Raw genomic sequence first — 57,442 nt, 5'->3', positions numbered from 1 at the left:
TGCAAAACCAGCCTTTAAACGCTTCTGCGGGTTTTACTCCATGCTTTGCAGCACTTTTACTAAATCATGAGCCCGCAGCATCCCCCTTATGGCATGTTCCCCAATGATCATGGTGGGCACCGCCGTGACTTTCTGCTCTTCGTACGCGTGGGTAAGGGCAGCCTGGTGGGCCTCTTTGTATCTGCGGGAGACCACTGCCTCTCTGAAAGCATCTGGGTTCAGGCCTATTTCTGCCGCAAGTTTAGTGAGTACCTCAATGTCTCCAATGTCTTGGCTCTCCTGGAAAAAGGCAGTGAACATGCGGTGCGTATAAGCGTTGCCTTTGCCCTGTTCTTTCGCGAACTGGAAGCCCTCAAAAGCCAAGTGCGTGTAAGGCTGCGGCGAAACACCAGGCAATTGGATTTTTACACCCAGTTCTTCGGCCATAGGGTAGACAGAATGCTTCCAGGTGGTTTGTAGGTAATTCTCCTCGGGCCGCAGGGTAGGGGTAGGTTCGGGCCTGAGCTCAAACGGCATCCATTCCACCTCTATTTCCTTGCCCAGCATCCGCTGCGCTTTCACTACTTCCTCCTCGGCCAGGAAACAGAAAGGGCAGACATAATCTGAATAGACGGTTATTTTTGCCATAAGACTAGTTGTTGCTTTCACCTTTTCTACGGCAGTATTGCGGAAGATGGCATGGAGACAGAAAATAATCATCTTGAAAGTCTGTCGCCAAACTGCACACTAAAGTTCTGCCAAAGGGTGTTTAGAGAAGAAATTCTAAGGCAGTAGAGGGGCTCTTATTGCCAAGGAAAAAGAAAGAGAAGGGTATCCTGAAAATTGAATATTGGAAAGAGTGGGAGAAAATGGAGGAATAAAAGGCCTGGTTTTACTAAAGGTTTGTCTCTTATCTATTTATCCATAATTTCGCCAAAATCAAAAATTTTCACGTATCCCATACATGAGATTTTTACGCACGGGCAAATACGCCAGAAAATCAATATCAAATTGATAATGATGGTTGTATATTTGTTTATGCGGATTTATGATTATGTGTATTGGTCAAGATTTTATAATTTGCCTTGAATTAGGTAAGTACTATCAATTTTTATGGATAAATACTCATATATAGCCAACGCGCACGGTGCGTACATTGATGAGCTGTACAAGCAGTATCAGCAAGATCCGGGTTCAGTGGATTTTGGTTGGCAGAAGTTTTTTGAAGGATTTGATTTCTCCCAAAACTATCCTAGCGAAAACGGGAACGGGGTTGCGGTGGCTTCCAAGCCAACTGCCGCCGTTGCTGCCCCCAGCGGAGCGTCTGCCGGTGAGATAGACAAGGAAATCAAAGTCCGCAATTTTATTTACGCCTATCGTTCCCGCGGTCACCTTAAGTCTAACACCAACCCGGTAAGACCCCGCAAAGACCGTAAGGCCCTGTTGGACCTCGCTGATTTTGGGCTTTCTGAAGCCGATCTGGATACCAAATTCCAGAGTGGCGCAGAACTGGGCTTGGGCACTGCTACCCTCCGCGACATTGTTGCCACCCTGAAAAAGGTGTATGAAGGCACCATCGGGTTTGAGTTTATGTACATCCGTGACCCGGAAGTATTGGAGTGGTTCAAGCAGAAAGCTGAGAAAGAATCGGTGGGCTTCAACCCCTCTGTTGACTATAAGAAACGCATCCTGTCTAAGTTGAACGAGGCAGTGGTGTTTGAGAACTTTCTGCATACCAAATTCTTGGGTCAGAAGCGTTTCTCTCTGGAAGGTGGCGAAACCACTATTCCGGCGTTGGATGCTATCATTGACAAAGGTTCTGAGCTGGGCGTAGAGGAAGTGGTGATAGGCATGGCGCACCGCGGTCGTTTGAACGTGCTGGCCAACATCATGGGCAAAACCTACGAGCAAATCTTCTCTGAGTTTGAGGGAACTGCCGTTCCGGATTTGACCATGGGCGATGGCGACGTGAAATACCACATGGGCTTCTCCAGTGAGGTAAACACGCCATCCGGCGGAAAAGTGAACCTGAAACTGGCACCTAACCCTTCGCACTTAGAGGCGGTGAACCCAGTAGTAGAAGGTTTTGTACGCGCCAAGCTGGACTCTATGTACGGCCGTGACACAAACAAAATCCTTCCAATCCTCATCCACGGGGATGCGGCCGTGGCCGGACAGGGCATCGGTTACGAGGTAACCCAGATGGCGAAACTGGAAGGCTACAGCACCGGCGGTACCATCCACTTCGTGATCAACAACCAGGTTGGCTTCACTACCGACTTCGAGGACGCCCGTTCTTCTATCTACAGCACTGATTTGGCTAAAATCATTGACGCTCCGGTTCTGCACGTAAACGGTGACGATCCAGAGGCTGTGGTATTTGCGGTGCGTTTAGCTACGGAATACCGTCAGCGTTTCCACAACGATATCTTTATTGATATGGTGTGCTACCGCCGCCATGGCCACAACGAGGCAGATGAGCCTAAGTTCACCCAGCCGCAGTTGTATAATCTCATCTCCAAGCATGACAACCCAAGAGAAGTCTACAACAAAGAGTTGATCAGACGCGGGGAGGTTGACGCTAAGGTGGCAGAGGAAATGGACAAGGAGTTCCGCCAGATGCTGCAAGACCGTCTGGACATGGTTAAACAAAAGCCATTGCCTTATAACTACCAGGTGCTGGAGAAAGAATGGCAGGAACTGCGCCGGTCTAAACCAGAGGATTTCAACCAATCTCCTGAAACGGGTATCTCCCTGGAGGCCGTGGAGAAAGTAGGGAAAGCCCTAACCACTTTGCCAGAGAACTTCAAACCGCTGAAGCAGATTGAGAAACTAACCAAAGAGCGCCAGGACATGTTCTTTGGAAGCCGTACATTGAACTGGGCTTCGGCAGAGTTGTTAGCTTATGGCTCCATCCTCTTAGAAAACAAAATTGTGCGCATGAGCGGGCAAGACGTGCAGCGGGGTACTTTCTCGCACCGTCACGCCGTGTTGCATGATGCCAATACCAGCGCCGCTTATACCAACCTGAACCACATCCAGGAAGGTCAGCAGAAACTGCAGATCTATAACTCCCTGCTGTCTGAGTATGGCGTGCTGGGCTTTGAGTTCGGCTACGCTATGGCCAACCCTAACGCGCTGGTGCTATGGGAAGCACAGTTCGGTGACTTCGCTAACGGATCTCAGGTGATGATTGACCAGTTCATCTCCTCTACGGAGTCTAAGTGGCAGCGCATGAACGGTTTGGTGATGCTATTGCCGCACGGCTACGAAGGCCAGGGACCGGAGCACTCCAATGCCCGTCCTGAGCGTTTCCTGCAGTTGGCCGCTGAATACAACATGTACGTGACCCAGTGTACCACGCCGGCTAACTTCTTCCACATGCTGCGTCGCCAGTTGGCCACGCCGTTCCGGAAGCCGTGTATCCACATGTCGCCTAAGTCTATGTTGCGTCACCAGAATGTGATGTCGCCTATCGAGGACTTTACCCAGGGTTCTTTCCAGGAGGTAATTGGTGATGTGTACGCCGATGCAAAGGCCGTAACCAAAGTGTTGCTGTGTACCGGTAAAGTGTACTATGACCTGTTGGAAGAACAGCAGAAAACCAACCGCAAAGACGTGGCCATCATCCGTCTGGAGCAGTTGCATCCGTTCCCGCAGGTACAGTTAGACCGCGAGTTGAGCAAATACCCTAACGCGCAGATCTTCTGGGTACAGGAAGAGCCGTACAACATGGGTGCCTGGACGTACATCCTCAGCGTGATGCGCAAAGGCATTGATGATGTGGTTTCCCGTAAGCCAAGCTCATCGCCGGCTACTGGTTACAACAAAATCCACCAGAAAGAGCAACGCGCTGTGGTTGAAAAAGCATTCAGCATCTAACATAAGACAAAGAGCTGTTTAGGGCCTGTTTTACAGGAAACAGGTCCTAAACAGTCTTAAGTATCATCTTAAGCCAAAAGAGAAATATGAGCTTAGAAGTAAAAGTACCGGTGGTTGGGGAATCCATCACAGAAGTAACCATTGCAAAATGGTTAAAACAAGACGGCGACCAGGTTGCCATGGACGAGGTGATCTGCGAACTGGAATCTGACAAAGCCACCTTTGAGTTACCCGCCGAAGCCGCCGGTATTCTAAGAATCAAAGCCCAGGAAGGCGATACCATTGCTATTGGAGAAGTAATCTGCACTATTGATGGTGCTGGCCAAGGTGCTTCTGCCCCGCAGCCTGCCACCGTTTCTACCCAGCACAGCCTTACTGAGTCTAAATCTGTGACAGACCCGCAAAGTACCGTAGCTGCTGAGAACACCCCAAGCCAGGGCATTCCTAACCAACCGCAAGGTGGTGGAGCCGGCCAGACCTTGGAGGTGAAAATTCCAACGGTAGGTGAGTCTATCTCTGAAGTAACTATCTCCAAATGGCTCAAAGCCGACGGTGACCAGGTGTCTATGGACGAGGTTCTCTGCGAACTGGAGTCTGATAAAGCCACGTTTGAACTGCCTGCCGAGGCGGCCGGGGTTCTGAGAATCGTGGCCCAGGAAGGTGAGACCGTGGAAATTGGTGCTACCATCTGCCGCATTGAAGTAGGTGCTGGTTCTGGTGTGTCTACCGCGCCTGCCCCGCAGACCGTGGCCGCAACGCAACCTGCCCAAGCTGCTGCTGCAACTTCAGGCGCTACTACCTACGCCAGCGGTACGCCATCGCCGGCTGCCGGCAAAATCCTTTCTGAGAGAGGCATCAATGCTGCAGATGTGAATGGTACCGGCAGAGATGGTCGTATTACCAAAGAAGACGCGCAAAACGCGCAGGCTCGTCCGGCTGCTCCGGCGCCTCAGCCTGCCGCCGCCCCTGCTGCCCCTGCTGCCAAGGAATCTGCTGCTCCGGCCCCGGCCGCTCCAGGATCCCGCAACAGCCGCCGCGAGAAGATGAGCAGCTTGCGTAAAACAGTTGCCCGCCGTCTGGTAGCGGTGAAAAATGAAACGGCCATGTTGACCACCTTTAACGAGGTAGACATGAAACCGATCATGGACATCCGGGCCAAGTACAAAGACAAGTTCAAAGAGAAGCACGAAGTAGGCTTAGGCTTTATGTCGTTTTTCGTGAAGGCTTGTACCGTGGCCCTGCAGGAGTGGCCAGCGGTGAACGCCCAGATAGATGGCGGTGAGATCGTATACAATGATTTCTGTGACGTGTCTATCGCGGTGTCTGCGCCTAAAGGTCTGGTGGTGCCGGTGATCCGCAATGCCGAAGGTCTGAGCCTGGACGGTATCGAGAAAGAAGTTGTTCGTCTGGCCAAGCGCGCCCGCGAAAACAAACTGGGTATTGACGAGATGACCGGTGGTACCTTCACCATCACCAACGGTGGGGTATTCGGTTCCATGATGTCTACGCCAATCATCAATGCGCCGCAGTCGGCTATTCTGGGGATGCACAACATCGTGAACCGTCCGGTGGCTATCAACAATCAGGTAGAGATCAGACCAATGATGTATCTGGCGCTTTCTTATGACCACCGCATCATTGATGGTCGTGAGTCAGTGAGTTTCCTGGTGCGCGTGAAAGAGTTGCTGGAAGACCCAATGAGATTACTTCTTGGAGTCTAAGCTTGCGCTTTACGCGTGAATTCGTAAAAATGAGTTAAAAACGAAAGGCTCCGTGCTGCTGGACAAGAGCGGGTACGGAGCCTTTCTTCACATAAAAAGAAAGAACATGAAATACGATGTAACGGTAATCGGTTCAGGTCCAGGAGGCTACGTGGCCGCTATCCGCTGTGCGCAGCTGGGGTTGAAAACCGCCATTATTGAGAAATATTCGGTTTTGGGTGGTACCTGCCTTAACGTGGGCTGTATTCCGTCCAAAGCGCTGCTGGACTCGTCTGAGCATTTCCACAACGCTGCTCATACCTTCAAAACGCACGGGATTGAACTGGAGAACCTGCAGGTGAACATAGAGCAGATGATCGCCCGCAAAGGTGATGTGGTGAAATCCAACAACGACGGGATCTCTTACCTCATGAAAAAAAACAAGATCGATGTGTACAACGGTCTGGGTTCTTTCGTGAACAAAAACACCATCAAAATCGCTGGTCAGGACGGTGCCGAGCAGCAGATTGAGACAGATAAAACCATCATCGCTACCGGCTCTAAGCCCATCAGCCTGCCTTTCCTGCCGCTTGATAAGAACCGCATCATCACTTCTACCGAGGCGTTAACCTTGAAAGAGGTACCAAAGCACATGATCGTGATTGGCGGCGGTGTGATTGGTCTGGAACTGGGATCAGTGTATGCCCGCCTCGGCGCGAAAGTGACCGTGGTGGAATTCACCGATGCCATCATCCCAACCATGGACCGTGCCTTGGGCAAAGAGCTGCAGCGGGTTTTGAAGAAGACACTAGGCTTTGAATTCTTCTTCGGGCACAAAGTAACCGGCGCACAAGTAGAAGGCGACGTAGTGAAAGTGACTGCCGAGAACCAGAAAGGACAAACCGTGACGTTTGAAGGCGACTACTGCTTAGTTTCTGTAGGTCGTAAGCCATACACCGAAGGCTTAGGCCTGGAAAACGCGGGCGTACAGCTGGGTGAGCGCGGTATGATTGCCGTAGACGATCACCTGCAAACCAACGTGCCCGGCATCTACGCCATCGGGGACGTGATCAGAGGTGCTATGCTGGCGCACAAAGCTGAGGAAGAAGGAGTGTTGGTAGCCGAGCAACTGGCCGGCCAGAAGCCGCATATCAACTACAACTTGATTCCGGGTGTGGTATATACCTGGCCAGAAGTGGCTGGCGTAGGTTTCACCGAGGAGCAGCTTAAACACCAGGGAGTAGCCTACAAATCTGGTTCGTTTCCGTTCAAAGCCTCAGGCCGTGCCAAAGCATCTATGGACACCGACGGTTTCGTGAAGGTGTTAGCTGATGCCAAAACCGATGAGATCCTGGGCGTGCACATGATTGGGCCACGGGCCGCGGACATGATTGCCGAGGCCGTGGTAGCCATGGAGTTCCGTGCCTCTGCTGAGGACATCGCCCGGATGAGTCACGCACACCCTACCTACACCGAGGCAATGAAGGAAGCTTGTCTGGCGGCTACTGAGAACAGGGCCATCCATATATAAGAATTCAATAGCTATAAAAGAAAGGGCTCTCCTGATGCAGGAGAGCCCTTTCTTTTATGCTTTGTTTCAAGCCCGTTTTCAGGAAAACAGGCTTGAAACATTATTAGAAGTTCCAACCAACAGTAGCGATAAAGTTGGTATTAGAAATTTTATTAGTAACAGTGGGCACCGTTAAGTTGTAGAACTCTGAGTTCTGATCGTTCGCCTCCAGGTTGGTGTAAGGCGAGTACATGCTGTTGTATTTGCTATACACCAGGGCACCGTCAATAAAGAAGTTGTTTTGCCTGATCCCGAAACCACCGGTGTAGTAAGACCGGGCCTGATCTACGTCGCTGTTTTTGAACGGATCTCCGTACAGGGCATAGCCGGCTCTCACCCTGAAGATGTTGAACCGAGCCTCGGCGCCTAAGCGGTAGTTCATGGCTTTGTCATACACATTCTTGATGGTCTGGTTCTCGTTCTGGAAAGAATCATCAGAGTCCAGGCGGGCGTTGCTGTAGTCTACGTACTCCACATCGGCAGTGATGAAACCGTTTTTACCCAGGAAGAACGCTGCCCCACCGCTAGCTCTGAAAGGAGTGGTAAGGCTGTACTCGTACTCACCCGGATCGGTGGAGAAGTATTGGTTCAATGATGCGCCGTCTTCCGGAGCCTGGTTGAAGTTCACAGTGAGGCTGGTATTATATCGGTCTGTTAAGGTGTACCAGGTAGGCGTCTGCACCGAGAAGCCTAAACGCAAGGCATCACTCGGCCGATAGATGGCGCCTACCCGCAGGCTCAAACCAGATCCTTCAGTGGTTAAGTCATCGCGCAGGCTCAGGTCCGTGATGTCAGTGGCTGGGCCTTCCTCAGAGTACGTTCTGGTTTGCTTGAAACGCAGGGTGGTCAAGCCCAAAGACGCGCCCACAAAAATCTTGTCTCTAAAACTGGCGCCGTAGGCAAAGTCCCACTGGTTCTGCGAGCCTGTGGTCTGGATGTTCTCCTGGAAGGCGTTTGTCTCTACCCAGTTAGGATAATAATATCCCTGCGCATCCTGGTCAATGAGGTACGTCTCATAGGCCAGTTCCTGGAGTGAATTGGTGTTCAGGCCAAAGGCATTCGCTCGTTGGGCTGCATACTCGCCAAACTTCAGGTTCTGCTCAGGGCCCGTAGCCCGGTAGAAACTACGCTGGTTGAAGTTGTTCTGCCTGGTAAAACCAATCCCGAAAGAACTGGAACGCCAGTCACCTTCCTCGTCATCGGCTTTGCGGGTAGAGAATACCGCCGAAAAGCCCGGGATGTTAAGGTTGTTTCGGCTGTTGGTGGCCTGTGAACCATAGACCGTGCTGTTGACCTCGTTCACGTTCACCCCGGCAGATACCGTGATCTCAGAACGTCTGAAAAGACCCAAACCAGCCGGGTTGGTAGAAAAAGAACCGGCGTCGCCGCCCAAGGCCACGTTGGCACCGCCAAGGCCCATAGAGCGGGCAGTGCCGCCAAATTCAGTACGGGAATAACGGAGAGCATCTACCTCATTCTGGGCAAAGCTCTTCCCGGCACTGCCTAGCAAAGCCAGGCAGGCCAAAAGAAAGCTATATCGTTTCATGTAGTTAAAGAGAAGGGGGATTAATTTCTGCCTCTGCGACCACCGCCACCAGAGCTGCTTCCGCCGCCGCCAGAAGAACCAGAGGAGGAGGAACGGGAAGGCTCATAAGAAGGGCTTGGGTCATAAGAGCGAGTACGGGCTTCTGTTTGTCTTTGAACCGGAGCAGGTGTGTAGTCAACTGAGCGTTGGCGTCTGGTTGGCTGTACGCCTTCAGAGCTTCCGGAGCTGGTACGCACTCTTCTTTCCTGAGACGAAACGCCTATCTCCTGTGACTGAGTGCCGGTTGGCATCTGTCTGCGGCGTGGCTGTACAGTTCCGTCTGCGTTGGTTACACTGTTACGGGAAGAAGACCGGTTTCTGTAACCTGGCTCCAAGGCCGTTACATTGCTGGATCTGTGAGTGCCTGGGGCGGCAATGCTGCCACGGCCATCACGGGAAATATTGGGGTTGCGGCCGCCTACGTTAGAACTTCTGTCATCTCTGCGTCCGTAAGCCACCCGGTTAGCGATCACCCTGCCACCGTAGAAGCTGTCATAGTAACCACCGCCGTATCTGTAAGGGTTGTAACCATAACCATAGCCATAACCAAGGCCATATCCCCAAGGGTTATAATATCGGCCAAAGCCCAGACCTATACCGATAGAGAGACCAGGGGTTGGCCAGAATGGGTCATACATGGCCATGCTTGCCATACTTGGTCCGTAGAACGGATCATAGAAAGGATCCAGCCAAGGGTTCATCATCACGGCTCTGGAGTAGTAGCGGCCGGGATAATAGAACGGAGCTTGGTAAGCGTAGTACGGGTTCCCGAACGGCGCGTCATAGTAAGAGTACTGGTAAGGCGTGCTGTTGCGGCGGTTCTGGGCATAGGACTCTGGGTCGCTCACGCGCTCGGTGATGTCCCGGTCAGCGTCATCCACTCCAGCGGCATCTGCCTCGCTCACCTCTTGCTCCTGGGCCACAGGCTCAACGTAGGTTACTTTGTCTGAAGAGGAAAAATACACGTCATCTGCCTCGCTGGTCTGCAGATTGGATGACGTGCTACACCCGGCCGCCAGGAAGCCCAGCAGCGGCAGTATGAGCAGTTTATTTGTATAATATTTCATTGGAGTATAGTTGTTGGTAATGGATGCTAGATCAATTCACGAGCCCAAACAAGAGTATCCGGTTCGCCAACGTTTCTATTCGGATATATTAACGTATTTTTGAGCCGAAAAGGTATGGATTCGCCCAAGAAATAAAGCAAAATCTATGCCGCGTTATTTAAGAATCGCTATATATTTCTTCTCTATCAAAGATACAAAAAATGAGCAAAGGGTTGCCTAAACGAAGTGAGGATTATTCTCTCTGGTATAATGAGTTAGTGAAACGGGCCGGGCTTGCCGAAAACTCGGCGGTGCGCGGGTGCATGGTCATAAAACCGTACGGTTACGCCATCTGGGAAAAGATGCAGCGCGTCCTGGACGATATGTTCAAAGCTACTGGACATACCAACGCGTACTTCCCCCTATTTGTGCCCAAAAGTTTGTTTGAGGCCGAAGAACAGAACGCCGAGGGTTTCGCCAAGGAATGCGCCGTGGTGACCCACTACCGCCTGCAAACCGACCCAGACAAGCCCGGCAAACTGCGGGTAGACCCCAACGCCAAACTGGAGGAAGAACTCATTGTACGCCCTACCTCAGAAGCCATTATCTGGAGCACCTACAAAGGCTGGATCCAGAGCTACCGCGACCTGCCATTGCTCATCAACCAATGGGCGAACGTAGTGCGCTGGGAAATGCGTACCCGCCTGTTCCTGCGTACCGCCGAGTTCCTTTGGCAGGAAGGTCACACCGCCCACGCTACTGAGAAAGAAGCCATCGCGGAGACCGAGCAAATGCTGCACGTCTACGCCGATTTTGCGGAGAACTTCCTGGCGCTGCCTGTGGTACGCGGAAAGAAAACCCCTAATGAGCGTTTCGCCGGAGCCCTAGACACCTACTGCATTGAAGGTTTGATGCAAGACGGAAAAGCTCTGCAAGCCGGTACCTCGCACTTCCTGGGCCAGAACTTCGCGCAGGCGTTTGATGTGAAATTCGCCACGAAAGAAGGCGGACTGGAGCACGTATGGGGAACTTCCTGGGGCGTGAGTACCCGTCTGATGGGTGCCCTGGTGATGGCGCACTCTGATGACGAAGGTCTGGTGCTGCCGCCAAAGCTGGCGCCTATCCAGGTGGTGATTGTGCCTATCTACAAAGGCGAGGAGCAGCTGGCACAGATCTCCGAGAAGGTGCTTGGCCTGAAAAAGCAACTGGAGGCCAAAGGCATCTCTGTGAAATACGATGACCGCGACACCGAGCGCCCGGGCTTCAAGTTCGCCGAGTGGGAGTTGAAGGGCGTTCCGGTTCGCATCGCCATCGGAGGCCGTGACCTAGAGAACGGCACCGCCGAAGTGGCCCGCCGCGACACCAAAGAAAAAGGCTCGCAAGCTTTTGATGACCTGGTGAACACCATCCCAGCCCTACTGGATGAAATTCAGGCCAACATCTTCCAACGTGCCCTGGACTTCAGAGAAGCCAACACCACCAAAGTTGATTCTTACGACGAATTCAAGCGCATCCTGGACGAGAAACCAGGCTTTGTGCTGGCTCACTGGGATGGCACCCCTGAGACCGAGGAACGCATCAAGGAAGAGACCAAAGCCACCATCCGCTGCATCGCTCTGGATTCACCAGAGGAAGAAGGCGTGGACATGGTCACCGGTAAACCTTCCAGCAGACGCGTGTACTTTGCCAGAGCGTACTAAGATTTGAAGATTTGGGAATGTGGAGATGTGAAAATGTCTCTCATTTTGACTAGGATAAGAAACGGGAGCCGCGTAAGTGGCTCCCGTTTTGTTTTGGGTCTGTTTTCTGGGAATTAGATCAAAAACGTAGCGTCGTTACACCGTGACGACGTGTCTCTATGAAACGGGAATGTCTCTCCCGGCTCAACCTTAAATCATTGCGAAGTAATCTTTGCGAGGGATGGGTTTGTTTTGTTTGCACCAACTGTCGCTTTCTTGAAACACGTCGTTACGGTGTAACGACGCTACAGATCTAGCAAAAGCAGGAAGGTAGAGCGTGTGATTTTGGCCTGTTTCCGGGAAAATAGCCCCAAAACAAAGCCGTGAGAATCGGGGCTTTCGTACTTTTACCGCTACAAACCTTTAAGTCAGTAGATCATGAAAAGCATCGCTATTTTTTGCGGGGCCAGCAGCGGCCACAATCCTGTTTACCGAGAAGCTGCCCAAGCATTGGGAACTTTGTTCGCGGAGAAAGGCATCCGCTTAGTCTATGGTGGCGGAAAGGTAGGGTTGATGGGCGTGATTGCTGATGCGGTGCTGGCCGGCGGTGGTGAGGTGGTGGGCGTGATTCCGCAGAGCCTGGTAGACATGGAAGTTGCCCACGCTGGCCTCACTAAACTGCACGTGGTGCAAACCATGCACGAGCGCAAGGCTTTAATGGCCGCTGAGTCAGACGCCTTCGTGGCCATGCCCGGAGGTTTCGGGACGTTTGATGAGTTCTGCGAAATCGTGACCTGGAACCAACTTAAGATCATCCAGAAACCAGCCGCGTTGTACAACGTGAACGGCTACTTCAATCCATTCCTGCAGATGATGGATCACAGCGTCACAGAAGGTTTTGTAAAGGCCGAGCAGCGCAACAACATCATCATCGCTGATAAGGGCGATGTCTTACTAGACCAAATCCTCAACCATTCACCCGTGATTACTGAGAAATGGGTGGATTTCAAGCGTATCTAGAAGCAGGACTTTCTGGATTAGAATGATTTTCAGGATTAAGCTGGTGAAGGCTCTCTGCCTGGAGGCAGAAGTCTCGTATCAGCTAAAAATAAGAAGGCGTTTGGGAGCTGTTTTTACATAAACAGCCCCAAACGCCTCTTTCTTTAATTAATAACCTAATCCTGAAAATTATTCTAATCTATAAAATCCTGCTCTAGGCTTCCAGCACCATCTGCGTCACGGCATTGATCCAGGTAGGATGCGTATTGCAGCTTTCCACCAGTTGCCAGTGCTCGCCGCCAGCAGCCTCAAATTCCTCTTTGAATTCTTTTCCTACTTCAATGGTGGTTTCCAAACAGTCGGCCACAAAGGCGGGGCTGAACGCCAGCACGCTTTTCACGCCGGCAGCGGCCAGGTCTTTTAAGATAAAATCGGTGTAGGGTTGCAGCCAAGGATCTTTACCCAGGCGGGACTGGAACGAGACGGTGTACTTGTCCTCAGGTATGTTCAGGACTTTTGCCAATTGCCGCGAGGTCTCAAAACACTGGGCTCGGTAGCAGTAGCGGTTACGGCTGTGGTACGTGTTGCAGCAGGCACCTAGCTGGCAATAGCCTTTGGTGCTGGCTTTCAGAATCTGGCGCTCTGGCAAACCGTGGTAGCTGAATACGAAATGATCATAGTCGCGCTTGGCCATGTGCTCGCGGGCGATCTCGGCGAAGGTGCCAATAAAGCCGGGGTGGTTGCAGAATGTGCTGATGAACCTGATATCAGGGATGACTTCCCACTTGCTCACTATCTCCATCACCTTCTCCTGCACAGATCCGGTACTAGCCGAGGCATACTGCGGGAACAGCGGCAGCACCACAATGCGGTCCACTACCTTCTCCTGCATCTCTCTTAGCGCATTTTCAATGCTGGGGCTCTGGTACCGCATGCCAAATGCCACGTGGTAATCTTTGCCCAGTCTCTCCTGCACCAGCCGCTGTAAGTCCAAGCCGTGGAAGAGCAATGGCGAGCCGCGCTCGGTCCACAGTTGGGCATAGATCTTCGCCGATTTTGGGGCCCGGAAAGGGGCAATTACGCCGTTCACCAGCATGTATCTGTTAGGCGCCGCAATGTCCAGCACCCGTTTGTCTAATAAGAATTCGCGCAGGTATTTGCGCACGTGCGGTACGCTGGGAGAGTCCGGCGTGCCGAGGTTCACTAATAATACTCCTGTTTTGCCAGTGGCTCCACTTTTCATACGCTTTCAATTGAGCTGCAAAGATACGGATTTGAGAAGCAGTTGGCACAGGCCAAATTGATGATATGCATCATTTTCCTATAGATATTAACAATGTCTTATAGAGACGACTACTTCTGTTTCAAGGTTGTTTTCTGGGAAACAAGCCTAAAGCTGATAAGCGGATAGGGCAGGAAAATGTTTTAACCCTTCTTTGAGAATAAAGCAGGCTTCACTTGATCTAAAACACATTCCTCCACTGGCGCGAGTTTCCGGCTCGTGTCCGCACGCGTTCCTGATCCTCTTTTTCAGAACAATAATATTCCGGAACAATCAACAGGGGTAATCCCGCAACACGTGCGGACACGAGCCGGAAACTCGCGCCAGCGGAGGCTAGGAAGACCTTTGATATTCTTCTGAGCTGTTTTCCAGAAAACAGCTTCAAAACGTAAGCCCGGTTACTGCGTACCTAAAAGACAGACTTTTAGCTCCTGAGGGAGAACTCGTTAAAAAGCCGTACCTTTGCAAACTATTTTAAAAAGGAGGTGAAAAATGGCAGAGAAGCCGCACAAAGCAGGGTTTGTAAGCATCATAGGCAAGCCTAACGTTGGCAAGTCCACGTTGATGAACGTGATGGTAGGCGAGAAACTCTCCATCATCACCTCTAAAGCCCAAACTACCCGCCACCGCATCATGGGTATCCTCAACTCAGAGGATTTCCAGATTGTGTACTCAGACACGCCCGGCATCATCCAGCCCCAGTATGAATTGCATGAGTCCATGATGCGCTTTGTACACGCTTCCCTGGAAGACGCCGATGTGATCTTGTTCGTGACCGATATCTACGAGAAGCACGATGAGAGCGAGGTGGTGGAGCGGCTGCGGAAAGCCAAAGCCCCCATTCTGCTGCTCATCAACAAGATTGACCAGGCCAACCAGGAAGAGGTAGTCGCTAAAATAGAATACTGGAAGGAGCAGTTGCCGGCACAGGAATACATGCCCATCTCGGCGCTGCACAGCCAGGGTACGGAGGGGGTGTTCCAGAAAATTCTGGACTTGTTGCCCGAGCATCCGGCGTATTATCCCAAAGATGAACTAACCGACAAGCCTGAGCGTTTCTTTGCGGCTGAGATGATAAGGGAGAAAATTTTTCTCAACTACAAAAAAGAAATCCCTTACAGCTGCGAGGTGGTGATTGAGGAGTTCAAGGAAGATGACGACATCATCAGAATGCGCGCCGAGATCAGCGTGGAGCGCAAAAGCCAGAAAGGCATTGTGATTGGCGACAAAGGCGCCGCGCTCAAGAAAGTAGGCACCCAGGCCCGTATAGACATGGAAGAGTTCTTCCAGAAGAAAGTGTTCCTGGATCTCTACGTACGCGTGAACGAGAACTGGCGCGCCGACAAACGCCTCCTGGACCGTTTCGGCTATAACAGCATTTAGATTTGAAAATTTGGAGATGTGAAAATGTGCAAATTCATCATTGTACACATGTTTATATCTCCTTTCTGTCATCTTGAAAGGATCTTGGTAGCAAACGGTAGAATGGTTAATCAAAGCCATTCTAGTTCGCCTACAAGATCTTTCCAAGATGACAAAGAGAAGAAAGCGTAAATTAAGTAGTTGCGGTTGGAGAGAAGCTAAGAGCTGATCAATTAACAACCAGTCACTAACAACTAAATACCAACAATTCCCTAGCGGCGCCACGAAGGCGATACTGCAGGTTTAACCCGCGTTTTGGGAGCGATTCCCGAAAAGGAGCCTCAAAACGCACATTCCAATTGATATGGCACAAAATACAATCGCCATTGTAGGACGCCCCAACGTGGGCAAATCAACCCTGTTTAACCGTCTGGTAGGTCAGCGCAAAGCCATCATGGACAACGTGAGCGGCGTAACCCGTGACCGCCATTATGGCCACGGCGAGTGGACAGGCAAATATTTCACTGTGATTGACACCGGCGGATACGTGCACGGGTCAGATGACATTTTCGAGGAGGAAATCCGGAAGCAGGTGGAACTGGCCATCAAAGAGGCCGATGTGATCCTGTTCATGGTAGACGTGGAGGCGGGCCTCACCGGTCTGGACGAGGAGTTCGCCAACGTGCTGCGCCGCACCGATAAGCCCGTGTACATTGTGGCCAACAAAGCCGATACGCACGCCCGCGGCCATTTATCCGGGGAATTTTACGCGTTGGGTTTTGAGAACGAGATCTTCCCTGTTTCCAGCCAGAACGGCTCCGGTACCGGTGAATTGCTGGATGCCGTGGTATCCCATTTCCCCGAGGAAGGCATTGAGAACCCCGAGGCTGGTATTCCGCGCATTGCCGTGGTAGGTAGACCAAACGTAGGTAAATCCTCGTTTGTGAACCTGCTGCTGGGCGAGGACCGCAACATCGTGACCGACATTGCCGGTACCACTCGTGACTCTATCCACTCGCACTACAACGCCTATGGCAAGGAGTTCATCATTGTGGATACCGCCGGGCTCCGGAAGAAAAGCAAAGTGCACGAAGACATAGAGTTTTACTCGGTGCTGCGCTCTGTGCGGGCATTAGAGGAAAGCGACATTGTGATTGTGATGCTGGATGCTACCCGTGGTCTGGAAGCCCAAGACATGAACATCATCGGACTGGCAGATAAGAACCGCAAAGGATTAGTGATTCTGGTGAACAAGTGGGACCTGGTGGAGAAAGAAACCAACACCATGCGTGACATGGAGAACGCCATCCGGGAGAAGATCGCGCCTATCGCGTACCCACCCATCGTGTTTATCTCCGTGCTGAACAAGCAGCGCGTGCACAAGGCCATTGAAACCGCCATTGACGTGTATGAGAACCGCTCTATGAAGATCCCAACCTCCAAGCTGAATGATGCCATGCTGAAGGAGATTGAGCGCTATCCGCCGCCATCCATCAAAGGCAAGTTTGTGAAGATCAAATATGTGACGCAGTTGCCCACGCACACACCTACGTTCGCGTTTTTCTGCAACCTGCCGCAGTATATCAAAGAGTCTTACACACGCTACCTGGAGAATCGTCTGCGCGAGCATTTTGGTTTTGAGGGCGTGCCCGTTAACTTAGTATTCAGAAAGAAATAGGCGGCTACTGCCTGTTTCTTTCTACCCGCGACATACCTACTACTACCTAACCCTGTATTATTAACCTTTATCTATGAGGACTATTTTATCGTTTGTGGCAGCAGCAGCTTTGTTGTCTTTCTCTGCCTGTGAATCAAAAGAAGCACAGGAAACCGCCGCCCCGTCTTCCGCTACCATGGAAGATGCCACCCATGCCACAGATGTTGCTGAGACCACCGCAGCGCCCGTGGACACTGCCGGGCTAAGCACGGATTCTCTGGCTACAGATTCTCTGTCAGACAGAAACTAAGTACCAGTTTCACAAAATCTTATTTGCAAAGGCGCGGGCCGCTCCTGATGAATTTCAGGAAGGGTCTGCGCCTTTGTTCGTTTAAAAGAATGTGATTGCATTGTTCTTATATCAGGTCTTGAAAATATATCCATTTTCCCATACATGCGTACATATGCCCAAGAAGCACAAGGATTTTTATGTAAGGCGCTCATTTGCTGTGCGCTAGAAAGAAAGAGTGCTTAGAATAGATTATCCGTTCAGACAAAATAAAACTATGAAAAAGACATTGGTTATGTTTGCTTTCTTGGGTGGCCTGGTGAGTTTCTCCGCCTGCGACTCTAAGAAGGAAAATAACATGGAAGATCAAGCAGAAAAAGTAGAAACCCATGCCGAGATGGCCGGAGACACTACTTTGGCCCGACAAGCCAGACAAGCCAAGGATAGTATTGATCAGGTAGATCCAGAATAAGGCAAAGCTGATCTCGCACCGCACATTAGACTTACACACAAAATAAAACTATGAAAAAGACATTCTTGATGGTGGCCATGGCCGCTGGTATGATGACCTTCGCTTCCTGTGATTCTGCCAAAGAAAACCAGGTTGAAGACCAAACAGAAAAAACCGAAGACATCCAAGACGACGCTGACAACTCCGGACCAGAGGAAGCAGCCGAAGAGCGGGAAGACAGCGTTGACGCTGCGGATCCAAACTAAGTTCTTCTGTAAGAACAAACAAAAAGAGACGGTGCCAATTGGTGCCGTCTCTTTTTTATGCCTGATGAGGACTGATAAAGGAAGATCGTTTACAAGGTTTCCTTACTGGGAAGCAGATGTGTTTAGGGCCTGTTTTACAGGAAACGGCGCAGAAACTCAGGCACCCAGCCGGCGCTGGATCATGCTGTCTACCACGTTGAAGAGTTGCGGCGGCGCCAGGGTGCGCCACGGAATTTTGTCCAGGTTTCCGCCAAAGTTGATGTAATAGTCTAGGTGGTACTGCTGCATCTCCTGCACCACAAACTCCTGGAACCCGATGGCCGCAATCCAGCCTTCCTCCACTTCCTCAAACCACTCCTCGTAGTAAGAATCATCTGAGCCGTGGAAATTGAATACGTTCTCCCCAATAAGGATGTAGTGGTTGATGCCCTCCCCAATCATCAAGTCCAGCACGTTGCGCTTTAGGGTCATGATGTCGTTGTTGAGTGTATCGTTCCACTCGCCTATGAGCTCTATCACGGCGTAGTTGTCATGGTAGTCAACGTACAGTATTTTGATGAAGAGCGTCTCAGAATCAATGTCGTCCCACTGCGGGTGGATGTAGTACCCGTAGATGGTGTGCGTGTATTCGTTCTCGTTGTTCTCGGCGCCATACAGCGGCGAGCGTTCGTCTTCGGAGGCAGAGTACGCCTCTATCCAGTTATAGAAAGGTTCAATGGTGTGCATGGCAATAGTGAATGACTGCAGAATTGCATAACGCAGAAACTCTTTAGATGGATGGCAGAACGGCATAAAAAAAGATCCGCCGGTCACGGGCGGATCTTCCTGGAGTTGTTTCAGGGCCATTTTGCAGAAAACAGCTTCTAAACAGAAATCCTAGTGCTCAGCCGCCGAGGTGATGGCCGACCGCACGCTGCCGTGCAGCTCCAGTAGCTCCTTGGCTTTCTCTTCAGAGATATTCAGTTCATCCATGATCATGCGTACACCACGGTCTACCAGTTTGTGGTTCGTGAGCTGCATGTCTACCATCTTGTTGCCTTTCACACGGCCCAGCTGGATCATGGTGGAGGTGGTGAGCATGTTCAGGGCCAGTTTCTGGGCGGTACCGGCTTTCATGCGGGTGCTGCCGGTCAGGAACTCGGGGCCGGTCACTACCTCTACCGGGAACTTGGCCACTGCCGCCACTTTGCTGTCGGCGTTGCAGACGATGCAGCCAGTGGTAATGCCACGCTCGTTGCAGGCCTGCAGGCCGCCAATCACGTAAGGGGTTCGGCCCGAGGCCGCGATACCCACTACCACGTCTTTCTCGTTCACGCCGTACGCGTCCAAGTCAATGATGGCCTGCTGGTCATCGTCCTCGGCAAACTCCACGGCTTTCCTGATGGCTTTGTCGCCGCCGGCCATGATCCCGATGACCAGATCAAAGGGTACCCCAAACGTAGGAGGGCACTCAGACGCATCTACCACGCCCAAACGGCCGCTGGTACCCGCGCCAATATAGAATAGGCGGCCGCCTCCTTTCAGTTTAGCCACCGTGGCCTCCACCAGTTTCTCCAGCTGCGGAATGGCTTTTTCCACCGCCAAAGGCACGGTTTTGTCTTCTTTGTTGATGTTGGTGAGGAGTTCCTGCACGCTCATCTGCTCTAGATGATTGTAGTTAGATGCGGTTTCAGTAGTACTCATGCGGTTATTTTCTGTTGGTGGTACAGGCTCAGGCCTTCAATTGGACTCTCTAATATCTGACCTACGTTAATCTGGTGCTCTTTGGCTACCGTACGCAGGATGTCTGCGAAGTAGAAAGCGATGGAGCCCACAAAATGGGTTTCCTTCTGCTGAAAATCGGGGTACTTCATCACGGTTTTCCGGAAGAAATCACCAAAACACTGGCAGATCAACCCGTAGATGAACGGGTGTTCCCGATGGTCTGACAGGAACCGGGCGTAGTTGGCCATGTAGCGGTTGGGATAAGGCTGGCGGTATACATGGTCCACAATCTCGTCTCGGTTGGTGTTGTAGCGGGTCATGAAGAGCTCATGCACGTCCTGGGGCAGTTCCTGGTTCAGGAAAGCCTGCACCAGCAGTTTGCCCATGTAGCCGCCGCTGCCTTCGTCACCCAGGATAAAGCCCAGGTTGGGCACGTTCTGCACAATCTTCTCGCCATCATAGAGGCAGGAGTTGGAGCCGGTTCCCAGAATACAGGCGATACCCTCTTTCTGGCCGCACAGCGCGCGGGCTGCCGCCTCCAGATCGTGATTTACCTGAACCAGAGAGTCGGGAAAGATTTCCCTGAGCGCCGAGACCACCACTTCCTGTTTGTCCTTGGCACTGCAACCGGCGCCGTAGAAGTAAATCTCCTGGGGTGTGTGGCCGGAAAGTTGCGCCAAAAGGCTGTCCTTTAACGTGAGGGCAATTTCCTGGGTATTTTGGTAATACGGATTAATGCCCGGGGTATGGGCCTGGGCTTTGACGCCTTCGTGGTCTAGTAAACGCCAGGCGGTCTTGGTAGAGCCGCTGTCAGCAATAAGAATCATAAAAGTTGGATCAGGAACTAAGGTCAAATCTCTGAAAAACCGCTCAAAACAGAGCTATTTTTTTAAGATTCCGATGACGGAAAACTTATCGAACACATACTCAGTGTGGGGCGCGTCCTTCAGTTCCTCGGTGAGGTCTTGCCCGGCCCAGTGCTCATAATGGTTCCCCCGCCGCCACAACCTGGACTTGGTCACGTCATAGATCTCGCCCTTGTAGGCCACCCAGATCTCGTCCCGGTCCTGTCCGTTCCTGAGGGCTAACTGCGCGCGGGTGTATTCTTGCATGGGTTTAATGTGCTAAGATGAGTAATGTGGTAATTAGAAAATGTGAGGATGTGTGAATTATTAATTATGGATGCTCAGTAGTGGTAATTGTTTTCCTTTTTAAGGCAGTTTTCTGAAAATTGGCTGGAAATGTCTTTTGCTTTACGCTAGTAGTTTCTCAGTTCTAGCACTTATTTAAATTCCTTAACACACCCTTCTTTCCCTTCCCTCTTTTGTCATCCTGGAAGGATCTTGTAGGCGAACTGTAATGCTGTTGGCTATGCACAAAAGGCTCCTTTGGGGAGTGCTCCTTAGAAAGCCGGCTAAATAATGTATTGTTTCATTGCAGCGGCCTACCTAGTTTGCCCACAAGATCCTTCCAGGATGACAAAAAAGGGAAAGGTATTGGCCAGGATGAACGTTGCTAGCACAGGCCTTAGGTACTGGTATTAAGGTCTTGTCGGTTCATAATGCCTTTTTCTAAACAAAATGCTTGCTCCTTGAAATAGCACATCAGCAAATTAACCCATCAGCACATTTCCAAAGTTAGCACATCAGCACATTAAGTCATTAGCACATTAAAGCCTCGCCTGCATCACAATCCATCTATTCGGGACTTCGCCGTCGGCGGCGGTGAGGTAGTCCTGGTAGCTGCAGGGCACGATGAGGGACGGGCGACGGCCCGATAGGTCGTCTACCTGCATCCACCATTTCTCAGTCTGCCGGTTTTTAAAGAAGTACATCTTGTTGGGATTGTCATGGAAACCCACCGAGAACCGCAGGAACTGGTTGCTGTGGAAGTCCAGCGTGCCCTGCCGTTGGTAGAAGCCTTCAATGCTGTACCAAACCATAGTAGCCAGGGTGATAGCCGTAAGGGAGCGGTGGTCAAACTCAGGGCGGTAGCCGTAGAAACCCAGCGAGCTGAGTTGGTCGTTCTGGCCGGCGTACCAGCACAGTTGGCAGGCCTCCTCGCCCGTGAGCCCGAAGGGGTTGGCAACGGCCTGGCCGGGCGCATCTTGGTGCCGAATGGCGGAAACGTCAAAGCTGATCAGGTCGGCTTGCCGGATGATGGGTTCCATCTCCTGCATCTGCTGGCGTACCTGGCCCAGACGGTACAGTTCAAAATGGAGTTTTTCAAAGGCGGCCAGCGTGGTAGTATCCGTGAGATAGGTCTGGTGACCTATATGGCTGAACCCAAAAAGGTAGTTAGGGTCATGCAGGAGTATGCGGTGCAGGTGATGTTGGTCCGGAGCGGTATCTTCTACATGGGCCATATCGGGTTGGCTGTCTATCATCACCAGGTTCACCGTTTTAGACAAATGCTCATACCCCAGGAACTGGCCGTAGGTGAGGTCATGCGAGCCACCCAGCAGGATAGGGAACTTGCCGGCGTCTACCAGAATCTCAATAACTTCTTTCAGGCGCAGGTACGTGTCTTCTAGGTGAATGCCCGGCAGCAGGTTGCCCAGATCCATGACCAGCCAGGAGCCGGTTCCTTTCATGAGGCGGTACAGTTCCTGCCTTATAAGGTTAGGGCCTTGGTAAGTGAGGTCTGTAGCGTTGGAGGTGCCGCGGTACTCCGGTAAGCCAATAAGCACCACCTCGGCAGAGCGCCAGTTTGGGAAAGAGTGAATAAAAGGAGCCAGGTAACCACCTACGGTTTTAGGGGCGTCTGCCCCCCCGAAGAGTTCTTCCGGAAGAGGTTCAAAGAATATGGAAAGGTTCATGCAGTACGTGTGGCAAAAATCAAATTTAGGTATTTATAAGCCAGCAGGAACAAGCATTTTTAACAATTCGATTAAAGAGGCTAGGCCAGATTTTGTTATTTTTAAATGATTTTGCGTTATATTAACCGACTATTCCACTTAGAAAGAAGAATCTATGAAGGTGACCCGGGTTTTTGATTTACTGACCAACCAGTTAGAACAGTTCCCGCAACCAGACTGTCTGGCCGCAAAAATCAACGGAGAATGGGTGAAGTACAGTACCCAGCAGGTATTGGAGACGGCTAACAAGTTGAGCCTGGCCCTGATCAAGTCTGGAATCAGGAAAGATGACAAGGTGGCCCTCATCTCCATGAACCGCCCGGAGTGGACTTTTTCTGACTACGGCATTCAGCAGACCGGGGCGGTGAGCGTGCCTTTGTACCCTACCATCACGGTGGAAGATTACCGGTATATCCTGAAAGACTCTGAGGCCAAACTTGTGCTGGTTTCCACCGAGGATCTTTACAACAAGGTAAAAGAAGCTATTTCTGACATACCCGGCGTTCAGGAGATTTACACCTTTGACCACGTGCCTGGTGCCAAGCATTGGTCTGAGTTGTTGAAGCTCGCCGAGGGCGAAGATGTGGCTACGCTGGAGCCGTACAAAGCAGACGTGAAACCATCGGATCTGCTTTCCATCATTTACACATCTGGTACTACCGGCGCGCCCAAAGGTGTGATGCTGTCGCACAATAACCTGGTGAGCAACTTCACCAACGTGAAGCCCTTTGTGCCGGTAAACCAGGAGCACCGCGCCTTGAGCTTCTTGCCGCTCTGCCACATCTATGAACGCATGGTGTCCTGCATTTACTTCTCGGTGGGCGTGTCTATCTACTTTGCCGAGAGTATTGAAAAAGTAGGCGATAATCTCAAGGAAGTGAAGCCGCACATCTTTGTGACCGTGCCGCGTCTGCTGGAAAAAGTCTATGACAAGATTGTGGCCAAAGGCGGCGAGCTGACCGGCGTGAAGAAAGGCCTGTTCTTCTGGGCGCTGGCCTTAGGGCAGAAATACGACACCCGTACCTCGCCGGGCTTCTTCTATGATACCCAGTTGAAATTAGCCCGCAAGCTGATCTTCTCCAAGTGGCAGGAAGCGCTAGGCGGAAACGTGAAAGTGATTGTGTCTGGTGGGGCTGCCTTGCAACCACGGTTGGCGCGCGTGTTCTGGGGCGCCAACATCCGCATCATGGAAGGCTACGGCCTTACTGAGACATCGCCGGTAATTGCCGTGAACCGCTACGAACCTGAAAACAACGTGATCGGCACCGTTGGTCCGGCTATCAACAACGTGGAAATAAAGATTGCCGAAGACGGTGAGATTTTGACCCGTTCTGAGAGCGTGATGGTAGGCTACTACAAGCGCCCAGACCTCACCGCTGAGGTGATTGACCCCGATGGCTGGTTCCATACCGGCGACATAGGCGAACTGGTGGAGGGCAAGTTCCTCAAAATCACTGACCGCAAGAAGGAGATGTTCAAGACCTCGGGCGGTAAGTACATCGCACCGCAGCTGATTGAGAACAAACTGAAGGAGTCTCTGGTGGTAGAGCAGGTGATGGTGGTAGGCGAGGGAGAGAAATTCCCGGCCGCGCTCATCGTGCCCGCCTTTGAAGGCTTGCAGGAGTGGTGCCGAATTCATAGCATCCCGTATACCACCAACGAAGAAATGGTGAAGAAGCCTGAGATCATTGCCAAGTTCCAGAAGGAGATAGACAAAGCGAATGAGCATCTGGCGCAGTACGAGAAGATTAAGAAGTTTGTCCTGCTGCCTAAGCTCTGGAGCGTGGAAACTGGCGAGATGACGCCTAAACTCAGCATCAAGCGTAAGGTCATCACCAACAATTACCGGAGCTTAATTGAAAGCCTGTACCGCACGGCATAGGTCAGAATAAAACAGAAGAGGAGACCCGATTATGGGTCTCCTCTTCTGTTTTTAAGCCAAGCTGTTTTGGCCTTATTTTTCAGAAAGTAGCGTATAAATGGAGTTCTGTAAAAGAGGCAGAACCTTTGTTCGTTATCAAAGTGGCAACGTAGTGAATCATCTTTTGCCACAACCGAATTCTAGTAAAGGATGCCGTTTGATCTTTTAGCAGTTTGAAAATTTTTCGGTTTATAGTATGCAAGCATAACAATTTTTTCTAAATTTGGTAAGAGACAGAAACACCACATGAAAGCAAACGAGACGGTTGACTATAATATCAAGGTATGTTGGCACGCCATTGCACGCATGTACAATACCCAGGCGGTGAAAAACGACATTACCACCTCCATTGGGTTCGTGCTGCTCAACATTGATCCCGAGAAAGGGACGCCGGCCACCAAGATCGCGCCGCTGCTGGGGCTGGAGGCCAGAAGCCTCACCCGCATCCTCAAAAGCATGGAGGAGAAAGGCCTCATCTACAAGGTAGCCGATGAGCAGGACAAGCGCTCGGTGCGGATTCTGCTCACCGAGCTGGGCCTGGAGAAGCGCGAAGTGAGCCGGGTCACCGTGCGGCGGTTCAACCAGAAGGTACGTGAGGTAATCCCCGAGAGCCAGTTGCAGGTGTTCTTCCAGGTGGTAGGCCAGATCAACAACCTCATAGAGTCTAAGAAAGTGTTCTAAGGCTGGGAGGGAGAGAAAGGGCTTTCTGTTTTGCGCCTGTTTTCCGGGAAAAAGACCTAAAGCATAAACCTGGCAAAACCTTCGTTTCTTTAGAAGGAAGCCCCGAGAGTGCCTAAGAGAAAAAAACGTGCGCCCCTAGAAACGCACATCCAGATACAAAAAAGAGTAACTATGAAGAGAATCATCAAGAAAGTGGCGGTGCTGGGCTCAGGCATTATGGGCTCGCGTATTGCCTGCCACTTCGCTAACATTGGCGTGCAGGTGCTCCTGCTGGACATGGTGCCCCGCGAGCTGCTGCCCGAGGAAGAAGCCAAAGGCCTCACGCTGGAAAACAAGTTGGTGCGTAACCGCATAGTGAACACCGCGCTGCAGACGGCCATCACTTCTAACCCCGCGCCGCTCTACAAGAAAACCGATGCCCGCCTCATCCAGACCGGAAACTTCGACGATGACCTAGCCGGCATCGCCACCTGTGACTGGACCATTGAAGTGGTGGTGGAGAACCTCAAGATAAAACAGAGCGTGTTTGAGCGTGTGGAGCAGTTCCGCAAGCCCGGCACCTTGATCACTTCCAATACCTCGGGTATTCCCATTCACCTTATGCTTGAGGGTCGCTCAGATGATTTCCGGAAACACTTCTGCGGAACCCACTTCTTCAACCCGCCGCGTTACCTCAAGTTGCTGGAGATCATCCCAACGGAGGAGACCGATCCTGAGATCACCCAATTCCTGTTGAAATACGGCGACCTGTACCTGGGTAAAACCACCGTATTGGCCAAAGACACACCGGCCTTCATCGCGAACCGTGTGGGCATCTACGGCATCATGCAGGTGCTGCACGTCATGGAGAAACTGGGCCTGAACGTAGACGAAGTAGACCGTCTGACTGGTCCGGTAGTGGGCCGCCCAAAATCCGCCACCTTCCGGACTTCCGATGTAGTAGGTTTGGATACGCTGGCCAAAGTAGCGCAAGGCCTGTACCAAACCGGCGAAGCCGATGAAAAGCGCGACCTGTTCCAATTGCCGGGCTACATTCAGCAAATGCTGGAGCGCAACTGGTTGGGTGATAAAACCCGCCAGGGCTTCTACAAGAAAACCAAAACCCCTGAAGGCGCCACCGAAATCCTGACGCTGGACCTGAAAACCATGGAGTACGGGCCTAAGCAAAAAGTCCGGTTCCAGAGCATGGAAACGCTCAAGCCCATTGAAGACCTGCGCAAGCGCCTCAAAGCCTTCAGCCAGGCCCAGGACAAAGCCGGCGATTTCTTCCGGGAGACTTCCTTCGGTCTGTTCCAGTACGTGACCAACCGTATTCCCGAGATCTCCGACGAACTCTACCGCATTGACGATGCCATGCGCGCCGGCTTCGGGTGGGAGCTGGGTCCGTTTGAGACCTGGGATGCCTTTGGTGTGCGCGAAACCGTAGTCGCAATGGAGACCGCCGGCTACAAACCCGCCGACTGGATCTATGAGATGCTGGAAGCCGGCCATGAGACCTTCTACCGCAGCCAGAACAACCAGCGTCAGTACTACGACATCCCCACCAAAGAATACAAGCAGATTCCAGGCACCGAAAACTTCGTCTTGCTGGACGTGCTGCGCGGTACCAACGTGGTCTGGAAAAACGCCGGGTGCTCCATCATTGACCTTGGTGACGGCATCCTGAACGTGGAGTTCCATTCCAAGATGAACGCCATCGGGAGCGAGATCATCCAGGGCTTGAACAAAGGCATTGATTTAGCGGAGCAGAGCTTCAGAGGCGTAGTAGTGGGCAACGAAGCCGCTAATTTCTCCGCCGGTGCTAACCTGGGATTGGTGTTCATGTACGCCCTGGACCAAGAGTACGATGAACTCAACCTCATGATCAAGCAGTTCCAGAACACCATGATGCGGATGCGCTACTCGGCTATTCCGGTGGTGGCCGCGCCGCACGGTCTAACGCTGGGCGGCGGTTGCGAACTATGTCTTCATGCCGACAGGGTACAAGCGGCCGCTGAAACGTACATCGGGCTGGTAGAATTTGGCGTAGGCTTAATCCCGGGCGGTGGCGGCACGAAGGAAATGACCTTGCGCACCTCGGCCGCCTATGAAGAAGGCGATACCGAATACAATGCCCTGCGTAACGTGTTCATGACCATCGGGACGGCCAAAGTCTCTACCTCTGCCGCTGAAGCATACGACCTCGGCTTCATGCGCCACGGCGATGGCATCACCCTCAACACCAACCGCCAGCTTGCAGAAGCCAAAGCAGAAGCCATTCTTCTGGCCGAGGCCGGTTACACCAGACCTACGCCTAAGACCAACATCAAGGTACAGGGCCGCGGCGGTCTAGGGATGTTCATCACCGGTGCCCACGCCATGCAGGCGGCCGGGTTCATCTCTGACCATGACCGTAAAATATCTGAGAAACTGGCGTACGTGATGTGCGGCGGCGACTTGTCTATGCCCTCAGAAGTTTCTGAGCAATACCTGCTGGACCTGGAGCGCGAAGCCTTCCTGAGCCTCTGCGGCGAACGCAAGACCCTGGAACGCATCAAGAGCATCTTAACCACCGGTAAGCCCCTGCGGAATTAAATTCCCTCTCTGTCATCCTGAAAGGATCTTGGTGGCCAACTAGACAAGCAGTAGCCATGAAACACCATAACTACTTTGTCTATATCACCGCCAATCCAAGTAAGACAGTGCTGTACGTAGGCATGACCAATGATTTAGTCCGGAGGCTAATTGAGCATCGGGATAACAGAGGAAAGCCGGAGACTTTTGCTGGAAGGTATTACTGTTATAAGTTGCTGTACTATGAGCGACACACCCATGTGCAGCACCCCATTGAAAGAGAAAAAGAAGTAAAGCTGATGAGCCGAGAAGAAAAAGAAGCTTTGATCAAGACAATTAACCCAAAGATGCTTTTTCTGAAGATAGTAGACTGATCTACCGTTCGCCACCAAGGTCCTTTCAGGATGACAAAAGTGGGGGAGCGTTAAGATGAGAAAATAGAATGAAACTCGTTTTTCGTTTGTTTTTATAGAAACACCTCAAAAAAAGAAAAGAAAATGCAAACTGCCTATATAGTTGCTGGATTCAGGACCGCCGTTGGGAAAGCGCCCCGCGGAGTATTCCGGTTCACCCGGCCCGATGACCTGGCCGCCGATGTGATCAAGCATCTGTTGGCGTCGGTGCCGCAATTGGACCCTGCCCGCGTGGATGACCTGTTGGTTGGGAACGCGGTGCCTGAGGCCGAGCAGGGCCTGCAGATGGGACGTATGATTTCCCTTTTGTCTCTGCCCATCAACGTGCCCGGCGCCATCATGAACCGTTACTGCGGCTCGGGCATTGAGACCATCGCTACGGCGTCTTTCAAAATCCAGTCCGGCATGGCCGATGTTATCATCGCTGGAGGGGCTGAGTCTATGAGCCTGGTGCCGGTGGTGGGTTGGAAGACTGCGCCTAACTACAAAATCGCGAAGGAACACCCAGAGTATTACTTGAGCATGGGCCTGACCGCCGAGGCGGTGGCCAATGACTTTAAAGTAAGCCGCGAGGACCAGGATGCTTTTGCCTATGCCTCACATCAAAAAGCTATCAGGGCCATTGAGGAAGGGCGGTTTAGAGACCAGATTGTGCCCATCAACGTGGAAGAAACCTACATGGATGAGAACGGCAAAAAGAAAACCCGCTCTTACGTGGTAGACACTGATGAAGGCCCGCGCGCTGACACGTCCATGGAAAAGCTGGCCAAGTTGCGGCCGGTATTTGCCGCCAATGGTAGTGTAACAGCTGGTAACTCTTCCCAAACTTCAGATGGCGCCGCCTTCGTGATTGTGATGAGCGAGCGCATGGTGAAAGAACTGAATATTGAACCCATTGCCCGTCTGGTGTCTTATGCCGCTGAAGGAGTGGACCCACGCATCATGGGTATGGGACCGGTGAAAGCCATTCCGCGCGCTTTGAAAAATGCGGGCATGAACCTGCAGGACATCGACATCATTGAGATGAACGAGGCCTTCGCGTCGCAGTCGATTGCGGTGATGCGGGAGCTGGGCATCGATCCGGATAAACTGAATCCGAACGGCGGCGCCATTGCCTTGGGTCACCCGCTGGGCTGTACCGGTGCCAAACTGAGCGTGCAGCTCTTTAGTGATCTGCGCCGGATGAACAAGAAGTACGGCATGGTGACGGCCTGCGTAGGCGGTGGCCAGGGTGTAGCCGGTATTTATGAGTTTTTAAAATAAACAGCATCTAAACATATGGAAACTGTAAGCAGAACATTGAGAGGCGGTGAGTTTATCATCAAGGAGACAAACGCCCAGGACGTTTTCATTCCGGAGGATTTCTCTGAGGAGCAGCGCATGATGGCTGAGACGGCCCGGCAGTTTGTGGACACGGAGGTGCAGCCGTTGGTGGAGCGCATGGACAACCACGAAGAAGGCCTGTTGGAAGGCCTCATGAAAAAGGCTGGCGAGTTAGGCTTGTTCGGTATCGCTATTCCGGAGGAGTACGGCGGCCTGAACATGGACTTCAACTCGTCTTTGCTGGTGACCGAATCGGTGGGGCCAGGGCACTCGTTTCCGGTGGCTTTTGCGGCACACACGGGGATTGGGACCCTGCCTATCCTGTACTTCGGGACGGAGGAGCAGAAGGCCAAGTACATCCCTAAACTGGCTACCGGTGAGTGGACCTCATCTTACTGCCTGACTGAGCCTGGCTCCGGGTCAGATGCGTTGGCCGCCAAAACCAAAGCCATACTGGATGTGGAAGGCGACAACTACATCCTGAACGGCCAGAAAATGTGGATCACCAACGCGGGCTTCGCCGATGTTTTCATTGTATTCGCGCAGGTAGACGGCGACAAGTTTACCGGCTTCATTGTGGAGAAAGGCACCGAAGGCTTGAGTTTGGGCAACGAAGAGCATAAAATGGGGATCAAAGGTTCCTCCACCCGCCAGGTGTTCTTCACCGACTGCAAAGTGCCGAAAGAAAACGTGCTGGGCGAGATTGGCAAAGGCCATTTGATCGCGTTCAACATCCTCAACATCGGCCGGATTAAATTGGCGGCGGCTTGTCTGGGTGCTTGTAAGAGCGTGGCCGATTTATCGGTGAAATATGCCAATGAGCGCATCCAGTTTAAGATTCCGATCTCTAAATTCGGGGCTATCCGCCATAAACTGGCTGAGCAGGCCATCCGCATCTTCGCGGTGGAGTCTGCCCTGTACCGCGCCGGTCATGACATCTATAACAAAGAGCAGGAACTGCTGGCCGCTGGTAAAAGCTACAACGAAGCCGTGCTGGAAGCCGCCCGTGAGTTTGCCGTGGAGGCTGCCATCCTGAAAGTAGACAGCTCTGAGGTATTGGATTACGTGGTAGACGAAGGTGTGCAGATCTACGGTGGTTACGGCTTCTCCGCCGATTACCCCATGGACCGCGCGTACCGCGATGCCCGCATCAACCGCATTTTTGAAGGCACCAACGAGATCAACCGCATGCTCATTGTGGACATGGTCTTGAAGAAAGCCATGAAAGGTGAACTTGACCTGATGGGCCCTGCCGCGGCCGTGCAACAAGAGTTGATGGAGATCCCGGATTTCGGGGACGAAGACACCACCCTATTTGCCTACGAGAAAAAAGCCATCAGCAAGTTCAAGAAAGCCATGCTGCTCACTGCCGGTACCGCCGTGCAGAAGTTCATGATGACCCTGGAGAAAGAGCAGGAAGTATTGATGTACATCGCAGATATGGCTATCCAGGCCTACATCGCGGAGTCTACGTTGCTGCGCGTGGAGAAACTGGTGAGCCGCAATGGCGAAGAAGCCACTTCCCGTCAACTGGATATGATGCGTGTGGTGATCAACGATGCTGCCGACCGTATCAACAAAGCCGGGAAAGAAGCTATTGCGGCTATGACCGAGCCCGGCGATGAGCAGAAACTGCTGCTGATTGGTCTGAAGCGCTTCACCAAACTGGAGCCGTTCAACACCAAAGAAGCCCGCAGACGCATCGCCTCTGAGATGATCAAGGCGAACGAGTACGTGTACTAAGCTGCGTTTCGGGCCTGTTTTGGCCAAAACGCCTGTAAAACAGAAAGCCCCGCCAATTGGCGGGGCTTTCTGTTTTTAGTAAGGTGAACTAGGCGCAGGGTTTAGGTGCCCAAGCAAAAAAACTATCCTCTTCGTCTCTCAAGCAGAATCATCATCATTAAGCTTAGGACAATTCGTTCCTGCTCCCCGGGTTCAAAGGCGCTTTCCTGGGTTACCGTGAACTTCCGGCCGAAGAAGGACTTCTGCTTTTTAAGGGTGGCGATGAGGGTGCCGTCCGGACGGGTCACGGTATAGCTGGGGTTGAAAAAGTACCCGGTCAGTATGCCTACTATCGGAAGTTCGCTCAGCAAACCATCGGCTACCTTAACCCAGGCATTTGCTTCCCTGATGGTGAAATCCTGCTGCTGGTTTTGGTCATATACCTCGTAATGCGCTTTCCACAAAGAAGCCCAACCCTTACGAGCCACACGGCCAACCTCCTGACCGGTTCTGTCCCTGAAGACATAGGCAGCCGAGAAGTCAATCCATTGGTTGGCTTTGATGGTGTAAAGCTGTTCAGACTGGGACTCATCGTTGAACACGATCACTTCCTCCTTCAACTTGAAAAGCTTCTGCCGAACATAGCACACGGGGAGGCCACCGGCATCCTTCACCGAAAAGTCATTGGCGAGGGTAGAGATTTTAAACTGGAATTCTAATGGAAAGTAAAGGTCTTGCATGAACCAGGGTTAGAAAGTGGCAGATTAAACTGAAGTAAAGTGACTGTGAAAAGCAGAAGATATGGGCAGGAATAAAAAGCCTGAACTGCTGACCTTTTATTCCTGCCAAGTGATGAACAGATGATTTCGTTTTAGGTGTGTTTTCCTGAAACCGGCCCTGAAACAGCTTAATCCTTAAAGGTGATCCGGCTCAGGCGCAGGCCTTTGGAGGATTTGTTGGGCCGGTTCACGGCAGTGATGGTGCGCTCGTTGAGCCAGGTGGTAAAGTCTTTTACGAAGGCTACCTGCTGGTCATTGGCCACGTTGAGGCCTACGGCTTTGGGGGGCTCGGCAGCGCCGGTCACCAGATGGATGGATCGGGTGTAGAGATCGGTTTTGCCTTTGAGGGTTTCCAGGGTAAGCATCTGCAGACGGTTCCCGGTGAGGTGGGCATTATAGGAAATACCGGCAAATCCCTCGGCGGCGGGGGCGGTCTGGTTCTTGAGGATTACGGAATTCCAAGTGGGGTGCAGGTACTCGTCATAGGCAAACAGCAGGAGTTCCTTGGCGTGGTAGTCGCTGTTCTCGCCGCCTTCGGTGTACTTTTTCTCTGCTATAATCAAAGTCTGTCCTTCTGAGCTTATGAGGATGTCTGAGAGGTAGATATCTTCCAGGCGTTTGGCGCCGGTGGCTTTGTTGAGCTTTTCGGTGAATTCGGGCGTGAAACGGAACTCATCTGCGAAGCGCATGTTGCCGGCGGCGTAGTCAAACCGTACCATTTTAAGGCTGTGGTACTCGCCTTTCTTTTCCTCGGCAACCAGAACGGCGGCGTACAGGCTGCTGTCCTGATGCAGTTTGAAATAAGTATCCATCACGTACACCTTCTCGCCGTTGAACACCCCGCCCACCTGGACCTCCATCACCTTGATCTCATTGTCGCGGTTGTTGTAGCGGCGCACGCTCAGGCGCATGGAGTTGTTGGTTAAGATGCTCACGAACTGGTTGCCGTGGTTGTCTATCTGTACCTGGGCGCTTACCTGGGTGCCGGCGCCGGCGAAATCAAAGGTTCGGTCCTTGATCTTGGTAAGCGAGGCGTCATAGACGGCGGCTTGCATGGAACGCAGTTCCTCATTACGGGTAATGGAATGGTAAGCGACCAGTTTAGAGCCGTCGGCGGAGGTGGCTACCGCCAGGCGGCGGCTTTTGCTGGGGGCTTCCAGCAGCTTGGTCTGTTTTATCTCTTTGCCGGTGGCTACATCAAACAGGCGGCCGTAGAGCGCCTGGCTGCCTTGCTCGGCCTGCACCCGGTGCGTGATCAGTAGAACGGTCTGATTGTTGTGGGAGAAAGCTTCCACGGTTTCCTGGCCCAGGAGGGAAACCGGAGTGGTCCAGGCCGGCTTCAGGTCTGCTCCGTACCGGATAACTGCATAGTTGTTGTCGGCGGTGCGGCTAAGGATCACGAAATCCGTGGGGCTTACGGTATAGGCTTTTTTGGGAATCCGCTGGTTGTACTGATCGCCGGCGGCCTCTGGGGTATAGGAGAAAGGAGATGACTTTATTTTTTGGGCCTGCGCCCGGGTTATTCCGGGCAGTAAGTTTACCAGAAAGAAGAAAAATAGAAGCAGGAAAGGGTAACGCATAAATGTATAATTTGAATTTTGGCAAATATACCCCATATGTTTATGTAAGACATTAATTATATGGGAGAAGAATAAGGGTTATTTAATGGAAATGTTAAATGTGTAACGGAATAGTGTAATTAAGAAATTAATCTCTACCTTTGCAGCCGTTTGTGAATCAAGCAGAAGGGTATACAAATAGTTAAAATAATTTATATTAAAATATAGGAATACAGGCAAAAAACAACTTGTGGATAACTTTTTGGACATTAGGTTAACCCAATTGTAGTGTAGCCGTAAATGCCTAGGCTTGTCAAAATAGTGATAAGATAAAATGGAAGCTCCGGTGGAAATCTGTTAATGTAGACTTAACAAAAACATGATTTTCTGTTGATGGTTCTTAGTAATTGAGACACGTATTTTGCTTGTATTGTTGATTAAATATCTTTTTCTAGTTAGTTTATGAAATTCATTTTTAAAATGCTCTTTTTGGTAGGGATGATCTTAGTTGGAAAATTTCTGAAAGAGGAGGCCACGAGTGAAATCAGTAAGAAAAGTAATAGTACAACTGAAGACGCTTACTCGTTGAACATCCAGGAGAGTTACCCAAGTACCCAGCAAACCAAGAATTTAGTAGTACCAACCTCAAAAAAACAAAATACTGAAGCTACTTTTACTTACTCAATCAATTAGTCTACAACACCTGAAGATCCAGACTTTGGTCTAGCTGATCCGGCTCCAGTTTACGGCGTTGGCACTCAGCGATCGGATGTGCCGCAACAGGTTGGCATGCTCCGGAAGACTTAAGTCTGGATCTTTTTCTATGATCTGCAGAGCCGCATGCCGGCTTTCCTTCAAAATCTTGGCATCCTTGGCCAGGTCAGCGATCAATAAATCCAGCACGCCGCTTTGCTGGGTTCCCATCAAATCTCCGGGGCCGCGCAGTTTCAGGTCAATATCGGCAATCTCAAAGCCGTTGTTTGTGCGTACCATGGTCTCAATGCGCGTTTTCCCTTCTTTGCTCAGTTTGTAGCCCGTCATCAAGATACAGTAGCTTTGCTCGGCGCCCCGGCCTACGCGGCCCCGCAACTGGTGCAATTGGGCCAGGCCAAAGCGCTCGGCATTCTCAATCACCATCACGCTGGCATTGGGCACGTTTACGCCTACCTCAATCACAGTGGTGGCCACCATGATGTGGGTCTCGTGCTTTACAAAGCGCTGCATCTCAAAATCCTTGTCCTGCGGTTTCATCTTGCCGTGTACCATGCTCACGCGGTACTCCGGAAAGGCGCGGGTCACGCTTTCGTAGCCGTCCATCAGGTCTTTGTACTCCAGACCTTCAGACTCTTCAATCAAAGGATACACAATGTAGACTTGGCGACCCAATTTAATCTGCTCCCTGATGAACCCAAATACCTTTAGGCGATTGCTGTCATAGCGGTGCACGGTGATGATTTCCTTGCGGCCGGCGGGCAGCTCGTCAATCACCGATACTTCCAGGTCGCCATATAAAGTCATAGCCAGCGTGCGGGGGATGGGCGTGGCCGTCATGACCAGCACGTGCGGAATGATGCGGGGATTCTTCTGCCAGAGTTTAGAGCGCTGGGCTACGCCAAAACGGTGCTGCTCGTCTACAATGCACAGGCCCAGGTTCTGGAACTGTACTTCGTCCTCCAAAAGCGCGTGCGTGCCCACTATCATCTTCATCTCGCCGCTGCGCAGTTGCTCATGCAACACCCGGCGTTCTGCCTTTTTAGTAGAACCGGTGAGCTTGCCCAGTACAATACCTAAGGCATCGGCGTATTTCTTCAGGCCCTGGTAGTGCTGGTCGGCGAGGATCTCGGTAGGGGCCATGATGCAGGCCTGGGCGCCGTTGTCCGTAGCCAGGAGCATGGTCACGAACGCCACGATGGTCTTGCCGCTGCCCACATCGCCCTGCAGAAGGCGGTTCATCTGCTTGCCGGCGGTGACATCCTGGTAAATCTCGCGCACCACCCGTTTCTGGGCGTTGGTGAGGTCAAAGGGCAAATGGTTTTTATAGAACTCGGTGAGCGTGGGCGTTTTGCTGAAGATTTGGCCCGCCAGTTCTGCTTTGCGCTTGGTGCGGGTGCGTAGCAGCTTGAGCTGGGTGTAGAAAAGCTCCTCAAACTTCAACCGGAAGCGAGCCGCCTGCAAGGTGTCCCAGTTGCTGGGGAAATGCACCTGCAGCATGGCCTCGCGTTTGGAAACCATGCGGTAATGGTCCACCAACTCAGGCGTGAGGGTTTCCGAGAGGTGCGTGGGCGACTGTTTTAGCAGATCGGCCATCATTTTGCTGATGGCCTTACTGTCTACCCGGTGGTTCTTCAGTTTCTCGGTGGTGCTGTAGACGGGCTGAAGAAAGCTCTGGCCTTGCTTTACCTCGGTGGCTTCCTCCAACTCAGGGTGGGCCATGTTGAACTTGCCGTTGAACAGGCTGGGCTTCCCGAAGGCGATGTACTCCTGGTTTACTTTCAGCTGCACGTTCAGCCACTTCACGCCTTTGAACCACACCAACTCCATCTCGCCGGAGGCATCCCGGATGATGGCCGAGAGGCGCTGTTTGCGGCCCTCGCCCAACAGGTTCTTCTCCAGGATGCGGCCCTTGATCTGCACGTAGGGCATGTCCTCGTTGAGGTCCGCGATGGCGTGGAACTGGGTGCGGTCCATGTACCGGAAAGGATAGTGCTGGATGAGGTCGCCGTAGGTGAAAATGCCCAACTCAGTCTGCAGCAGCGTGGCGCGCTGCGGACCAACCCCTTTCAAGAACTCAATTTTGGTATGGAAAAAGCCTGATGACACTGATAGGAGGCAGCCGTGTTTTAAACCTGTTTCTGAGAAATCCCCCAGTAAAATAGGGAAGAAAGCCGCCCTGTAAAATTACACAAAAGATAGGAGGCAGGCTAATGAGATTAGCAGGTTTTGTAGCCCGTGGAAAATACATTGATTCCGTTTCAAAGCTGTTTTCCTAAAATCAGGCCCGAAACGGAGGGCAGGTACAGCTTGCAGGTACAGCTTAATTGTATACTCAGACTGCAGATCAGATAGACGCGGGGAAAGTGCTATTGATAGCGGGTGGCTTTGGTTCTTCCTAGGCTGGGAGGTGCATCCTGAACCCGTACACCGGTAACTCTCCCTGCATAAAGTCCAGGTCCTCGGACCTTCTGAAACCCAGTCTCTCGTACATCTGCCAGGCGGTCTGCATGGCTTTGGTACTGTGGATAATGACTTGTGAAAGTTGGTGATCTTTCGCGCGTTGGATACATGCCAAGGTCAGGGCCTTGCCGATGCCTAGTCCCTGGAATTCAAGGGGAACCGCCAGCAGCCGGAAACCAGCGGCGTTTTTCTCCTGGGTAGCCGTTCCGCCGGAGCCGTAATACTGCAGGTCCCGGAAGAAAACTACGCCTCCGTTTATGGTGCCTTCTTCAGAAACTGCCACCAAAATCTCCACGCCCGGGTGCTGGGTAAACTCCCCGATGTTGGAAAGCATCTGATAATAGGCGGGCTGCTCATCGGGCTTCGGGAAGCCTTCCAGTTGGGAATAGACCTGCACCATGAGGTGGCCTAGTGCTTCAAATTCACTTGGGTCTGCGTTTCTGATGGTGTAAGGTGGAGAGGTCATCTGGGGCAAAGCAAATCGTCTTAGAGGTTTGTTGGGTGAAACTAGCCATAAGGTCTGAGGCTGGCAAGCCTTTCCTTTATACCCTATAGCTTTCTACAAGCGGAAGCCGTATGTTACTGGAGGTTTCATCAAATCCACAGCTCCCCACAACTACTGTACCCATGAAAATAGCGACTTACAACGTGAACGGAATTCATGCCCGCCTACCGGTTTTACTGCGTTGGCTTGAAGAAACCCAGCCAGATGTGGCTTGCCTCCAGGAATTGAAGACGCCGCAGGAGAAGTTTCCGGAACAAGCCTTACTTGATATAGGCTATCAGGCCGTTTGGCACGGACAGAAGAGTTGGAATGGCGTAGCAATCCTGGCAAAGGAACAGAAACCCGAGGAGGTGGGCAGGGGGCTGGCTGGTGACCCGGAGGATGAGCAAAGCCGCTACCTCGAGGCTATGGTGAACGGCGTGTTGATAGGTTGTCTGTATCTGCCCAACGGCAACCCGGCCCCGGGACCAAAGTTCGACTACAAACTGCAGTGGTTTGATCGACTGAAAGTCCATGCCGCCGATTTGCTTTCTTCCAATATCCCGGTGGTGTTGGCTGGTGACTACAACGTGATCCCTACGGAGCTGGATGCCTATAAACCCGAGCGTTGGGTAGAAGATGCGCTGTTCCGGCCTGAGAGCCGCGCCTCGTTTGAAGAATTGAAAGCCCAAGGCTGGATTGATGCGCTCCGGCTGCTTCACCCCAATGAAACCATCTACACCTTCTGGGATTACTTCCGGAACGCCTACGGCCGAAACGCCGGCCTCCGGATTGACCATCTGTTGCTCAGTCCCGATCTGGCGGGAAAGCTAGTCTCCGCTGGCGTAGACCGCGAGGTGAGAGGCTGGGAGAAATCCAGCGACCATGGCCCCGTCTGGATTGAGGTAAACCTGTAAGGAATGATTTGGTTGGAACTATGAAGTAATCCTTGCCAAGCATAAGACTGCAGATAAGAACTGGAGCTGTGTTTTAACCCTTGTTTTCTGAAAAACACATCCTAAACAGAAGACATCTGCTGCAAGCGGATTCCTTTATTTCAGGTTGTCTAATTTCGCCTTAGTCTCGGGCAGGGGCTTGATTTCTACCGATTTCAAGTAGTATTCCCTGGCTTTCCGTTTGTCTCCCTTCAGCTCAAAATACTCGGCCATGGCGCTGTAAGGCATATAGCTTTTGGGATAGTTGTCTATATTCAACTGGAGTAACTTGTAGGCGCGGTCAAACTGGCGGGTACCCATAAGTTGGTGAGCCAGGGCGTTCACCAATTCTCCCGGCGGCGATACCGTGTAGCCCATTCTGGCGCTCACCTTTTGGTAATGGTTTATAAGAAGCCCATCGTCTTTGTAAGTGGGGTTGAAAAAGGTGGAGAACGGGAAGTTAAGCGTGAAGAAGTCAAAGACAAAGGGCAGAGCGTCATAGATGGCCACCAACGGAACCCCTCCGTGGTCATAATCTGGGTAGAACTTTGATCTGTAAGCCAGTCCGGGCTTTGGGTTTTCTTTCAGAAACTTATCGAAGTCCAGAATAGAGCGGATGGGGAGGGTAGCTGCGGTCTGGTCTTTGGTCACCGTTTGCAGGGTGAATTTTTTCTCCATGGAGTTGGCGATGGCCACGTACAGCGCCTTATTGGCGAAAGTCCCTTGCCGCAAGGCGGTTTTCAGGGCTTGGCTGTAGCGCAGATTGTCCCACCACATACTGGGGTCAATGGCCACGAAGGAGTTGAACAGCCCTCGGTGGTTTACCAGGGCATTGAGCACGGTGAGCCCGCCAAAAGAGTGCCCAATAATGACCCGGTAAGGCGCCGCCGGATAATGAGTCTCTATATGGGGAATGAGTTCCCGCTGAAAAAAGGAGAGAAACTTCTCGCCGCCGCCGGAGTTGGCTAGTAGGAAACCGGGCATCACGGTAGAATCTGTGCTGTAAGTGGGCGTCAGGTCACGGGTGCGGTCTGTGTTGGGAATGCCTACCACTATCATCTTCGGAAACATGAAGTTCCCGCTTCCGCCGCTCAACCCTTCCGTAATCGCCACCACCGAGTAAAACAGGCTTCCGTCGCCATCCAGAACATAGATAACTGGGTACTTCTGGTCTGGCGAAAACACGTCTGGCTCTGTCATGGGCAGATGCACCAGTAACCCCCTTTTCTCGTTCAAAACCTTTGAGGCCACGGTGTCTCTTACGCCAATCACTATCTGCCTGCCCGCCTGGCCATAGGCCATGGAAAAAGTAATCAGCCATAAAAGGATGCAAATTGCCCGGGCCATATAGCAGCAATGTTTTAGATGGAGAACCTTAAAACTAGGTCAAAAACACGGGGTGATGGATGCATGGAAATGCGGGGCTTGAGGCGTGTTTTCCTTTACTTCAAGGTAGTTTATTTCGGCATTGAAAACTCATCAAAATAGCCGCTTTCTTCAATCTCTTTGATTAACCTCTCGTTAGGCTTTATTTCATTGCCCTTGCTATCATAGAATTTCCAGCGGTTGGTCACAAACCCGAAATTGATTTCGGCACCATCCTCGCAGCTGGTTTCTATATGCTTTTTGCCAACTCTATAGGTTCCTTTCGCCCTTACCTGGCCATTAGGATGGAAGTACACCCATTTGCCGGTCTTATAATGATAACGTATGGGGCAAAATCCATGGATACAGCAAGTGGTATAGGTATCTGTATTGTAATTTCCGTTTTCTTTTAGTTGCCCGTTTCCGAAGTTAGCTGTCCTAACGCTTTCGGTTTCTGCATCAGGCGTTTTGATGGCATTGGGATGATTACTGATCGTTTTGCAGCTAATGAAACAGGAAAAAGCAAGGGTAAATAATAAAGTTTTCATTTTCAGGTGCACCTATGGCCTTTTTGTAGGCTTGCTTCTAACCAGTTCATTTGACAATAGAAATAAAAAAGCCGAATAGCATCCACAAGATACTAATCGGCTTTTAGAATTGGCTAGCTGTTTTAGGGCTTATTTCCCCAAAATGATCCTCAACCGGAACTTACTTTATCTGCTCAGTCCAATGGAGGGTGTTCAAGAGGTGCACGGCGTCTTTCTTCAGGTACTCAATCACCGGGGCAAGGGAGTCATTAGAGGTGGCGGTTCTGAAGTAGAGCGCGCCGCGGAAGAAGTGCTTGGTGCTGTCTGTCAAATAGAATTGAAACTGGCTGGGTACCTCGCCTTCCAATTCAAACACGCTGGCGGTAATGCCGGTGGGCGTCTTGATCTGGCTTTCCTCAATGGCGTAAGCTTTGATCTGGTGGCGGGAAGTGAGTTTACGGGCATCCTCTACAAGACCGTTGAACACCTTAGGGTCCTGGTTGAAGTTCTTGTACGTTATCTGAATATTGGCCTTGAAACGGGGGTAGTAAATGTCAATCCAGTGCGGCTCTGCTATGCGCGAGGAGTCTTTCAGGATCTTGGCGTAAACAGAGTGCTCAAAGGTGTAAGGGTGTTTCTCCTGCAGTTGGATGTACCGGGGTTCTGGTAGGTCTATGCGGTTAAAGCCTTTGGGCTTGGGAGTGTACTCTTCGGCGCAACCAGACAGAAACAAAAATCCGCCCAGCAGGGCAACCAGATAGAAGAGGTTATTCTTTTTCATTATGCGGGTGAGGTACCGGCTCGTGTACCCGTACTTTCTTTATTTTTTTACTGTCGGCGGCTTCAATGCGGAAGAGGTACGGCCCCCACTGCATTTCTTCGCCGGTATGCGGTATGCGGGAGAAAAGACGCAGCATGAGGCCGGCCACAGACTCCACGTTGTCTTTGATCTCTTTCATGAGATCGGTGGGCGGGTCTACTATCTTGCAGAAATCGTGCAGCGAGGTGCGTCCTTCAAACAAGAACGTGTGCTCGTCCAGTTGCGTATAGTAGTGGTCTTCTTCCTCGTCCAGCTCATCGTGGATCTCGCCCACAATCTCCTCAATCACATCCTCTAAGGTGATAAGACCCGTGGTTTCGCCGTACTCGTTCACCACCAGAGCCATGTGCACGCGCCGCTCCTGAAACTCGCGCAGCAGCTCGTCTATCTTCTTAGTCTCCGGTACAAAGTAAGGGGTTCTGATGAGGTTTTGCCACACAAAATCTGCGGGGGCATTGAGGTAGGGGAGAATGTCCTTCACATACAGGATGCCATCCAACTTGTCTAGGCCCTGGCTGTAGACCGGTACCCGTGAGTAACCCCACTGTTGGATCTGCTTCAGCAGGGCAGAATAAGGCAGGCGGCGGTGCAAGGCAATCACATCTACCCTGGACCGCATGATCTGCCTTACGGTAATGGAACTGAAATTCACGATGGCTTTCAAGAGTCCTTTTTCTTCTGGCGAGGCAGGTTCTGTGGGGGCCTGGTCAAGAGAAAGGGAAAGCTCTTCTGTGGGTGAAGGCGTGCCGAATGCCACCCGGGTCTGGCCCACCAGTCCTTTTAACGGCAGAATGAGGGAGACAAATGGCGCCCCAATAGTCTGGATAACCTTAAGAACCCCCAAAAACACCGGTGTGGAAGAAGATTCCTGCCTGCGACGTCCCAAGTTTGCGAAATACCCGCGCAGCATGAGGAAGACTGTTGCCACTACGGAAAAGCCCACACTAACCCACAGCCAGGGATAACCCGTGGAAGCAGCGAAGAGGTCTCTTAAAAGCCAGAAGCCGGTTATACCAGCTAAAAGGTGGAGGGTAGAGGCCAGGAATACTCCGGCCAAAACCGCGTTCTCTGGCTCGGCATACAAGGATGCTGGCAAGGCCGCAGCCTTTTGGGCAGACGTTAAAGAAGTGGTGCTAAGAAACTGTTGAAAGGCCGCCAGAGCAGCGGTAATGGCCAGTGTGCAGACTAAGAGCAGTGCCAGGAGAGCAGAAGGAACCCAATCCACCCCTTGGACAGCTGGAAGGGATAAAGTTAAGAGAGAGCCCCAACTGGAGGGCTCTCCTAATGGAGGTATACTTTCCAAAAGTCAATGTTTGGTTCAACAATAGGTTAGAAAGGCAGATCGTCTGGCTCCTCGTCATAGGCCACAGACTTAGAACTTCCACCTTTGCTTTGGCCGGCGTTACCGCTGGTATTGCTTACGCTGGCAGAGGCGGCGTCGTTGCCGTAGCTTCCGCCGTTTTGGGCTGCCCCGCCTTCAGAACGGCCACCCAGCATGGTCATGTTATCGGCCACAATCTCAGTGCTGTAGCGCTGCACGCCATCCTTGTCCTGGTAGCTGTTGGTTCTGATTCTTCCTTCAATATAGACAGACTGGCCTTTCTTCAGGTATTTCTCTGCCACCTCTGCCAGGCCGCGCCATACCACAATGTTATGCCACTCGGTGCGCTCCTGTCTATCGCCGTTCTTGTCTTTGAACGTTTCAGAAGTAGCCAGCGGGAAACGGGCTACCGCCACGCCGCCTTCTAAGTGACGCACTTCCGGATCTTTGCCAAGGTTGCCAATTAAGATAACTTTATTAATGCTAGCCATAGATTGAAATCTGGTGGTTTAAATTTGATTTAGCTTATAAAAATACTAAAAAAAATGCTCATTTAAAAATGAATGAATCAAAATAGGCTTAGGAAGTTCTTCTATTTCATCAATAGTATATAGCTGTATTCCTATAGATTCTTCTGTTTCTTCCCTTAAACGGAAAGGAAGCGAAATCAGATAAAACTGGGCAGATATTTTCTGGTGGGTGAGGATGTGTTTGTACACTTTGCCGGTGCTGGTGAGGGCAACGGTTGGAATATCCAACGCCGCAGAAACCTCTTCTTGTAAACGTTCTGGGTTAGGGTGCGGCGTGTCTGTCTCTACCGTGAAGAAATCATAGAGCCCTTGCCAGATGTCGTTTCCGGGGCGTTTTCTCAAATACAGCCTGTTTTCGTGCTGCAGAACCAGATAGTGCAAAAAACGGTGGCGGCTGCTTTTGGCTTTCTCTTTCACGGGCAGCACATTCACCAAGCCGTTCTGGAATGCGAAGCACTCCTGCTGCAAAGGGCAGAAAAGGCAGTCCGGATTCACCGGCGTGCACTGGATGGCCCCGAACTCCATGATGGCCTGATTATAGGTATCCGGGTGATCCACGGGGATTTGGTGGTTGGCGATTTCCTCAAAGACCTTCTTGCTAGAGGGTGCGGCGATGTTTTCGTGACGGCCAAACACGCGGGCCAACACCCGGTACACGTTCCCGTCCAGCACCGCCACCGGTTGACGGTACGCGAAGGAGGCAATAGCCGCTGCCGTATAAGAGCCAACGCCCTTTAACTGTAACAATCCCTGATAGTTAGCCGGAAACTGTCCGCCGAATTCAGCCACCACCTGCTTGGCCGTGTAGTGCAGGTTTCGGGCCCGGGAGTAATAACCTAAACCTTGCCAGAGACGCAATACTTCATCCTCGGGGGCGTTTGCTAAGTCATGCACCGTGGGAAAACGCTCCATGAATTTAAGGTAGTACGGAAGGCCCTGCCGTACCCGGGTCTGCTGCAGAATTATCTCCGAGAGCCAGATGGCGTAAGGGTCTGTGGTCTCCCGCCAGGGCAAAGAGCGCTGGTGGCGGTGGTACCATTCTATAAGGGTATTGCTAAAGAAGGTGGGGGTGCTGGTGGCCATGAAAAGGCTTTAACATATTGGTTTGCTGTTCTTACGCCGTGCATAAGCGAAGCAGATTTTTACATAAATTGTTTTACTTTCCGAAAAGGCCGACTACCTTTGTGCCCCGATTTCAGGGTGCTGTAGCGATACAGTAAACGTTTGTACAAACATATTCATCTTTACTCAATTACTTTAAAAGATTAAACAAGTGACTAAAGCAGAAGTTATATCAGAAATTGCGGATAAGACAGGGATTGAGAAGTCTGATGTTGCAGCCACAGTAGAAGCGTTCTTCAAAGTGGTGAAGGACTCCATGGCCGATGGTAATAACATTTACGTGCGTGGCTTTGGGAGCTTTGTAAACAAGAAGCGCGCTAAGAAGGTTGCCCGCAATATCTCCAAGAACACGTCCATCATCATTGACGAGCACTTTATCCCTTCCTTCAAGCCGTCTAAAACCTTTGTTGCTAAGATCAAAAACAGCAAAAAAATCAAAGAACCAGTAGTTTCTTAGTTTTTTGTACCTTTGCAGCCTTAACTATTTGCTTCATAATAATTTCCGGATAACGAGAATATGTCAAAAGGTCGGATAGCCCTCATTCTTTCTGCCGTGGTGCTGGCCGTATTGATGGCGTTGTTACCGAAAGTGATTATCAATAAAGATAAGAAAGGCGAATTTGCCGCTAACGGAGCCCCTGCCTCGGCTGGCGAGTCTTCCCATGACCCTAATCATGAGGGCCATGAAGACCACGCTGCAGAAGCAGCAGCTCCCGCCGCAGCGCACGTGGAAGCTACCCCCGCCCAGTTGAAGGAGATCGCAGAACTGCGCACCAAGTTCAGCCGGGAGAGCAATTCACAAGCCAAAGGCAAACTGGCCGATGAGCTGGCGCAGAAATACGCCGCCATTGCCAAACATGACAGCGCTGGCTACTATTATGAGCAGGTAGCGCTGGTTAGACCAGGCGAGAAAAGCTTCCAGAAGGCGGCTGATCAGTACTTTGAGGCATTCACCTTTGCCGCCACGCAGGAACGCTCCCAGGAACTGGGCGGCAAGGCGCAGGGGCTGTATGAGCAGGTGCTGAAAAACAACCCTTCTAATCTGGATGCCAAGAACAACCTGGCCATGACCTATATCTCCAGCAGCACTCCTATGCGGGGCATTACCCTCCTGCGCGAAGTGATTGCCGCTGACCCTAAGAACGAGAAAGCTCTGTTCAACCTGGGCGTGCTGTCTATCCAGTCTAATCAGTATGAGAAGGCGGTAGACCGGTTCAATGAACTACTGGCGGTAAATCCTAACCACGTAGAGGGCACCTTTTACCTGGGCGTGGCGTTGTCTGAGACAGGTAAAAAGGCAGATGCCCAGAAAGCTTTCCTTAAGGTGAAGCAGATCAGCAAAGACCCTGAGGTGCAGGCCTCGGTAGAAAGTTACCTGCAGCGCCTGAACGGCGCACAGTAAAAGAGAGTTAAAATATTTTTCACACATAAAAAATCAACACTATGCCTTGCGGTAAGAAAAGAAAAAGACATAAGATCTCTACTCACAAAAGAAAGAAGCGTCTTCGTAAGAATAGACATAAGAAAAAATAAGGCCCGGCCTTTGATTCTGAGAGCCCACATTACCATTTAAGGTAATGATGGGCTTTGGTATATTCTTCCACCTAAGCATCTAATACATTGAGTAACGAATTAATTATTAATTCTACTCAAGATGGAGAACGAATAGCCCTTCTTCAGGATAAGCGATTAGTAGAGTATCACTTCGACCGGAATGATACGAACTACTCAGTGGGAGACATTTTCCTGGGAACTGTGAAAAAGGTGATGCCTGGTCTGAACGCCGCGTTCATTGACATTGGGTACACCAAAGACGCGTTCCTGCACTACCATGATTTAGGAGAGAACATCAAGACTCTCAATAAATTCGTGAAGATGGTGCAGACCCAGAAGAACACGCCCGCCAAGCTTAATTCTGTAAAGTTTGAGCCCGAAATAGACAAGCTGGGTAAGATGGCCGATGTCCTTAAAAAAGGGCAGCAGATCTTAGTACAGATTGTAAAAGAGCCAATATCTACCAAGGGGCCCCGGCTCTCTTGTGAGATTTCCCTGGCTGGCCGCTACCTGGTGCTTGTGCCCTTCTCTAACACAGTAAGCGTGTCAAAGAAGATTGTAAGCAAAGAAGAGCGTACGCGTCTAAAACGCCTCATCACTTCCATTAAACCGGAAAACTTTGGGGTCATCATCCGTACCGTGGCCGAGGGCCGCGAGGTGGCGGAGTTAGACAAAGACCTCCGCACCATGCTGGCTACCTGGGAAGAAGGCATTGCCAAGTTGCGCACCGCCAAGGAACGCGACAAGGTAATTGGGGAGCTAGGACGCTCCTCCTCCATGTTGAGAGACATATTGAATGAAAGTTTTGACAGCATTGTGGTGGATGACGCCAAACTGCACGACGAGATCAGAACTTACATTGAATCCATAGCCCCGGATAAGCTGAAGATCCTGAAGCATTACTCGGGTAAGGTGAAAACCTTTGAACACTTTAACATTGAAAAGCAGCTGAAATCCCTTTTCGGGAAGACGGTGAGCATCCCCGGCGGGGGGTACCTGGTAATTGAACATACTGAGGCCCTGCACGTGGTAGATGTGAACAGCGGAAACAAATCCAACTCCGAGACGGACCAGGAAGCGACCGCCCTCAATGTGAATCTTACTGCGGCAAAAGAGGTAGCGCGTCAGTTGCGCCTCCGGGACCTGGGCGGAATCATTGTAGTGGACTTCATAGACATGAAGTCAGCCGAGAACCGGCAACGCGTGCAGGATGTAGTGAAGGAGGAGATGAAGAAAGACCGGTCTAAGTACACGGTGCTGCCCATTTCCAAGTTCGGCCTCATGCAGATCACCCGCCAGCGCGTAAGGCCTGAGCAGAACATTGTAACCGGCGAGGTATGCCCTACCTGCGGAGGCAGCGGCAAGATATCCGCCAGTATTCTGGTAACCGACGAGATAGATCAGACCATTGAAGATCTATTGACCCGCCAGAATCAAAAGAACATTACGCTGTACGTGCATCCGTTCTTGCACGCGTACTACACCAAAGGCATTCTCTCCAAACAGCGGAGATGGTTCCTGAAGCACTTCAAGCGGGTGAACGTGATGAAAGATACGGCGCTCGCCCTCACAGATTTCAAGGTGATGGATGAACACGGCGACGAAATTGAGCTGAAATCGGCTTACACTGAAGTAAATGGGTTACAAGACCGCGCGGTAGAGACAGAGTAAAACGTTTCCATCGCCTGCGATATAAAAGAAAAGCCCCCGTTGTGAAACGGGGGCTTTTTCGTTGTATAAGGTTGATCTGTTCTGAGTCTCTTTTTACAGAAACAGGCCCAGAACGGAATTAGAACTTGATCCCGAAATCCAGGGCGAAAGAGCTGTTCTTGAGCTCTACCTTGTTATCGCTGAAAGTGCCGGCATAGTAGTCGTCATCCACATCGGTAAGGCCGCGGTGGTAAGACAAGCCCCCGAACAGCTTGGTGCTTTCGCCCAACTGCCACTCGGCCCCGGCACCCAGCACGGCCCCGATCTCAAAGGTGTTGAAACGCTTGGTGTATTTGTCGCCTTCGGTGTCCACTTTCTTGTCATTTACCTTGGCGGCCAGCATGGTGTTCAGAGACGTGCCCGCCTGGAAATACAGGCGCGTATCGGTGGCTACCTCGTTGGTGAAGAGCTTCAAAGAGACAGGGATCTCCAGGTACTGGAGGTTGATATCGTCTGAACCGGTGATGCGGGTTTCAGCAGTGCCATTCATTTGGCGGTAATCATACGATACTTCGCCTCCTTTTACGTTGTAGAGCAGGCCGGTGCTGAACGCGTAGTTTGCCCCGAAGAAATAGTCGGCGATCACGCCCATGCCAAACCCTACGCCGGCGCCTTCATTCTTGAAGTTGTACTGGTCTTTGGCAATGGTGCGGGTGGAGGTAACAGATGGGGCTACTTTCACGCCTATTTCTATCTGTGCAGACGCTTCCTGCGAGAAAAATAAAAGAGCGGCCAGAACCAAAACCAGGGGAGTAAAACGAATCATCTTCATAGGGTAAGAGGGTATTAAAAATTAGTACGTTAAATTTGCTTAAAGATAAAGGAAGAATAAGGATGCGAGGCTATTTATTGCTGCTGTTTACTGTTGTGTTGTTTTTTGGTTGTTCAAAGAAGGAAACGTGCGAGATTCCGGATGAAGTATCCCGTGTTCCGGTAGACATAAAGATTGACCGATTGGAAGAACGCTTTTTCAAGATAAAAACTGTGCCAGAGATGCAGGCCTTCCTCAAAGAGGAGCCGCTGCTCAGAGACAGGTTCCTGCTGCGCGACCGCTACCCCTCAGAAGAACTCATGGCGCAGAACCTGCTCCGCCTGGCTACTGATACCAGCATCCATAAACTCTACCAGCAGAGTAATGCCACATTTGGCGATATGAAGACTGTGGAGCAGGGCCTGGAGAACGGTTTCAAGCATGTGAAATACTATTATCCTTCTTTCCACCTGCCCAAAGTGCAGTCCTTTATCTCAGGCCTCAGCCGTGACTTACTCGTGAGCGATAGCCTGGTGGTGCTGGGCCTGGACTTCTTCATCGGGAAGAAAGCCTCTTTTCGGCCGCAGGCGCCGGAGTACATCCTCAATCGCTACGAGAAAGAGAACCTGGTGCCGTCTGTCATGCTGCTGGTCTCCAACAAATTCAACAAGACTGATTTTGTGAACAAGGAGATGCTGGACGAGATGATAGATTACGGCAAGTCTTACTATTTTACCCAGAAAATGCTGCCCTGCACGCCAGACTCGCTCATTATCTGGTACACCGGCCAGGAACTGGCCGATGTGAACTACAACGAAGGCAAAATCTGGGCGCACCTGGTAGAGAAAGGTCTGCTGTATGAGACCAGCCAATTCACCATTAGGAAGTACATTGGCGAGCGCCCTAACGTACCTGAGATCAGTGAACGTTGCCCGGGCCGTATTGCCACCTGGGTAGGCTGGCAGATTGTGCGCAAGTACATGGAAAATAACCCAGATGTGACCCTACAACAATTAATGGAGGAGAAAGACGCCCGCAAGATTCTGGAGCGATCTAAATACAAGCCGCAGAAAAAATAGACTTTCTGTTTAGGGGCTGTTTTCATAAAAACAGCCCCTAAACTTTACTCCTTGCCCTTTGCCATGCACATTGCGCTGTTTCACCAGTACCACCATAACCCAGACTGCCCGGCCACCTGCCGGCATTACACGTTTATGGCTGAACTGGCGAAACAACATCAGATCACCCTCATCACTTCCAATGCCTGGGAGAGCAAACGCCTCACGCAGTTGTATGATTGGGTACCGCCGGGTGTAGAACTGGTGTCCATAGATGTGCCGTATTTTAACAAGATGGGCGTGGTGCAGCGCGTGAAGGCTTTCAGTTCCTTCGCTACGCATGCCTTTGTGAAAGGGCTGCGCATGCCCAAACCCGATGTCATCTGGGGTGTCTCCACGCCTTTGACTACCGCCTGGGCAGCAGCACAGGTATCCCGGTTCAGGAAGGTGCCCTGGGTGTTTGAGGTGCAGGATCTCTGGCCTTCTTTCCCCATCCAGATGGGCGCAGTACCATCTACCCTTGCGCAGCGCCAGTTGTATCGCATGGAAGCCTCCTTGTACAGGCAGGCCGCCCACATCATTCCGCTGTCTTCTGATATGGAGCGGTACATCCTGGACAAAGGCATCTCTCCCCAGAAAGTGACCACGTTGGTCAATGGGACGGAAATTCCGGCGCCAATTTCTTTGACAGAACAGCAGGCTTTGCGGGAGCGTCTAGGGTTGCAGGGGAAAAGGGTGGTTTTGTATGCTGGTACCTACGGCCGGGCCAATGATATTCCTATGCTGGTGAACGCCTCCAAGCTGCTGCAACATCAGCCGGATATCTGCTTTGTTTTCACCGGGCAGGGTTTTGATGCTCCTTTGCTGGAAACGGCCGCTAAACAGCAAAGCAACATCAAGCTGTTGCCGCCCTTGCCCCGCCATGAAATCTTCCAGCTGTTTTCAATTGCTGATGCATCAGTAGTGTCTTTTATCCACTTGCCAGTGCTGGAAGCCAACTCTCCGGGAAAACTGTTCGATAGTTTGGCGGTAGGTACCCCCGTCATTGTCACTAATCCCGGCTGGACCAAGAAACTGGTGGAAACGCAGGGTTGTGGCTGGTACGTCCCGGCCGGCGATGCGCAGGCTTTAGCTCATTCCCTGGAACACAAGTTATCCCAACGGGAGGACAGGGCCACTATGCGCAAGAATGCAGCCCACGTGGCCCGTGAGCAGTTTGACCGCCTCAAGATGATACCTGTGTTAGAAAAGATTTTTGAGCAGGTGGTGCAGCTGAAAAGGTAACCCGGTCATTCCTTGAGGAGCAGCGTTCCACGTGAAGGAGTGCCGTACTCCATTTGCCGAATGCTTATTCTTTCATGGCGATGTCAATGATCTTCTGGCCATTATCCCCCAGGAAGGTTTTCACCATTTTCTCGTAAGACCGGTACCCGTCATCTACGTTGGTCATGATAATCATGCCTTTTTTGGACTTAGGTAGAATAAAGAACAGAGCAGCGGTACCGTGGTCTGAGCCGCTGTGCGATAAGGCGTATTCTCCGTTCCCGAGGTCATACACTTCCATGCCCAATCCAAAGAAGATGTTATCCTTGGTTTTTACCTGATGCGACACCATCTCATTGAACGTCTCTTTGGAAAGCCCGCCGCCATTCATCACCGAGATCAGGAATTTGCTGTAGTCTTCCACCGTGGTTAAAAGGTCATCGGCGGCGTTGGCGCTGGTGTTCTTATAGGTGTCATACAGGCCGCCTTTGGTGTTGTGCCACAGCGCGAACCTTGATTCATCCACGCCTTTGTCCCAGACGTATTTGGTGTCCTTCATATTCAGGGGCTTGAAGATGAGCGAATCGGCTAGTTGGTCCAGGGTTTTGTGGAATTTCTTTTCCAAGGCCCGCCGCAAATATTCCATGCCTTCGCCTGAGTATTGGTACTTGGTGCCCGGGTCAAACTGGAAGGCAAGCTTTTTGGATTCGTTCATCCAGCGCCAGTTGGGGAAACCGGTCTGGTGGGTTAAAACATGGCGGGTCGTGAGCTTTTTGCTTCTGGGGTCATGAGCAATGTCAGGGTCTGTCCAATAGGTGGCCAGGGGCTCGTCCAGTTTCCACTTGCCGGCATTCACCAGTTTCATAGTCACCATGGCGGTAATAGGTTTAGCCAGCGATGCCACATTGAAGATGGTGTTGTAGGGAGCAGGCGTGCCTTGCTTCAGTTCGCCAAAGACTTTGATCTGCTGGAGCTTTCCGTCATTGATAACCCCGATGGCCATGGCCGGAAACTTGTTGTCTTTGAGCCAGGTCTCTATTTCGGCGTCATTGGCAAATGCAGCGGCGCCAAAGGTAACACCGGTAGCATTCACGTGGTCATAGCTCAGGCTACGGATGAGTTTCCATGCGCCGTTTTCCAGTTGCCATACGTGCGTGAACCGGGCGGTGCTGGCGAAGGTCTCTTCTTTTCCGGCCTCTTTTTCATAGAAGCGGTGTCTTCCCGTCTGAATAGCCCCATACAGTACATGGTTGTCTTTGTAAAGAGGGAACACCTCAGTACTGCCCGGTATCAACTCCCTGCGCGACTGGTAGGTAGAAGGCGATTTGCATAAGCCATTCTTAAAACCCGAGATAAACGCCTCTTTGGAGGGTGTGATGCCGCCCTTGTCATGGTAGAACTCAAAATTGTTGCTGACCACGCTTTCAAACTGGGCAATGTTACAGGTGTTAAACCCCACATTGAAGAGGAGGCTATCCTGCGCCATAATTGCTTTGTACAGCTTTGAGTTGGGCGCTTCCTGCGCCTGGCCTATGAATGGCGCAGAAAGAAAACCGAGTAGCAGGACCAGTATCCTGAGTTTAGTGGAAGGAGTCATCAGTGTAGTTCTTTATTGAGGAAGGGATTCACAACCAAAGTACTACAAGAAGAGACAGCCCAAACTGCTTTTACCCTCTGTGCAAAGGGCAAAATTAATTTACGGGCTGTTTTAGGTCTGTTTTTGAAGATTAATGCCTAAAACAGGCAACAGGTAAAACCGAAGAAATCCTGCGGCAAGGCCTTGTTGCCCAATCGTTATTGAAAATTGTTCTGGAGACTACTTCTTAACTGATGTCCGTCAGCTTAATGATCTTATCTCCTGAGAAAGTGAAGATTGATTTGCCTTGGAGATTCAGTTCCTCTCCTTTTTTCAAGCCATTGGACAAGTCTGTCGCCAAGGTGGCGCTGTAAGCAATCTCGATCTCGGTTTGGTTTTCCTGATGATTGAAGGAGGTGATGGTCTGCCTCCTGGAAGAAAAATAGTTTTTAGCTTGCTCGGCTTGCTCTTTGAAGGCCTGTAAGCCAGTCAGGGACAGGTTAGTTTCGCCATTAGAGATGTTTTCAAATACAATGGCCTCATCAAAGTCGTGTACCATTCTGTCCACATCAAACTGATTATAGCCGTCTATGTAGTTCCGGATTATTTCTTCTCTATTGGTCATACTTTAATATCACTTGAAGGAAGTTGCGGTATATTCTCTCAGTTTAGTTAATGGTCAGCCAATTGTTTGTAATTGACAGGAAGTAACACCTAAAGCAGGTGCTATACAGGTTGATGGGCCCCAGAGCCATATTCTTCTAAATAGCTATTCAATTTTCCGGTCAGTTCTTCATGACTGATGTCGAGCCCGGCGGCCGCGGTATTAAAGGGCGAGCCATAGTTCTTCAGGTTGAGCTGCATCAATTTCCGGCGGAAGAAACTTGTTTCTTTCTCAATCCAGAAGTCGGGCTCTGCCACCATAATGACTAAAAATTTCTGGCTTTGGATTCTTACCTCGTTAAAGCCGAGGATGTCTTTCCATTCCAGCAAAAGAGGAGCAGATTTATTGGCGTAAAATCCTAGGCCCTCAGGATCAAGGGTTAAGACTAGCTTTGTTTTGATCACTCTTTTGATTGCCACCAGGGCGCAGCACCCAAAGAACAAAACCGAGGCTATTCCCACTCCCTGCGTGATGAGCGGATTTCGTGCGGGCCAGCCGGTGAGGTGCTCTGCGTCCAGGAACAGCCATATCCCTAAAACCACGAACACCAAGGCGCCAAGTAGCATGAATACTGACTTCTTCTTACTGGTGTAGATTTCTATCCTATCCATTTTCTCTTAATGGTTTTTACCTGATAGTCAGGCCCGGCAATGGGAGCTTACCCGTTGAAAGGAACAGATCATCCCGGATGCTCCAATAATATTTTCAATATACTATGTCTTGCGATAGGAAAGAAAGGGCAAATGGTTTTAGGTACATTTTTAGCAAAACAGCCCCAAAACAAAAGCGGCCTGCTTAGCCGAGCTTGTTCTGCGGGTCATCAGGTTTGTTGGGCCAGTTCTTCTGGTAGTAGGCGCAGAAATGGGTGAGGGGGCATCGTTCGCATTGCGGGGTACGGGCCAGGCAGATGTAGCGGCCGTGCAAGATAAGCCAGTGGTGCGCTTTGGGTACCAGATCCACCGGAATGTGCTTCAACAACTCTTTCTCTACCTCCAGTGGCGTTTTGGCTTTGGAACTTACCAGGCCCAGCCGTTTGGAAACCCTGAACACGTGCGTATCCACCGCCATGGCGGGCATGTTGAAAATCACGGAGGCAATGACATTGGCGGTTTTGCGGCCTACACCTGGAAGTAGCTGCAGCTCCTCAATTGAAGAAGGTACCTCGCCCCCGAAACGCTCAGTCAGCATTTTGCCCAATCCGGCCAGGTGCTTTGCTTTATTGTTGGGATAAGAGATGCTCTTGATGTAAGGGAAAATGTCATCTGAAGTTGCGGTAGCCAGGACATCTGGAGAGGGAAAGGCTTCAAACAGAGGCGGGGTGACCAGGTTCACGCGCTTATCGGTGCACTGGGCGCTCAATACCACAGCTACCAGCAGCTCATACGGGTTGCGGTAATCCAGCTCGGTTTCCGCTTCGGGGAAGTTCTGGGTGAAATAAGATATTAAATGGCGGTACCGCTCTGGTTTGCGCATCGGGGTAGAAGGTTAAGAATACAAACTTAGGCAAAAGGAGGCTCTTTGCCAGAACATACTGGCTTTCCAGAAAAGGTAATCTCTTCGTGAAAAACCAAAGCCTAATCTGAAAGAAGATGTGACTTTGCCGGAGCGGAAAAGTTTTTTGATTCGCGCAAAACGCAACGGCCAAGAAGGTCAAACCTATTGGCCCTAAATATTGAAGCCTTGATTACTTTGCATAACCAAGGCTTCAATATTTAGAATTAGCTATCACGTGCAGGTGCGGGCAGGTTAAACCAGACTAAAAGGGATGGGCTCATCTTTTAAAGTCAACCAAAATCTGTACCCTTTCTGCGTAAGGATCGCTCATGCGGGTAACCGTTACCATATCTGACTCGCCGTAGTACTTGGCAATGCCTTTGATGATACCTACGGCCACCCCACACATGCGCCGTTTGGAATAATAATCAATAACCAGGCGGTTTTCTCCCTGCTGCGTCACCAGAAGCTTTGGGGGAGAAGTTCTGCTGTCTTCTTTTTTGACTGCTCCGTGCATAGACTTCTCAGTATTGAGCAGCATCTCATAGGTGCGCCACTCAGGCTTGATGTATTTCTTGTAGACCAGCAGCAGATCGGGCACTAAGAACTCTCCGTATTGCTCCATCAGCTCATAGGCCGGAATGCCCGTGTCTTCAGAGGCCTGGTGTACGATGGCGAAAAGCTCATCTGTGGGGTACATTCCCTGCATCTGGTAGGAAGCGTGCTCCACGCCCACTTTCTCCAGCAGCCGCACCCAGGTGCTGTAATCGTAGGTGCCTTCCACAAAACGCTTCAGCAGCACGAAGATGGAGCCGTGCATCATGTCTTGGAGACCCGTTTCAGTTGTCATTTGTCAGTATTTTTGTCAAGAATATATACGGATTGTCGACTGAAGGTTTCCTGGTTACCAATTGTGAGTAACCAGGGTATCACTTCATGGCTTCAACAACGTAAGCTACTGAGATACTGTGATATGGTATTTTGCCCCACATTGGGGTAAGTTGTAAGAAGTTTCTTTTGAAAGCAAGTCATAGGCAAAGAATTGGCTAGAAAAGGTTCTCAGCGGGTTAACAAAGACATGAGCCATTCTTCTGGCCACCTGCCTGCTCTGGAAAGTGGTAGAGAATGGCTTCATTCATTCAGAATTCAATGGCTTTGTTTTTAGGTAGTGCCCCGCTCTATGTTCTCCATTACTACGGAGGCTAGGCTCTCCAGCACCCGCTGGTCGGCCTCTGAGAATCCTCTTGGTTCCTTGTCTACAATGCAGAGCGCGCCAATATTAAAGCCATCGTTGGTTCTTAGAGGGGCTGCGGCGTAGAAGCGTAGCCCAAACTCGCCCGTCACCATAGGATTGGCCAGAAGGCAGGGTTCTCCCAGTGCGTTCTCAAAAACAGTGGCCCCATCTTTGAGTACGGCAAGTGAGCAGAGGCTGGTGCCCCTGGGTACCGGAGGGGTGACTTCCATTCCCGCGCTGGCTTTGGTGTACACAAACTCACTGTCTACCAGGTTTACCAGGGCAATGGGTACAGAAAACATATGGGCGGCCATGCTGGCGATGTGCTTGAAAGTGCCTTCCTCACGGTGGGTGTTCAGAATGTACAGGCTCCGCAATTTGTCCAGTCTCTCTTCTTCATTCTCTGGTATAATCGGCAAGCCGAACGTGTTCTTCATTGGTTTGGTATGGAGTGGATAAGGCATTCTCAGGGTCTTGTCTTTTACCCTTCGGTTGCCGAAGTTGGTCTTATATAACCTTCAAAGATAATGCTTAAAACCACTTGCGCTCAATAATCTAACCGTTCGGGTTAACATTGTTTTCTCATGTACATTTCAAATACAATATATTCAATTGTAAGGCGCAAGAATCAGCTAAATGATTAAGCGTAGCCGTAATAATTTTGGCCAGTATCTATAAAAATGCTCTTTTCTAAAAAACAGGCTTAAAACAAGAAGCCCTGACTATTGGTTGTAGCCAGGGCTTCTTGTTTTACTTAATCTTGATTTTTACGGATGCAGACTTACAGTTTTGGAGTAACTGATGATAGCGTCGGTGACCCGCTCGCTTGGTACGGTGAGCGCTTCCTCCAAGCTTAGCTGGGTGAGGAGCAGATCAGCACAGGCTTCGGCTAGTACCTGGTCCACCATTAAGGCTTCTTCCAGGGCCAGGCGTTGCTTTTTAGGCAGTTCGTTATAAAGGTACTGTACTAGATCATGATGAGTAAAGGTTTTGGTCATAGGCTGTTTTATCATTGGACATTTTTTTCCGCAGGTTAATTAATGCGTATCTCATTCTGCCCAAAGCCGTGTTAATGCTTACACCGGTAGCCTCTGCAATCTCCTGGAAACTCATGTCAGCGTAGTGGCGCATGATCAGCACCTCTTTCTGCGCAGCCGGCAACTGTTGAATCAGTTCCCGCAAACGGGCATGCGTTTCCTCTTTGATCCGGATGGATTCCACTGATTCTTCAGAGAAGCTCAAAGTGTTGAACACATTGCTGCCGTCTTCCAAAGTAATCATTGGGCTCCGTTTCTCCCGACGGAAATAATCAATAGCCAAGTTATGGGCGATACGGCAGATCCAGGATGAAAATTTGCCCTCTTCGTTGTAACGACCGCTCTTCATGGTATGGATAGCCTTCACAAAAGTCTCCTGTAGCAGGTCTTCGGCTGTGTAGGTATCTTTTACTATAAGCAGAATAGTGGTGTAAACCTTGCTCTTGTGGCGGTTAACCAATTCCTCAAAGGCGCTCTCGTTACCAGCGATATACGACGTTACTAACGCCGAATCATTTAGCTGTACTGTATTCATCTAAATCTACAAATAAGGTAACGTAGAGGTTTATGCCATATTGTGAGGTTAGGTTATTAAGATTGGTTTTATGTGATTACCAAATATAGAAAATAGGACATTGAAATGCAACGCCGAAAAATATTCTGAAAAACTTTTTTTTCGTTTTAGAGCCCTTTTCCAGAAACCCGCTTTAAAACAGTTAAACGCAGAAAATGGAACCGCCTCAAATATCACACCAGTAAAAGGCAGCAGGCGCCCATTCTGGCGGTTTTTAAGGCCTCAAACCACCAAAAAATACTAGGATTTGACGCTATAAAACTCCTGAAAAGTTTTTTGCCTGCTTTTTGAAAAAGAAAGCAAAAAGGCCGGATTCTTCTTCAAAGATCCTGGGCCGAAAAACAAAAGTAACAATCTCAGGTTTCCCGCCCCAATAAAAGTGAGATAAATTGACTTTGTCCGGGCTGGGCTAGTGCGACAGCGGCCTTTTCTTGATCATGCCGCCCGAGGTATCATTGATGCTGTGCATGATTATAAAGGCCCCGGCATCTAGTTCATTGATAAGGGTTTTCAGCCTTTGCACCTCCAGGCGGGTCACCACGCAGTAAAGGATGTCAATCTCCTCGCCGGTGAAACCCCGCTGACCTTTATAGATGGTCACAGCCCGGCCCAGCTGGGTCAGGATGGCCTGCCGCATGGTATCACTGTGCACCGATACAATGGTGACGCCGGTGTATTCCTCAATTCCGTTGATGATGAAGTCAATGGTTTTGGAGGCGGTGAGATAGGTGAGTACCGAGTACATGGCCGGCTCCGCGCCCAACAGAAAAGCCGCGCCTAGAAAAAGGAAGAGGTTGATGATCAGGATCACGTCGCCAATAGTGAGGCTGGTGCGTTTGCTCAAAAGCAGCGCCATGATCTCGGTGCCATCCAGCACGCAGCCGCCCCTGATAGACAGACCAATGCCCGCCCCCAGAAAGAACCCGCCAAACACCGCCGTGAGCAGTTTGTCATGGGTAATGATGGGGAATTCTATGGTAAGCAGAAGAA

The 57,442-nt window shown here is 51.1% G+C and carries 51 protein-coding genes (1 of these 51 running past the window's edge); 22 read left to right on the top strand and 29 right to left on the bottom strand.

Going from position 1 to position 57,442, the window contains the following annotated elements; all coding sequences use genetic code 11:
* Positions 1-33: 33 nt before the first annotated feature.
* On the bottom strand, positions 34-627 hold the full coding sequence (locus J3P34_RS15300; protein WP_210489544.1) for a DsbA family oxidoreductase: 594 nt from the start codon (positions 625-627) through the stop codon (positions 34-36).
* 465 nt (positions 628-1,092) lie between these two features.
* On the opposite strand from J3P34_RS15300, the gene J3P34_RS15295 reads away from it, so the two are divergent.
* The 3 genes from J3P34_RS15295 to lpdA all read left to right on the top strand — a co-directional run bounded on the left by J3P34_RS15295 (position 1,093) and on the right by lpdA (position 7,092).
* A complete protein-coding gene (locus J3P34_RS15295; RefSeq protein WP_210489543.1) occupies positions 1,093-3,861 on the top strand; it encodes a 2-oxoglutarate dehydrogenase E1 component in 2,769 nt (922 codons plus the stop codon).
* 86 nt (positions 3,862-3,947) lie between these two features.
* Positions 3,948-5,582, top strand: a complete 1,635-nt coding sequence (gene odhB / locus J3P34_RS15290) for a 2-oxoglutarate dehydrogenase complex dihydrolipoyllysine-residue succinyltransferase (protein WP_210489542.1) — start codon at positions 3,948-3,950, stop codon at positions 5,580-5,582.
* A 106-nt stretch (positions 5,583-5,688) separates the two neighbouring features.
* Positions 5,689-7,092: a dihydrolipoyl dehydrogenase gene (gene lpdA, locus J3P34_RS15285; RefSeq protein WP_210489541.1), complete on the top strand. Its 1,404-nt coding sequence runs from the start codon at positions 5,689-5,691 to the stop codon at positions 7,090-7,092.
* 103 nt (positions 7,093-7,195) lie between these two features.
* On the opposite strand, the gene J3P34_RS15280 is transcribed toward lpdA, so the two are convergent.
* Positions 7,196-8,677, bottom strand: a complete 1,482-nt coding sequence (locus J3P34_RS15280) for an OmpP1/FadL family transporter (RefSeq protein WP_210489540.1) — start codon at positions 8,675-8,677, stop codon at positions 7,196-7,198.
* Between the two features lie 20 nt (positions 8,678-8,697).
* On the bottom strand, positions 8,698-9,783 hold the full coding sequence (locus J3P34_RS22260) for a hypothetical protein (RefSeq protein ID WP_210489539.1): 1,086 nt from the start codon (positions 9,781-9,783) through the stop codon (positions 8,698-8,700).
* A 200-nt stretch (positions 9,784-9,983) separates the two neighbouring features.
* Between J3P34_RS22260 and proS the strand changes: the two genes are divergently transcribed.
* Together proS and J3P34_RS15265 are read left to right on the top strand one after the other, a co-directional pair.
* Entirely contained in the window at positions 9,984-11,462 is a 1,479-nt protein-coding gene (gene proS / locus J3P34_RS15270) for a proline--tRNA ligase (RefSeq protein WP_210489538.1), read from the top strand.
* Between the two features lie 417 nt (positions 11,463-11,879).
* Positions 11,880-12,461: an LOG family protein gene (locus J3P34_RS15265; RefSeq protein WP_210489537.1), complete on the top strand. Its 582-nt coding sequence runs from the start codon at positions 11,880-11,882 to the stop codon at positions 12,459-12,461.
* A 193-nt stretch (positions 12,462-12,654) separates the two neighbouring features.
* On the opposite strand, the gene hemH is transcribed toward J3P34_RS15265, so the two are convergent.
* On the bottom strand, positions 12,655-13,683 hold the full coding sequence (hemH, locus tag J3P34_RS15260) for a ferrochelatase (RefSeq protein WP_210489535.1): 1,029 nt from the start codon (positions 13,681-13,683) through the stop codon (positions 12,655-12,657).
* 531 nt (positions 13,684-14,214) lie between these two features.
* Here hemH and era point away from each other — a divergent pair.
* The 5 genes from era to J3P34_RS15235 all read left to right on the top strand — a co-directional run bounded on the left by era (position 14,215) and on the right by J3P34_RS15235 (position 17,747).
* A complete protein-coding gene (era, locus tag J3P34_RS15255; RefSeq protein ID WP_210489534.1) occupies positions 14,215-15,105 on the top strand; it encodes a GTPase Era in 891 nt (296 codons plus the stop codon).
* A 343-nt stretch (positions 15,106-15,448) separates the two neighbouring features.
* Positions 15,449-16,762, top strand: coding sequence for a ribosome biogenesis GTPase Der (gene der, locus J3P34_RS15250; RefSeq protein ID WP_210462034.1), 1,314 nt, complete (start codon positions 15,449-15,451; stop codon positions 16,760-16,762).
* A gap of 73 nt (positions 16,763-16,835) precedes the next feature.
* On the top strand, positions 16,836-17,051 hold the full coding sequence (locus J3P34_RS15245; protein WP_210489533.1) for a hypothetical protein: 216 nt from the start codon (positions 16,836-16,838) through the stop codon (positions 17,049-17,051).
* Positions 17,052-17,307: 256 nt separating this feature from the next.
* Positions 17,308-17,502 (top strand): hypothetical protein, encoded by a 195-nt coding sequence (locus tag J3P34_RS15240; protein ID WP_210489532.1) that lies wholly within the window; start codon positions 17,308-17,310, stop codon positions 17,500-17,502.
* A 50-nt stretch (positions 17,503-17,552) separates the two neighbouring features.
* Entirely contained in the window at positions 17,553-17,747 is a 195-nt protein-coding gene (locus J3P34_RS15235; RefSeq protein ID WP_210462027.1) for a hypothetical protein, read from the top strand.
* A gap of 156 nt (positions 17,748-17,903) precedes the next feature.
* On the opposite strand, the gene J3P34_RS15230 is transcribed toward J3P34_RS15235, so the two are convergent.
* The 5 genes from J3P34_RS15230 to J3P34_RS15210 form a co-directional block, all read right to left on the bottom strand.
* Positions 17,904-18,473, bottom strand: coding sequence for a hypothetical protein (locus J3P34_RS15230; RefSeq protein ID WP_210464014.1), 570 nt, complete (start codon positions 18,471-18,473; stop codon positions 17,904-17,906).
* Positions 18,474-18,623: 150 nt separating this feature from the next.
* A complete protein-coding gene (murQ, locus tag J3P34_RS15225; protein WP_210489531.1) occupies positions 18,624-19,430 on the bottom strand; it encodes an N-acetylmuramic acid 6-phosphate etherase in 807 nt (268 codons plus the stop codon).
* Entirely contained in the window at positions 19,427-20,278 is an 852-nt protein-coding gene (locus J3P34_RS15220; RefSeq protein ID WP_210489530.1) for an N-acetylglucosamine kinase, read from the bottom strand. The genes murQ and J3P34_RS15220 overlap by 4 nt, the downstream gene beginning before the upstream one ends.
* 54 nt (positions 20,279-20,332) lie before the next feature.
* Positions 20,333-20,563, bottom strand: a complete 231-nt coding sequence (locus J3P34_RS15215; protein ID WP_210462021.1) for a cytochrome b5 domain-containing protein — start codon at positions 20,561-20,563, stop codon at positions 20,333-20,335.
* Positions 20,564-21,120: 557 nt separating this feature from the next.
* Positions 21,121-22,269, bottom strand: coding sequence for a formimidoylglutamase (locus tag J3P34_RS15210; RefSeq protein ID WP_210489529.1), 1,149 nt, complete (start codon positions 22,267-22,269; stop codon positions 21,121-21,123).
* A gap of 154 nt (positions 22,270-22,423) precedes the next feature.
* Between J3P34_RS15210 and J3P34_RS15205 the strand changes: the two genes are divergently transcribed.
* The 6 genes from J3P34_RS15205 to J3P34_RS15180 all read left to right on the top strand — a co-directional run bounded on the left by J3P34_RS15205 (position 22,424) and on the right by J3P34_RS15180 (position 30,942).
* On the top strand, positions 22,424-24,190 hold the full coding sequence (locus tag J3P34_RS15205) for an AMP-dependent synthetase/ligase (RefSeq protein ID WP_210489528.1): 1,767 nt from the start codon (positions 22,424-22,426) through the stop codon (positions 24,188-24,190).
* A gap of 285 nt (positions 24,191-24,475) precedes the next feature.
* On the top strand, positions 24,476-24,910 hold the full coding sequence (locus tag J3P34_RS15200) for a MarR family winged helix-turn-helix transcriptional regulator (RefSeq protein ID WP_210489526.1): 435 nt from the start codon (positions 24,476-24,478) through the stop codon (positions 24,908-24,910).
* A 171-nt stretch (positions 24,911-25,081) separates the two neighbouring features.
* Positions 25,082-27,484, top strand: coding sequence for a 3-hydroxyacyl-CoA dehydrogenase/enoyl-CoA hydratase family protein (locus tag J3P34_RS15195; RefSeq protein ID WP_210489525.1), 2,403 nt, complete (start codon positions 25,082-25,084; stop codon positions 27,482-27,484).
* Between the two features lie 56 nt (positions 27,485-27,540).
* The gene (locus tag J3P34_RS15190; protein ID WP_210489524.1) at positions 27,541-27,837 is read left to right on the top strand and encodes a GIY-YIG nuclease family protein; all 297 of its coding nucleotides are present in this window, start codon (positions 27,541-27,543) and stop codon (positions 27,835-27,837) included.
* A gap of 123 nt (positions 27,838-27,960) precedes the next feature.
* Positions 27,961-29,139, top strand: coding sequence for an acetyl-CoA C-acyltransferase (locus J3P34_RS15185; protein WP_210489523.1), 1,179 nt, complete (start codon positions 27,961-27,963; stop codon positions 29,137-29,139).
* A 15-nt stretch (positions 29,140-29,154) separates the two neighbouring features.
* A complete protein-coding gene (locus J3P34_RS15180; protein ID WP_210489522.1) occupies positions 29,155-30,942 on the top strand; it encodes an acyl-CoA dehydrogenase family protein in 1,788 nt (595 codons plus the stop codon).
* A gap of 122 nt (positions 30,943-31,064) precedes the next feature.
* On the opposite strand, the gene J3P34_RS15175 is transcribed toward J3P34_RS15180, so the two are convergent.
* The 4 genes from J3P34_RS15175 to J3P34_RS15160 all read right to left on the bottom strand — a co-directional run bounded on the left by J3P34_RS15175 (position 31,065) and on the right by J3P34_RS15160 (position 36,899).
* Entirely contained in the window at positions 31,065-31,661 is a 597-nt protein-coding gene (locus tag J3P34_RS15175; protein ID WP_210489521.1) for an LURP-one-related family protein, read from the bottom strand.
* 167 nt (positions 31,662-31,828) lie between these two features.
* Entirely contained in the window at positions 31,829-33,280 is a 1,452-nt protein-coding gene (locus J3P34_RS15170) for a hypothetical protein (RefSeq protein ID WP_210489520.1), read from the bottom strand.
* A 702-nt stretch (positions 33,281-33,982) separates the two neighbouring features.
* On the bottom strand, positions 33,983-36,079 hold the full coding sequence (recG, locus tag J3P34_RS15165; RefSeq protein ID WP_210489519.1) for an ATP-dependent DNA helicase RecG: 2,097 nt from the start codon (positions 36,077-36,079) through the stop codon (positions 33,983-33,985).
* A gap of 289 nt (positions 36,080-36,368) precedes the next feature.
* Positions 36,369-36,899, bottom strand: coding sequence for a GNAT family N-acetyltransferase (locus J3P34_RS15160; protein ID WP_210489518.1), 531 nt, complete (start codon positions 36,897-36,899; stop codon positions 36,369-36,371).
* Positions 36,900-37,060: 161 nt separating this feature from the next.
* On the opposite strand from J3P34_RS15160, the gene xth reads away from it, so the two are divergent.
* A complete protein-coding gene (gene xth / locus J3P34_RS15155) occupies positions 37,061-37,834 on the top strand; it encodes an exodeoxyribonuclease III (protein WP_210489517.1) in 774 nt (257 codons plus the stop codon).
* 135 nt (positions 37,835-37,969) lie between these two features.
* Here the strand turns inward: xth and J3P34_RS15150 are convergent, their stop codons facing one another.
* The 6 genes from J3P34_RS15150 to mutY form a co-directional block, all read right to left on the bottom strand.
* Entirely contained in the window at positions 37,970-39,199 is a 1,230-nt protein-coding gene (locus tag J3P34_RS15150; RefSeq protein WP_210489516.1) for an alpha/beta hydrolase-fold protein, read from the bottom strand.
* A 110-nt stretch (positions 39,200-39,309) separates the two neighbouring features.
* Positions 39,310-39,765 (bottom strand): toxin-antitoxin system YwqK family antitoxin, encoded by a 456-nt coding sequence (locus J3P34_RS15145; RefSeq protein ID WP_210489515.1) that lies wholly within the window; start codon positions 39,763-39,765, stop codon positions 39,310-39,312.
* 160 nt (positions 39,766-39,925) lie between these two features.
* Positions 39,926-40,525: a gliding motility lipoprotein GldD gene (gene gldD / locus J3P34_RS15140; RefSeq protein WP_210461996.1), complete on the bottom strand. Its 600-nt coding sequence runs from the start codon at positions 40,523-40,525 to the stop codon at positions 39,926-39,928.
* On the bottom strand, positions 40,512-41,660 hold the full coding sequence (locus tag J3P34_RS15135; RefSeq protein WP_246853745.1) for a transporter associated domain-containing protein: 1,149 nt from the start codon (positions 41,658-41,660) through the stop codon (positions 40,512-40,514). Before J3P34_RS15135 ends, gldD begins: the two co-directional genes overlap by 14 nt.
* Before the next feature lie 233 nt (positions 41,661-41,893).
* Positions 41,894-42,376 carry a single-stranded DNA-binding protein gene (locus J3P34_RS15130; protein ID WP_210461994.1) on the bottom strand — a complete coding sequence of 161 codons (483 nt, stop codon included), beginning with the start codon at positions 42,374-42,376 and terminating at the stop codon, positions 41,894-41,896.
* Between the two features lie 45 nt (positions 42,377-42,421).
* A complete protein-coding gene (mutY, locus tag J3P34_RS15125) occupies positions 42,422-43,498 on the bottom strand; it encodes an A/G-specific adenine glycosylase (protein ID WP_210489514.1) in 1,077 nt (358 codons plus the stop codon).
* A gap of 190 nt (positions 43,499-43,688) precedes the next feature.
* Here mutY and J3P34_RS15120 point away from each other — a divergent pair, with 190 nt between their 5' ends.
* The 3 genes from J3P34_RS15120 (at position 43,689) to J3P34_RS15110 (ending at position 46,762) form a co-directional block, all read left to right on the top strand.
* Positions 43,689-43,994 (top strand): HU family DNA-binding protein, encoded by a 306-nt coding sequence (locus J3P34_RS15120; RefSeq protein ID WP_149090371.1) that lies wholly within the window; start codon positions 43,689-43,691, stop codon positions 43,992-43,994.
* Positions 43,995-44,054: 60 nt separating this feature from the next.
* Positions 44,055-44,939 (top strand): tetratricopeptide repeat protein, encoded by an 885-nt coding sequence (locus J3P34_RS15115; RefSeq protein ID WP_246849882.1) that lies wholly within the window; start codon positions 44,055-44,057, stop codon positions 44,937-44,939.
* A 218-nt stretch (positions 44,940-45,157) separates the two neighbouring features.
* On the top strand, positions 45,158-46,762 hold the full coding sequence (locus J3P34_RS15110) for an Rne/Rng family ribonuclease (protein ID WP_210489513.1): 1,605 nt from the start codon (positions 45,158-45,160) through the stop codon (positions 46,760-46,762).
* 118 nt (positions 46,763-46,880) lie between these two features.
* On the opposite strand, the gene J3P34_RS15105 is transcribed toward J3P34_RS15110, so the two are convergent.
* Positions 46,881-47,573 carry a porin family protein gene (locus J3P34_RS15105; RefSeq protein WP_210489512.1) on the bottom strand — a complete coding sequence of 231 codons (693 nt, stop codon included), beginning with the start codon at positions 47,571-47,573 and terminating at the stop codon, positions 46,881-46,883.
* 62 nt (positions 47,574-47,635) lie between these two features.
* Between J3P34_RS15105 and gldB the strand changes: the two genes are divergently transcribed.
* Positions 47,636-48,631, top strand: coding sequence for a gliding motility lipoprotein GldB (gene gldB, locus J3P34_RS15100; protein ID WP_246853744.1), 996 nt, complete (start codon positions 47,636-47,638; stop codon positions 48,629-48,631).
* A 63-nt stretch (positions 48,632-48,694) separates the two neighbouring features.
* Complete coding sequence (locus J3P34_RS15095) at positions 48,695-49,894, top strand: glycosyltransferase family 4 protein (protein ID WP_210489511.1); 1,200 nt, start codon at positions 48,695-48,697, stop codon at positions 49,892-49,894.
* Positions 49,895-49,958: 64 nt separating this feature from the next.
* Here J3P34_RS15095 and J3P34_RS15090 read toward each other — a convergent pair whose 3' ends face one another.
* The 9 genes from J3P34_RS15090 to J3P34_RS15050 all read right to left on the bottom strand — a co-directional run.
* Entirely contained in the window at positions 49,959-51,470 is a 1,512-nt protein-coding gene (locus tag J3P34_RS15090) for a serine hydrolase domain-containing protein (protein WP_210489509.1), read from the bottom strand.
* A 226-nt stretch (positions 51,471-51,696) separates the two neighbouring features.
* Positions 51,697-52,074 carry a nuclear transport factor 2 family protein gene (locus J3P34_RS15085; protein WP_210489507.1) on the bottom strand — a complete coding sequence of 126 codons (378 nt, stop codon included), beginning with the start codon at positions 52,072-52,074 and terminating at the stop codon, positions 51,697-51,699.
* A gap of 101 nt (positions 52,075-52,175) precedes the next feature.
* Positions 52,176-52,724 (bottom strand): STM3941 family protein, encoded by a 549-nt coding sequence (locus tag J3P34_RS15080; protein WP_210489506.1) that lies wholly within the window; start codon positions 52,722-52,724, stop codon positions 52,176-52,178.
* A 184-nt stretch (positions 52,725-52,908) separates the two neighbouring features.
* Positions 52,909-53,586, bottom strand: a complete 678-nt coding sequence (nth, locus tag J3P34_RS15075; RefSeq protein ID WP_210489505.1) for an endonuclease III — start codon at positions 53,584-53,586, stop codon at positions 52,909-52,911.
* A gap of 298 nt (positions 53,587-53,884) precedes the next feature.
* Complete coding sequence (locus tag J3P34_RS15070; protein WP_210489504.1) at positions 53,885-54,457, bottom strand: heme NO-binding domain-containing protein; 573 nt, start codon at positions 54,455-54,457, stop codon at positions 53,885-53,887.
* A 311-nt stretch (positions 54,458-54,768) separates the two neighbouring features.
* Positions 54,769-55,278: a GAF domain-containing protein gene (locus tag J3P34_RS15065; protein WP_210461974.1), complete on the bottom strand. Its 510-nt coding sequence runs from the start codon at positions 55,276-55,278 to the stop codon at positions 54,769-54,771.
* Positions 55,279-55,608: 330 nt separating this feature from the next.
* On the bottom strand, positions 55,609-55,839 hold the full coding sequence (locus tag J3P34_RS15060; protein WP_210461972.1) for a hypothetical protein: 231 nt from the start codon (positions 55,837-55,839) through the stop codon (positions 55,609-55,611).
* A complete protein-coding gene (locus J3P34_RS15055; protein ID WP_062543751.1) occupies positions 55,814-56,413 on the bottom strand; it encodes an RNA polymerase sigma factor in 600 nt (199 codons plus the stop codon). The genes J3P34_RS15060 and J3P34_RS15055 overlap by 26 nt, the downstream gene beginning before the upstream one ends.
* 448 nt (positions 56,414-56,861) lie before the next feature.
* Positions 56,862-57,442: the 3' portion of a YitT family protein gene (locus tag J3P34_RS15050; protein ID WP_246849878.1), read on the bottom strand. 307 nt of this gene lie beyond the right edge of the window; 581 of the gene's 888 nt are visible here — the last part of the coding sequence; its start codon lies beyond the right edge, outside the window; it ends in the stop codon at positions 56,862-56,864.

The organism is Rufibacter aurantiacus (genome assembly GCF_017916345.1).
In the GTDB taxonomy this organism is placed as follows: Bacteria; Bacteroidota; Bacteroidia; order Cytophagales; family Hymenobacteraceae; genus Nibribacter; species Nibribacter roseolus.
This window is presented reverse-complemented; position numbering and strand designations above follow the sequence as displayed.

Bases quoted from the DNA above. Each gene is read 5' to 3' on its own strand.
- J3P34_RS15300 (WP_210489544.1), bottom strand. From the start codon at position 627: ATGGCAAAAATAACCGTCTATTCAGATTATGTCTGCCCTTTCTGTTTC.
- J3P34_RS15295 (WP_210489543.1), top strand. From the start codon at position 1,093: ATGGATAAATACTCATATATAGCCAACGCGCACGGTGCGTACATTGAT.
- odhB (WP_210489542.1), top strand. From the start codon at position 3,948: ATGAGCTTAGAAGTAAAAGTACCGGTGGTTGGGGAATCCATCACAGAA.
- lpdA (WP_210489541.1), top strand. From the start codon at position 5,689: ATGAAATACGATGTAACGGTAATCGGTTCAGGTCCAGGAGGCTACGTG.
- J3P34_RS15280 (WP_210489540.1), bottom strand. From the start codon at position 8,677: ATGAAACGATATAGCTTTCTTTTGGCCTGCCTGGCTTTGCTAGGCAGT.
- J3P34_RS22260 (WP_210489539.1), bottom strand. From the start codon at position 9,783: ATGAAATATTATACAAATAAACTGCTCATACTGCCGCTGCTGGGCTTC.
- proS (WP_210489538.1), top strand. From the start codon at position 9,984: ATGAGCAAAGGGTTGCCTAAACGAAGTGAGGATTATTCTCTCTGGTAT.
- J3P34_RS15265 (WP_210489537.1), top strand. From the start codon at position 11,880: ATGAAAAGCATCGCTATTTTTTGCGGGGCCAGCAGCGGCCACAATCCT.
- hemH (WP_210489535.1), bottom strand. From the start codon at position 13,683: ATGAAAAGTGGAGCCACTGGCAAAACAGGAGTATTATTAGTGAACCTC.
- era (WP_210489534.1), top strand. From the start codon at position 14,215: ATGGCAGAGAAGCCGCACAAAGCAGGGTTTGTAAGCATCATAGGCAAG.
- der (WP_210462034.1), top strand. From the start codon at position 15,449: ATGGCACAAAATACAATCGCCATTGTAGGACGCCCCAACGTGGGCAAA.
- J3P34_RS15245 (WP_210489533.1), top strand. From the start codon at position 16,836: ATGAGGACTATTTTATCGTTTGTGGCAGCAGCAGCTTTGTTGTCTTTC.
- J3P34_RS15240 (WP_210489532.1), top strand. From the start codon at position 17,308: ATGAAAAAGACATTGGTTATGTTTGCTTTCTTGGGTGGCCTGGTGAGT.
- J3P34_RS15235 (WP_210462027.1), top strand. From the start codon at position 17,553: ATGAAAAAGACATTCTTGATGGTGGCCATGGCCGCTGGTATGATGACC.
- J3P34_RS15230 (WP_210464014.1), bottom strand. From the start codon at position 18,473: ATGCACACCATTGAACCTTTCTATAACTGGATAGAGGCGTACTCTGCC.
- murQ (WP_210489531.1), bottom strand. From the start codon at position 19,430: ATGAGTACTACTGAAACCGCATCTAACTACAATCATCTAGAGCAGATG.
- J3P34_RS15220 (WP_210489530.1), bottom strand. From the start codon at position 20,278: ATGATTCTTATTGCTGACAGCGGCTCTACCAAGACCGCCTGGCGTTTA.
- J3P34_RS15215 (WP_210462021.1), bottom strand. From the start codon at position 20,563: ATGCAAGAATACACCCGCGCGCAGTTAGCCCTCAGGAACGGACAGGAC.
- J3P34_RS15210 (WP_210489529.1), bottom strand. From the start codon at position 22,269: ATGAACCTTTCCATATTCTTTGAACCTCTTCCGGAAGAACTCTTCGGG.
- J3P34_RS15205 (WP_210489528.1), top strand. From the start codon at position 22,424: ATGAAGGTGACCCGGGTTTTTGATTTACTGACCAACCAGTTAGAACAG.
- J3P34_RS15200 (WP_210489526.1), top strand. From the start codon at position 24,476: ATGAAAGCAAACGAGACGGTTGACTATAATATCAAGGTATGTTGGCAC.
- J3P34_RS15195 (WP_210489525.1), top strand. From the start codon at position 25,082: ATGAAGAGAATCATCAAGAAAGTGGCGGTGCTGGGCTCAGGCATTATG.
- J3P34_RS15190 (WP_210489524.1), top strand. From the start codon at position 27,541: ATGAAACACCATAACTACTTTGTCTATATCACCGCCAATCCAAGTAAG.
- J3P34_RS15185 (WP_210489523.1), top strand. From the start codon at position 27,961: ATGCAAACTGCCTATATAGTTGCTGGATTCAGGACCGCCGTTGGGAAA.
- J3P34_RS15180 (WP_210489522.1), top strand. From the start codon at position 29,155: ATGGAAACTGTAAGCAGAACATTGAGAGGCGGTGAGTTTATCATCAAG.
- J3P34_RS15175 (WP_210489521.1), bottom strand. From the start codon at position 31,661: ATGCAAGACCTTTACTTTCCATTAGAATTCCAGTTTAAAATCTCTACC.
- J3P34_RS15170 (WP_210489520.1), bottom strand. From the start codon at position 33,280: ATGCGTTACCCTTTCCTGCTTCTATTTTTCTTCTTTCTGGTAAACTTA.
- J3P34_RS15160 (WP_210489518.1), bottom strand. From the start codon at position 36,899: ATGACCTCTCCACCTTACACCATCAGAAACGCAGACCCAAGTGAATTT.
- xth (WP_210489517.1), top strand. From the start codon at position 37,061: ATGAAAATAGCGACTTACAACGTGAACGGAATTCATGCCCGCCTACCG.
- J3P34_RS15150 (WP_210489516.1), bottom strand. From the start codon at position 39,199: ATGGCCCGGGCAATTTGCATCCTTTTATGGCTGATTACTTTTTCCATG.
- J3P34_RS15145 (WP_210489515.1), bottom strand. From the start codon at position 39,765: ATGAAAACTTTATTATTTACCCTTGCTTTTTCCTGTTTCATTAGCTGC.
- gldD (WP_210461996.1), bottom strand. From the start codon at position 40,525: ATGAAAAAGAATAACCTCTTCTATCTGGTTGCCCTGCTGGGCGGATTT.
- J3P34_RS15130 (WP_210461994.1), bottom strand. From the start codon at position 42,376: ATGGCTAGCATTAATAAAGTTATCTTAATTGGCAACCTTGGCAAAGAT.
- mutY (WP_210489514.1), bottom strand. From the start codon at position 43,498: ATGGCCACCAGCACCCCCACCTTCTTTAGCAATACCCTTATAGAATGG.
- J3P34_RS15115 (WP_246849882.1), top strand. From the start codon at position 44,055: ATGTCAAAAGGTCGGATAGCCCTCATTCTTTCTGCCGTGGTGCTGGCC.
- J3P34_RS15105 (WP_210489512.1), bottom strand. From the start codon at position 47,573: ATGAAGATGATTCGTTTTACTCCCCTGGTTTTGGTTCTGGCCGCTCTT.
- gldB (WP_246853744.1), top strand. From the start codon at position 47,636: ATGCGAGGCTATTTATTGCTGCTGTTTACTGTTGTGTTGTTTTTTGGT.
- J3P34_RS15095 (WP_210489511.1), top strand. From the start codon at position 48,695: ATGCACATTGCGCTGTTTCACCAGTACCACCATAACCCAGACTGCCCG.
- J3P34_RS15090 (WP_210489509.1), bottom strand. From the start codon at position 51,470: ATGACTCCTTCCACTAAACTCAGGATACTGGTCCTGCTACTCGGTTTT.
- J3P34_RS15085 (WP_210489507.1), bottom strand. From the start codon at position 52,074: ATGACCAATAGAGAAGAAATAATCCGGAACTACATAGACGGCTATAAT.
- J3P34_RS15080 (WP_210489506.1), bottom strand. From the start codon at position 52,724: ATGGATAGGATAGAAATCTACACCAGTAAGAAGAAGTCAGTATTCATG.
- nth (WP_210489505.1), bottom strand. From the start codon at position 53,586: ATGCGCAAACCAGAGCGGTACCGCCATTTAATATCTTATTTCACCCAG.
- J3P34_RS15070 (WP_210489504.1), bottom strand. From the start codon at position 54,457: ATGACAACTGAAACGGGTCTCCAAGACATGATGCACGGCTCCATCTTC.
- J3P34_RS15065 (WP_210461974.1), bottom strand. From the start codon at position 55,278: ATGAAGAACACGTTCGGCTTGCCGATTATACCAGAGAATGAAGAAGAG.
- J3P34_RS15060 (WP_210461972.1), bottom strand. From the start codon at position 55,839: ATGACCAAAACCTTTACTCATCATGATCTAGTACAGTACCTTTATAAC.
- J3P34_RS15055 (WP_062543751.1), bottom strand. From the start codon at position 56,413: ATGAATACAGTACAGCTAAATGATTCGGCGTTAGTAACGTCGTATATC.